This is a genomic window from Enterobacter sp. 18A13 (assembly GCF_007035975.1).
GTDB classification, from domain to species: domain Bacteria; phylum Pseudomonadota; class Gammaproteobacteria; order Enterobacterales; family Enterobacteriaceae; genus Enterobacter; species Enterobacter vonholyi.
The window spans coordinates 2,057,524-2,114,365 of sequence record NZ_AP019634.1 but is presented as its reverse complement, the minus strand read 5'-3'; the positions used below and the strand labels follow the sequence as shown (position 1 = coordinate 2,114,365).

Genomic DNA, 56,842 nt, shown 5'->3' with positions numbered 1-56,842 from the left:
CCGCCGCGCACGGCGGCATGTGCTGAATTACCGATGAGACACATACTGCTCCACGGTCGCTTTCGCTCCCTTTTGCAGCAGCGTCAGGTAGGCCTTCATCACCGCGTCAACAAAGACGGCTTCACGCGGTAACTCCTTGCCGAAGATGGCCTCGATGCCGAGCAGCGCCTTGACCCGGCTTTCCCCTTCCGCACTGCCTTTAACCGCCGCCTGAATCACTGCCAGCTGCGGATCGCTCACGTCAATCGCATTACCCTGCTCGTCCACGCCGCCGACATACCGCATCCACCCTGCCACGCCCAGTGCCAGCAGCGGGAAAGGCTTCTGATGCACCAGGTACCAGCGCACGGAATCCAGCATGCGCTGCGGAAGCTTCTGGCTGCCGTCCATCGCAATTTGCCAGGTCCGATGGCGCAGGGCCGGGTTGCTGTAGCGGGCAATCAGGAGATCGGCATAGCGTCCTAAATCGACGCCTTTGACCTTCAGCGTGGGCGCCTGCTCGTTGAGCATCAGCGCGTGCGCGGCGAGGCGGTAGTTCTTATCTTCCATGCAGTCGTTGATATGCTGATAGCCCGCCAGATAGCCCAGGTACGCCAGGAACGAGTGGCTGCCGTTGAGCATGCGCAGCTTCATCTCTTCAAACGGGATCACGTCCGAGACCAGCTCGGCTCCGGCTTTTTCCCACGCAGGCCGACCCGCCACAAAGTTATCTTCGATCACCCACTGGCGGAACGGTTCACAGGCCACCGCCGCCGGATCGCGCACGCCGGTCAGCCGTTCGATTTTATCCAGCGTATCGGGAGTGACCGCGGGCACGATGCGATCCACCATAGTTGACGGGAAGGTGACGTGGGATTCGATCCAGTCCGCCAGCTCACCGTTTACCGCTCGGGCGTACGCGCAGGTGACATTGCGCATCACGTGACCGTTCTCCGGCATGTTGTCGCAGGACATCACGCTAAACGCCGGCAGACCCGCCGCCTTACGGCGCGCGAGCGCTTCCACGACGACACCCGGCGCGGATTTTGGCTGGTGCGGGTTTTGCAGGTCTGCGACGATAAACGGATGATCGAGCATCAGTTGCCCGGTCGCCGGTGAGTGACAGTACCCCTTCTCAGTGATGGTCAGCGAGACAATCGCCACCTGCGGTTCGCACATCGCCGCCAGCACCGTCTCCAGCCCGTCAACCTGCGCATGCAGCGCCTTTTTGACTACGCCAACTACGCGGGAAGTCCACGCATCGGCAGACATCTCCGCCACGGTATAGAGATTATCCTGGGCCTTCAGATCGGCAATCTGCTGCTCGCCGCCAATCAGGTTAACCTCACAGTAGCCCCAGTCGCTGCCGTGCTCAGCGGCGAGGATGTCGGCGTATACCGCCTGGTGCGCCCGGTGAAATGCGCCGAAGCCTAAATGTACAATGCGTGATTGAAGGCTGTCGCGATCGTACTGAGGCAGCGTCGCGTTGGCCTCTAATAATGTGTTTTCCATGATTAAGACTCGTTAATTAGAAAGCTGTGGATCGCTGCCGCTCTTTTTGAAGCGGCAGCGCCTGCTGACTATACCAACTAGAATGGCAGTTGGAGTAAAAAGAGAACTGCCATCAACCATACTGAAACTGCCGTTTGATTTTTTGATATATATTAACTTTTGCTCATCTGGTGTGACATAAAAACAAAGTTGTGTGACAGGTCGCGCAGGCTGTAAACCACTAGCGTCGCGAAGAGACAGCACCGTAACCCACACTCTCTTCTGGCGCAGACTCGGCTGCGTCATGCGCCGCGCTCAAATCACGGTCGCGCACTTCCGGCATCAGGATCGCCGAGACCAGTCCAATCGCGGAATAGGCCACCAGCATGGCAACAATGGGCCACCAGGAGCCGGTCATATTGCAGAAGATCCCTGCCAGCACCGGACCAAAGCCCACCGCCACCAGACCGCCCGCCTCTTTGGAGATGGCCATACGCGTAAAGCGATTTCCCGAGCCAAACATCTCCGCCATGGTGATATTTTCCAGCGCGAAGAGCCCCAGAACGGCGAAGTTATGGATAACGATGATAGAGAGCATGATCGTCCCCGGCGCATAGCTCTTATCGACGATGATCGACAGCATCGGGTAGGCGAGCAGAATGGCGGAGATGTTGAGGATAATATACGGCAGACGGCGCCCCACTTTATCGGAAAGCCAGCCCAGCAGCGGGATGGAGATAAACCCGAGAATGGAGCTGATCATCAGCGCATCGGTCGGGATGGCCTTATCGAACAGCAGCGTCTGGACCAGATACCCGGCAAGGAAAGTCTGGATCAGACCCGAATTACCCGCCTGACCAAACCGCAGGCCGGTCGCCAGCCAGAAGGATTTGCTTTTCACCATCGAACCCAGCGAGGTATCCGGCTGCACGCTTTGTGCATCGTTTACTTTCTCAAAGACCGGGCTCTCCTTGAGATTCATACGCAGCCAGATGGCGAAGATCATCACCACGACGCTGGCGAGGAACGGCACGCGCCAGCCCCAGGCAATCAGCTCTTCACGATCGAGGACAAAGAACATCACCGCCCAGATCGCCGTGGCGCTGAGCGTTCCGCAGTTCGTGCCCATCGCCACCAGCGAGGAGATGATGCCGCGTTTCCCTTTCGGCGCGTACTCCGCCAGCATGGTCCCCGCCCCGGAGATCTCAGCCCCGGCGCCCAGGCCCTGAATAATGCGCAGCGTCACCAGCAGCACGGGGGCAAAAATCCCGATCTGCGCGTAGGTCGGCAGGACGCCAATCAGCGTGGTGCAGATCCCCATCATGGTGATGGTGATGAACAGCACCTTCTTACGGCCAATGCTGTCGCCCATTCTGCCGAAGATAAAGGCGCCGACGATGCGCGCAATATAGCCTGCGCCGTAGGTCCCCATCGCCAGGATCAGCGCCATCGCGGCGGACTGTTCGGGGAAGAAGATCTCATGGAAGACCAGGGCGGCCCCCAGCGAGTAAAGCTGAAAGTCCATAAACTCCAGAGCGGTGCCCAGCCAGCCGGAAACGGCGGCTTTCACCAGATCGGAAGTGGTTCTTTGAGGTTGTGCTTGCGTCATAATGGCTATCTCTGAAAGGTAAGATGCGTACCACCAGAGCCTGTCTCCGCAGGCTCTTAACCGCGTATTTGATTATTGGCCGAACGTGAGTAAGACCTTGCAGCACTGCCGCTGGTCTTTTTCAAACAGTTCGATGGCTTCTGTTACATGGTGATAGTCAAAGGTATGGGTGATCAGTTTTTCCGGGTCGATCAGCCCTTTCTTCAGCCAGTCGATGACGACCGGGAATTTATTGGCATTGAGGCGGGAGGAGAATATCGCCAGCTCTTTGCCGGTGATGCCCTGCTGAACAATCTGGCTCGGCTCGCTGGAAAAGCCCATCAGCACGATGCGCGCCGCCGGAGAGGCCAGGGTTATCGCTTCCTGCAAAATAGCTGGATGGCAGGCGGCATCAATGATTAACGTCGGTTTGATGCCCTTTTCGTCCAGCGCGGCCTGCAGCGACTGCTCACCGTTATTAAAGACCCAATCCGCGCCGCTGCGCCGGGCCATCGCCAGGCGCTCGTCTATGCGGTCAACCACGATAACCTGCTTCACCTGATAGACGCCTTTCAGCGCCTGCACGGTGACCAGCCCCATCGGGCCTGCGCCGTAAATCAGCGCGACGTCCTGCCCGGTGGGACTGGCCTGCCCCGTCACGTTGGCGGCGATGGTGAAGGGCTCCACCATAACGGCGTGTTTATCAGGAATGTCATCCGGAATGGGCCAGGCATTTTGTGCAGGTACTGCCGCATATTCGCTGAAGCCGCCGTCACGGTGAACGCCCAGCACCACCAGCGAGGTGCAGACGTTCGGTTTTCCCACCGAGCACGGGTAGCAGTGCCCGCAGCTGATCACCGGGTCAACCGAGACGCGCTGGCCCAGGCGGGCAGCGTCAACGCCCTCGCCTGTGGCGTCAATCACGCCAAAGAACTCGTGGCCGATCGTGCGTGGGTATTTCGCAAAAGGATTATGGCCGCGATAGATGTGGCTGTCCGACCCGCAGATACCCGCCAGCGTGATTTTCACGCGCACTTCGCCTGCGCCTGGCTCCGGGCGTGGCCGCTCTTCAATCACCAGTTCGTTCGGCTGCTGAATCACTACGCTTTTCATCGTTCTCTCCTCGCTTACCAGTTCCACAGCGTGCCGTCTTCGAGACGGGCCACCGGCAGATAGGCCGGATCGTACGGGTATTTCGCCGCCAGCTTTTCATCAAACTCGATGCCCAGCCCCGGCTTATCCCCCGGATGCATATAGCCGTTATCAAAGCGCCAGCTGTGCGGGAAGACTTCCAGCATCTGTTCGGAGTAGCCCATGTATTCCTGCACGCCAAAGTTCGGCACCCACAGGTCGAAATGCAGCGCGGCGGCATGACAAACGGGCGACAGATCCGACGGACCGTGTGAACCGGTACGCACCTGATAGAGCGAGGCAAAATCAGCGATGCGACGCATCCCGGTAATGCCGCCCGCGTGGGTAATGGTGGTGCGGATATAGTCGATAAGCTGCTCTTCGATAAGCTGCTTGCAGTCCCAGATGCTGTTAAACACTTCGCCTACCGCAATGGGGGTGACGGTGTGCTGGCGGATCAGACGGAAGCAGGCCTGGTTTTCCGCAGGCGTTGGATCCTCCATCCAGAACATGCGGAATGCTTCGATGCTCTTGCCGAAGCGCGCCGCTTCGATGGGCGTCAGGCGGTGGTGCATGTCGTGCAGGAGATGCTCATTGAACCCGAATTTACTGCGCACCGCGTCGAACAGCTTCGGCGTGAAATCGAGGTATTTTTCGGTGGACCAGAGCTGTTCTTCCGGCCAGTCGCCTTTGGTCGCAGGCTCGTAGGCCAGCCCCTTCCCTTTGGCCATGCCGTAGGTGGTTTTCATGCCCGGCACGCCGCACTGCACGCGGATCGCCTTGAAGCCCATCTCTTTATGGCGGGCGTAATCTTCCAGCACGTCGTCAATGGTATGGCCGGTGGTATGGCAATAGACCATCACTCCTTCCCGGGAGGCGCCGCCCAGCAGCTGGTAGAGCGGCATGTTGGCCGCTTTGGCTTTGATATCCCACAGCGCCATATCTACGGCGGAGATGGCCGACATGGTAACCGGGCCGCGACGCCAGTAGGCGCCTTTATAGAAAAACTGCCAGATGTCTTCGATGCGGTGCGCATCGCGGCCAATCAGCTGCGGGCAAAGGTGATCCTTCAGGTATGAGGCAACGGAGAGCTCGCGCCCGTTTAGCGTAGCGTCACCGAGACCGACAATCCCCTCATCGGTGGTGATTTTAAGGGTGACAAAGTTCCGCCCCGGGCAGGTAACAAACACGTCAGCCGCGACAATCTTCATAATTCCTTTCCTTACATCGCTCGTTGTGATGCTGGAAACTTACGCAACTACACTACTACCATACAAGTATAAAGATCATAAAATCAGCTAACGATCACAAAAACCGGGGGCTCAGGCGCGCCCCCATCCCACCACAATAATCAGCATACCGCACAGGGCAATCAGCGCCCCGGCCCAGTCGTATGCGCTGAGTTTGACGCCGTCCACGACGCGCAACCACAGCAGCGCTGTACACACATAAACACCACCGTAAGCCGCGTAAACGCGACCACTGGCCGCCGGATGCAGCGTTAACAGCCAGACAAACAGGGCAAGCGCGACGCCCGCAGGGATCAGCAGCAGTGCGCTTCCCCCCTTCTTCAGCCAGAGCCAGGGCAGGAAGCAGCCGATGATTTCGCATAGCGCGGTGGCAAAAAAAAGCAGTGTCGTTTTAAGCATATTTCACGTCAGGTGAGGATTTATTTAACCATCATACCTGATGATGCTCTTTACTTTTCCATACTTGCCCCGCGGGTATGCCGTCATTTCGCATTAGTGTAGAATCTGTACGGGGTAACCTGATTACCTGCACCCATTTAAAAGGAAACGCTATGACCACATTAAGCAAACGCCTTTGTCTGACAGCCCTGCTGGCGCTGTCATCGTTCGCCTTTGCCGCCTCTGCGACAGCGGAAACCAGCAAGCTCATTATTGAGTCTGGTGACAGCGCGCAAAGCCGCCAGAACGCCGCTATGGACAAAGAACAATGGAATGACACCCGTAGCCTTCGCCAGAAGGTCAACAAACGTGCCGAAAAAGAGTGGGACAAAGAAGATGTTGCTTTTGACGCACGCGATAAGTGTCAGCAAAGTGCAAACGTCAATGCATACTGGGAGCCAAACACCCTGCGCTGCCTGGATCGCCGCACTGGCCGCACGGTAGCCCCGTAATGTCGGTGTCCTGCGACGTCAAACTCCGTCCGCTGGAGCGTGAAGACCTGCGCTTTGTGCACCAGCTCGACAACAATGCCAGCGTAATGCGCTACTGGTTCGAAGAGCCTTACGAGGCGTTTGTCGAGCTGTCCGATCTCTACGATAAACACATTCACGATCAGAGTGAACGTCGTTTTGTGGTGGAGTGTGAAGGTGAAAAAGCCGGGCTGGTGGAGCTGGTTGAGATCAACCACGTTCACCGCCGGGCGGAGTTCCAGATAATCATCTCCCCTGAGCATCAGGGAAAAGGCCTTGCGTCACGGGCGGCTAAGCTGGCAATGGATTACGGATTCAACGTTCTGAATCTCTACAAGCTTTACCTGATTGTGGATAAAGAGAACGAGAAAGCGATCCATATCTACCGCAAGCTGGGCTTTATGGTGGAAGGCGAGCTGATTCACGAGTTCTTTATTAACGGTGAATACCGCAATACCATTCGCATGTGCATTTTCCAGCATCAGCACCTGGCCGGACATAAACCGTCTGGCGCCAGCCTGCTGAAACCGACCGCGCAGTAACCTGCGCGGTTTTATTCTCAGTAGTATTCAATCGTATTTTTGATGGTGTACTTGCGCTCAACGGCGGGTTTGACGCTGTCGTCCGTGATCGTCAGATCGCAGCTCACCGGGTTATTGTGGCGGTCGTAGTCGCAGCTCTGCTTCACGTTACCCAGCGGCTTGTCGTTCAACATGCTCACGGCCGAGTAATCCATTCTTTTGCGAAGATCTTTAGACGGCGTCGACTGAACGGACAGGTGCTGATCCCCGGAAACGGTGGTTTTGCCCAGCGGGTAGCCATCCGCGTCGTAGCGATACTTCACTTCCATCTCTTTGCCGTGCGCCGCCACCACAAAACCGTTGTCGTCGGTATCCCACGTTATCCCGGCTGACGGCAGTTCGGCCAGCTGGCATTTCCCCTGCAGCTTCACTTTGCGCTGCTGGGTTTCAGCGTCAAGATAGTAATTGGCATCCAGCACCAGCGCCACGCCGGTGTTGGCCTCCAGGTCGTGCAGCTCCAGCGTATCGAAACACCCTTCCGACGAGACGGTGCCGGTGACCCGTTTGGACACTTCGCCCTTCTCGTTGAACAGCGTCTGGGTAAAGTCTTTGACCGGGCCGCGCAGCGGGTCAAAATCAAACTCGTTTGAAAAACTCGCCATCTCGGGCGTAAACGACAGCGGCGCGGAGCTGTTGTCGCACCCCACCAGTGTTGCTGCCAGTAGCGTTATCGCTGCGTATATCTTCACATTCATTTCCGTAAAGGGAGATTATTCCCAATCATATTAGCAAATACAGCGGCTTACGCGATAGTGAAAACGAATCATCTGAACGCGGAGAAAACCGGTCTCGCCCACGCAGACGGGAAACCAGGCTATATTTTATGGGGAGCGGTCAACGCTAAAGGATATATTATGACGGGCATTTCAAAAGAGATTGAATATTACAAAACGAACTTCCTGAATCATCCGTTATTTAATTATCTCAATGACGATGCATTATCGCTTGATGAGCGACTGAGGTTTTTACCCTATATTTCACATTTTGTCATGAGCTTTGCCGATATTAATAAATATATTTTGCCGTTTGCGACGCCCGCCAATGCGCTGGAACGGGCAGTGAATACCCATGCCAGGGAGGATGCCGAACACTGGCCCTGGTTTCTAAACGATCTGCAGACCAGCGGGCAAAATTCCGCCGCTAGCCTCACAGAACACCTGAGCTTTCTGTGGTCTGATAACCTGATTAACAGCCGAAAGCTGACTTACCATTTAATTCAGACACTTCACAATCAAAGCGCCAAAATGCGTTTAATCGTAATTGAAGTCATGGAGGCAACCGGCAATGCGACATTTGATACGCTGGCATCCATAACAAAGGGCACGGATAAACAGCTGGAATACTGCGGTCATTTACATTTGAGTCATGAGACTGGACATTCAATGGGGAGCGAGGATGAGATTGTAGATACCCTGAATTTAACGGAAGAGGAAAGAAATAAAGCCAGCCAGATGATTGCTGAGTGCTTTAATGCGTTTCATCGTTTTTTTGATGAAATATTTGAGAATGTCTCACCAGAGCATTCCCGTTCGATTAAATGATAGCGGCTCGCCGCGCGGGGGAGCCAGCTACGCGTAACAGCATTAAGATTAATCAGAAAATTACAGATAAAAACATAGACTTAAGTCTCCCCTGCTACACTAATTCAACACACAGAGAAAAGGAGCTATAGATGAAACGGTTACCCTGGATTACCGCCCTGCTGTTAATGAGTGCCTCGACGGCCGCGCTGGCGGCACCGGATTCCTGCGAGCGCGTGAAAAGCGACATTCAGCAGAAGATCGTCAACAACGGCGTGCCTGAGTCAGGTTTTACGCTGAACATCGTGCCGAACGACCAGGCCGACCAGCCAGGCACGCAGGTGGTGGGCCACTGCGCTAACGACACGTTTAAGATTTTGTACACCCGCACTGGCAGCGGTGCGGCAGCTGAACCTCAGTAATTGAGCTTCAATCCACTTTGATTTGATAAGGATTAATATTTAGTCTCCCCAAATTAGTGACACTCACCCCATCATTAGCCCGGATATCATTTCGGGAAAAATAATACGCAATTATAATGATGGGGTGAGCCATGTCCGATGCTGAAAATCACGGCGGAATTAGCCGTCGAACTCTCGTGAAATATACGGCGATAGGTTCTCTGGCGCTTGCCGCTGGTGGGATCTCGCTTCCATTTGGTCTTAAAAGCGCTGCCGCCGCGGTGAAGGGCGCCGTCCAGCCCCCTGAAGATACCGTCGTGTGGGGCGCCTGCTCTGTCAACTGCGGCAGCCGCTGTGCGCTGCGTCTGCACGTGCGTGACAACGAAGTGTACTGGGTCGAAACGGACAACACCGGCGAGGATGTGTATGGCGATCACCAGGTGCGCGCCTGCCTGCGCGGACGTTCAATCCGCCGCCGCATCAATCACCCTGACCGTCTGAACTACCCGATGAAGCGCGTGGGCAAACGCGGCGAAGGCAGGTTTGAACGCATCACGTGGGATGAAGCGCTCGACACTATCACCGCCAGCCTGAAAGACGTGGTGGCTAAATATGGCAACGAAGCGGTGTATATCAACTACTCTTCCGGAATTGTCGGCGGCAATATCACCCGCTCTTCCCCTTACGCTTCGCTGGTGGCGCGCCTGATGAACTGCTACGGCGGTTTCCTGAGCCACTACGGCACCTACAGCACGGCGCAAATTGCCTGCGCGATGCCCTACACCTATGGCAGCAACGACGGCAACAGCACCTCGGATATCGAAAACACTAAACTGGTGGTGATGTTCGGCAATAACCCGGCGGAAACGCGCATGAGCGGCGGCGGGATTACATACTATCTTGAGCAGGCCCGCGAGCGGTCCAACGCGCGCATGATTGTTATCGACCCGCGCTACACCGACACGGCAGCCGGACGCGAAGATGAATGGATCCCGATCCGTCCTGGAACCGATGCCGCGCTGGTGGCGGGTATTGCCTGGGTATTAATCGACGAAAACCTGGTCGACCAGCCGTTCCTGGACAAATACTGCGTTGGCTACGACCAAAAAACGCTGCCGGAAGGCGCGCCCGCTAACGGTCACTACAAAGCATATATTCTCGGCCAGGGCGATGACCACACGGCGAAAACGCCGGAGTGGGCCTCACGCATCACCGGCATTCCCGCAGAACGCATCGTTAAGCTTGCCCGGGAAATTGGCTCCGCGAAGCCGGCCTATATCTGTCAGGGCTGGGGACCCCAGCGTCAGGCGAACGGCGAGCTGACCTCGCGCGCCATCGCGATGCTGCCGATCCTCACCGGAAACGTGGGGATCAACGGCGGGAACAGCGGCGCGCGAGAGTCGACCTACACCATCACCATTGAGCGTATGCCGCTGCCGGATAACCCGGTCAAAACGCAAATCTCCTGCTTCAGCTGGACGGATGCCATCGCCCGCGGGCCGGAAATGACCGCCCTGCGCGACGGCGTACGCGGAAAGGATAAGCTGGACGTGCCGATTAAGTTCATCTGGAACTACGCGGGCAATACCATCATCAACCAGCACTCCGATATCAATAAAACCCACGATATCCTGCAGGATGAAAGCAAGTGCGAAATGATTGTGGTCATCGATAACTTCATGACGTCGTCAGCGAAATACGCCGATATCATCTTGCCGGACCTGATGACCGTCGAGCAGGAAGACATCATTCCTAACGATTATGCGGGCAATATGGGCTACCTGATTTTCCTCCAGCCCGTGACTGCGCCGAAGTTTGAGCGCAAGCCCATCTACTGGATCATGAGCGAAGTGGCGAAACGCCTCGGGCCGGATATCCATCAGAAATTTACCGAAGGACGCACGCAGGAGCAGTGGCTGCAGTATCTGTATGCCAAAATGCTCGAAAAAGACCCTCAGCTGCCGTCCTATGACGAGCTGAAAAAAATGGGCATTTACAAGCGTAAAGATCCGAACGGACATTTTGTGGCCTATAAAAAGTTCCGCGAAAACCCGGATGCCAATCCGCTGAAAACGCCTTCGGGCAAGATTGAGATTTACTCCAGCAAGCTGGCGGAGATTGCGGCCACCTGGGAGCTTGAAAAAGATGAGACCATCAGCCCTCTGCCCGTCTATGCCTCGACCTTTGACGGCTGGGATGCGCCCGAGCGCGCGCGGTTCCCGCTGCAGCTGTTTGGCTTCCACTTCAAAGCCCGTACCCACTCAAGCTACGGTAACGTCGACGTGCTTAAAGCGGCCTGCCGCCAGGAGGTCTGGCTTAATCCTGTTGATGCTGAAAAACGCGGTATTAAGAACGGGGATACGGTGCGCGTCTTTAACGATCGCGGTGAGGTGAGAATTGAAGCGAAAGTCACGCCGCGCATCATGCCCGGCGTGAGCGCCATGGGCCAGGGTGCCTGGCACGACGCCAACATGAACGGCGATCGTATCGACCACGGCTCATGCATCAACACGCTGACCACGCACCGCCCGTCGCCGCTGGCAAAAGGCAACCCGCAGCACACCAATCTGGTGCAGATCGAGAAGGTCTAAAAAGTGAAGCGCATGACCGTGGTTTATTCTATGGTCTATAAATTGGTTTAACACAGTCGCGCGGGCGAAATCCGCGCGAGCAAGGAAGATGTAATGAAAAACGTCTCACAGCGTGAATCGTTCGCGTTTAGCGCCCGCGTACTGGGCGCGCTGTTTTATTTTGCACCCGACAGCGAGCAGGCTGCTCCGCTGGTCCAGGCCCTGACCGCGGGCGACTGGGTTCAGGACTGGCCTCTGCCGCCGGAAACGCTGCAGCCCATTGCCGAATCCTTTGCCTCGCCTGCCGACGAGCCGCTGACGGACGCGTGGCAACGGCTGTTTATTGGCCCTTACGCCCTGCCCGCTCCGCCGTGGGGCTCCGTCTGGCTCGACCGCGAATCCGTGCTGTTCGGCGACTCGACCCTCGCCCTGCGTCAGTGGATGCGGGAGAACAATATCGCGTTTGAGATGCAGCAGAACGAACCGGAAGACCACTTTGGGACATTGCTGCTGCTGGCAGCGTGGCTGGCCGAGAATGGTCGCGATGCTGAGTGCGATCGGCTTCTGGCCTGGCACCTGCTGCCATGGAGCACCCGCTTCCTGTCCGTATTTGTCGACAACGCCGGGCATCCGTTTTATACCGCGCTGGGTAGGCTTGCGCAGCTGACGCTCGCGGACTGGCGCTCCGGGCTGCTTATTCCGGTTGCGGAAAAGACGCTGTATCGCTAAGGGGTGTGGCTTGCTCGCGGATGGCGGGCAAGCCAGGATGGTTTAAACCTCTCCTCCTGATTCACTCGCACTCTCTTTACTTTGAATGAACCGAAGTGCCAGGTAGAGGTCTGGCGCCAGAATCATGTCATCATCATTCATTGTTGGCCGACTCTCTTTAAACCAGCGGGTTAACTCTGTTTTCCTGCCCGCAAGGATTAATTTTATCTGTCGACCTTTCAGATCGCGCTTTAACTCATTAATGGTTGCCAGAACGCTGATGTCTGAATAGGTGAAGCAGGCAACGGCATCAATGACCACCCATTTAGGCTGTAAGGCAGCCCCATCAACCAGGTTCAAAACCCGACGTTTAAAATAAGCCACGTTAAAATAGGTCAACGGCGAGTTAAATCGATACATCAGCACGCCCGGGACCATTTTAATATCGTTCGTATTTCCTAATGAGTGAATCATTCCATCGTCGTCAGTGCCCAGCAGGTGCTCAGAGGGACGAAACACTGTACGAAGGAACTGTAACAGGCCAAGCAACACCGCAAGGCCGATCCCCTGGATAACGCCGATAATTAAAACGCAGCCAAACGTGAAAAAGGCCAGACGAAATGCCTGCTTATTTCTGCGCCTCAGGTTCCATAATCCACGTAAATCGATTAATGACCACGAGGCATACATTAGAACTATACCTAACGCAGATACCGGAATGTATTGTAATGGCTGAGTGAAAAACACCACGACAATACCGATGATCAAAGCTGCGACCACCGAAACCAGCTGACTTTTCCCCCCAACCGAATCATTAACCGCGGTCCGGGAATCGGCGCCACTGATAGCAAACCCCTGAGATAACCCCGACATAATGTTCGCAATACCCAGCGCGCGGAACTCTGCATCAGCATTAATTTCATAGCCATTTTTCGCGGCGAAACTGCGGGCGGTCAGCATCAGGCTGACAAAACTGACCAACGCCAGGTTCAGCGCCGGGATCACTAAATCACGCATCGGACCGGGCTGGAACGCCCCCCAGTTAACGATGGGTAAACCGGGATGGAAGCCTTCTCCCCCAATCGTGGCAATTCCATACTGTTGCGCAGAGGTCACCCATACCAGCGCCGTTGTTATCACAATAGCAATTAAAGGCGCTGGCCACTGGCTGCGATACGTTTTAATCGCCATTAAAATAATTAACGTAAAAAGGGATATCCCTACGGTTAATAAATGGCTATCTGAAAGTCGGCCTGGCAAGGCGATTATTTTTTCAATAACCTGCGCCTCATCAAGCTTAATCGCCAACACCTTGCCTAGTTGCCCGACAATAATCGTCACCGCTACGCCGTTAAGCAGGCCGGTAAGAATGGGATGAGAAAGCAGATCGGCAAGTGCGCCCAGGCGGAATTTACTGGCAAGCAGGCACCACCCGCCCATCATCAATGTCATGATAATTGTCAGCTGCCAGTGTAGTTCGGGATTCCCCGCAGAAAGCGGAAACACGACGGCCGCAATCACCGCGCATGTCGTTGCATCTGGGCCCACAATAAGCTGGCGTGAAGAGCCAAACAGTGCGTAAGCTATCATTGGTAAAACGCAGGAATAGAGCCCTACAATTGCCCCAACACCCGCCAGCTCAGCGTAAGCAATCGCAACGGGTAGCGCTACAGCCGCAACGGATAACCCGGCTTTAACATCATGTTTTAGCCAGCTTTTATCGTAGGCTAACAAATTTTGTAAACCTGGCATGTAGTTTAACAATAGTTTTCCGAACACATTCTTCTCCGGACAGGGATATTTGCCACGTCATGCTGGCACACTTCTCAGTGAGGTTCTGGCTTTCAAATGCTCCGGACTGAGGCCGCCGCCTCTCAGTTCCTGATAAAACTACAGCCATCGTACTTTTCTGACTGGTATTAAACATAGTTCATAAACTACCCCTTAGCCGGGGTTGGCCTGGCCGGACGCTGCAGTGCTGCACGCTGGTAATCTCACCTTCTCTCATATCGTCTGGAATAGCGATGTCATAGAGTCGAGAAAACTATCTCGGTCAGGTTAGCGCGAAATACCAGCCATCGATCGTTCTTACGCTTAACGCCATATGACGTCCAAAACGTTATAAATAAGCATGTGCAATCTCCGCGCATAGTCATGCGCCCATGAATCTATGATACATACGTCAGACAGATCGGCGAGTATAAAAGGCCAGCGTCCACTCCTCGCTCAAAACTGCTTCAGCAACTATGGAACAACAGCGTTACTTTCACAATTTGCTGTAGACACCTTTATTGATATAGCTTTATCGCACGGCTGATTTCGTCACCGCTAAACATCCTAAAATTTCATCCATGGAGTAACTATTGTTCCTTTGAATTTTCATCTGATTCCGGCGAATAGTGCTGAAAAACACATGCCAGCTTATTCCCGTCAGGATCGCGAAGATAGGCAACATAAAAATCGGGGCCGTACGCGGTTCGTGTCCCTGGCGCGCCTTCATTTTTCCCTCCCGCAAGAAGTCCTGCTGCATGGAAACGTCTGACAAGGTCCGCGTTATCTGCACGGAATGCGAACATTGTCCCGTTTCCCGCCGTTGCGGGATGCCCGTCAAAAGGAGGGCAAATACAGAAGCTGAATCCCTCATCCGGATGATTTTCATCTCCCCACATTGCCCAGTTCTCTGTCCAGGCAGGCAAACGTGAATAGCCAAGCACGTTAAAAACAGCGTCATAAAACGCCACGGAGCGCTGAAGGTCATTTGTACCTATGGTGATATATGTCAGCATCTTGTCACCTCCTCTTTGCCGTTTATCTGAGCAGACATTATACCTGGGGCTATGAATTAAGGGGTTATAAAAAAGCGGATTTTGAGCATTGTAAGCGTGTGGGCGAAATGGTTTGCTGAACATGTTCTGTAAGGCGATCTCAGCCCCCGCCCCATTACGTGAGTATCTCAAGTTTCCGTATATATGCTAAAATTTTTGCAACTGCAGATCGAAAATCCCCCTTTAAAATTTCAGTACGTTAGCCAAAGCGAGCGAATATGGATAATATTCCACATAAGCAGATAGTCCTGAAAAGATACTCCGCATGGCTTTGGTGCGGAAGTTTTTATCTGGCGACATTGAATTGCTCTGCAGATGAAATAAATCTGTATTCAATTAACACTGGCTCATACGTTTATCATCTGACAAATAATCACGGACAATACACGGAGAACTTTGAAAACAAGTTTATATCCGTGGAGCGGAAATTCTCGGATACGTCGAAATATAGTGTTGTGCTAGGCACAATGAAAAACAGCTTTAATGACAGATGTCTGGCCGCCGGCGTAAGAAGAGACTGGGCTGGATGGAATAACGGTTGGGTTTTTAAGGGAATCTATGGATATGTAGGCGAATTTTTCTTTGATACTTTCGATGATTGTGGCGACCATGGTTCATACCATGATTTTAAAAAAGTAACAGGGATAGGTTTTTCTCCCTACATATATCATGGATTTCAGTATAATTTTACGTCTTATTTTGGTATGGATGTGGGTATTATCATCCCCTCCGTTTTTGTCATCACGGCCCAATGGAGCTTTAGATAAATCCGTCAACCATGTGTGCAGTGCTGTAACTGTCTGTAAGGGGAACCGCCCCACCGTCTCAACCGGAGGGGCTTAAATTACCGCTAGTGCACGCTCAAAACCACACGCTAAAAACTATACGTCACCTTCAAACTCCCCGTGGGTGACGTTTTGCGTTGCACAATCGGGCTGTCCCCTGCATCCCCCGTCAGCTGCGTCACACCCGCTGAGGCAAGTACGCTCCAGCGCGAGGTGAGCTTGTGGGTCCAGTCAAGGTTCATCGACCAGGCATAAATCCCGGCCCCGGCGTCATGTCGGGCAAAACCCGATGCGGCCGATTGGGCGGCGTTTACCCCGTAGTACGTCTGCATATACTTGTCCGATCCCCAACTGCCGGTCAGCGCCAGCGCCACCTCATTTTTTGGTGAGGTGTAGAACGGGCTGGAAATACCAAAATGTACCGCTTCACCGTTGTCTCTTTCAGAAACCGGTACCTCAGCCTGCAGCTGCAGGTGAAGCCAGTCGGTCACCTTGTACTCAAGCCCGGGCACTACGATAGCCGAGCCTTTAATCTCCCCCATTCCTCGCAGCTCGTCGCTGCCGGAGCCGATCGAATCGCTGCTCACGTCTTTATCTTTACGGCCCGTTCTATAGCTCAGCGCTGCGCTGTAATCCAGGTTGCCGATGTTGTTACCGTAACCGATCCCTCGCGTGGTGCCGATAAAGAAGCCATTTTCCATGGAATAATCCACTACCTGAGCCGCTGAGACGCGGGTTTTATCTGAACCCGAATAGCGTGGTCCTACGTCCACGCCGCCCCCCAGGGTTAAGACGTTACCCTGCCGCTGTTCTCCCGCCAGTACAGGCGTAGCCAGTAACGCCAGAACGACGCCCGGGACGATGGTTTTCAGGCAGCGGCCCGAAAGTAAATGAGGGAACGTATGACGCAGTTCGATGTTTCTCATTAAGGAAGTCCTTATGGATTCAAATGATGACGATGCATGCGGTTAACCGCCAGAACGCCCATTTTGAATACTCACCCTAAGGTTCTTATGAGCCGAAAATGAAGAAACGCTGAAGCGCAAGCAGGTGCTGTAAACCAGGCTGATTTCCTGATACCGTTTTTTTCTTAAGATGTTCTTCATTCACGGTTGATACCGTTACCAATGTGAAAATTCTACTAATCGAAGACGACCTGGATCTCGGCAATGGCGTACGTATCGCTCTCTCAGATCAAGGGTTTGACGTCATATGGGTTCGCCGTAAAGAGGATGCGCTGCATCAGCTTGACGTCTGCGTGCCGGAACTTATTTTGCTCGACCTCGGCCTGCCCGACGGAGATGGCATGAGCCTGATGACGCGTTTGCGTCAGCAGCTCAAGGGGATCCCGGTCATCATCCTGACGGCGCGAGGAACATTGCAGGATCGCCTGCGGGGGTTGGATGCCGGCGCGGACGACTATCTCGTCAAACCTTTTATTCTCGCCGAGCTGCTGGCGCGAGTGAGGGCTCTTGCACGGCGCAGCTACGGTTTTGAGAATGAGGCGATTGAAATTCGCGGGCTCTCTCTTCATATACCGACGCGTCGCGTGACGGTTAGCGCGCGCCATATCGATTTAACGGCCAGTGAATACGCGCTGCTGGAAACGTTGATGCTGCGCGCGGACCGCGTGCTGACCCGGCGGTTTCTGGAAGAAAGGATATTCGGCAACAAAGAGAACCTCAGCAACGCGCTCGACGTGCATATGGGAAATTTACGGCGAAAAATCGGCGACGGCTATGTGCGAACGGTCCGGGGCGTCGGGTACGTTATTGATACCGTCTCAATACAGAAGGTGACCGGTTGATGCAAAACGTCTGGTATCACCTGAGGCGACCGACGCTGGTACGGCGAATTATCATCGCCCAGATGCTGCTGCTTACCCTGCTGTGGTGTCTTTTTTTAACCTTCATTCTGTGGGAGGACCTGCGTAGCCCTCCTATCATCACGGGCAGCAAAACGTACGAAACCGTTTTTACCCTGGCTGAGCGTATGGACGGACGCCCGCAGGACCGTACCGCCGTGCTGGAGGCCTTCAGCAAGGCGCTGCGTGAAGGTTACGGCGGAGGGGAAGATCCCCTGCTGTCGATTAACCTCATCGTTCGCAAAAATAATACCGTTATTTTTTCATCCGACGGAGCACCCGCAGGGGTAACAAATACCCGACAAGGTGAAATGGAGCACGTTCAAAGTGAAGGTCGCATCTGGACCAGCCGAACCCTGAAATCGCCCCACTCCGACGTGGAGGTAACCCTTTTCACCCCTGCCAGCGGCTGGAACTTCTTTATCTACCTGAACTCGCGCGGATACTACATTCTGCCGCTGCTGGTTTGTTTCCCTTTTCTGCTGTTTCCCGCATGGCTCTCCATCCGCATTGCGATGCGTCCGTGGAATAAGGTGGTCAGTGAAATTACGTTACGCACGCCGGACGATCTCTCCCCGTTAAAAGCCGTACCGAAGCACAGAGAGCTTCGCCAGATGGTGGACGCGATCAATGACTTCCTTGCCCGGGTGCGTGAAAGCGCGGAAAGGGAGCGGGTTTTCATCGCGGATGCCGCGCACGAGCTGCGTACGCCCCTCGCGGCGATGCGCATCAACGTGGAGGCGCTGCAGTCCTGGGTCATCAGCGAAAGCCAGCAGGAGCTGCTTGCCGGCGTGATCCGCAGCAACAGCCGCGCCGCGCGTCTCGTCAATCAGCTTCTGCTGATGATGCACAGTGAAGCGAGTATTGATACGGTCATGGAGCCCGTGCCGCTGACGACGCTCGTCCAGGAACGCATGGCCGAGCTGGAACCCTTAGCGTCTGCGCGCAGGATCGAGCTGGAATTCTTTGCCGAGGATGAAGTCTGGATTCCCGGCGCCAGGGAACGCCTGGTGTCGTTGATTGATAATCTCATTGAGAATGCCGTGAAGTACAGCCCCGAGGGCGGGCGGATTCAGGTCGACGTGCGGGCGGGCGATCGCGTCGTCCAGCTGCGCGTCTCCGATGCGGGCCCGGGTATTCCTGTCGAGCTGCAGGAGCGCGTGTTCGACCGCTTTTTCCGCGATCCTAATCAGGTGCAGAGCGGCAGCGGGCTGGGGCTTGCCATCGTTAAAGCGGTGGCGCAGCAACACAACAGCAGCGTAAACCTGACAACCTCTGCAGAAGGTGGCCTCCTGGTGACGGTAGACTTCCCGAACCGCACGTTTAGCTAAAGCAGAACAGGGGGTTTGATCGCAAATGCCGCAGATTGCTTCAAAAAAATTACCGTGTTTGTTATATTGTTGTTTATTGCTTATTCACCTCTGCGGTGCCAAAAAGAACAAGATTCACCGCAACCCAGGACAGAGAAATGTTAGATTACCGCTTCCCGACAGCTTTGCAGATGGTTCTCAGCGTAGCGATGGCGGAGCAATTGGGTGAACGTTCGACGAGTGCGATTCTGGCCTACGGTCTGGAAGCGAACCCGAGCTTCATCCGCAAATTGATGGTTCCGCTGACGCGAGACGGCATTATCGTCTCAACGCTTGGCCGTAACGGCTCCATTCATCTTGGTCGCCCGCCGGAAGAGATCACCCTGCGCGACATCTACCTTTCGGTTATCGAAGATAAAAAGCTGTGGGCCTCCCGCCCTGACGTGCCGGCCCGCTGCGTGGTCAGCGCCAACGCCTGCTGGTACTTCAAATCAATTTCTGAAGAAGCCGAAGAGGCTTCGTTAGCAGTACTGGCCCGCCATACCGTGGCAAGCGCCCTGGAAGCGGTGAAAAACGCCGACAGCAGCGGATGGGATCCACTCCCCGACCTTATTGCCCAGTATCAAAAAACGTCATAACGTTTTACCTGATGCGAAAAAAAACCGCCTTCACTATGAAGGCGGTTTTTTATTATCGGCAACGTCCTTACGCGGGCAAAACGTCCCTTTCCTCTTTTTTCCCACGCGTCACGAACTTACGCAGCGTCACGTAGAACACCGGCGTCAGGAACAGACCAAACAGCGTCACCCCAAGCATGCCGGAGAATACCGTGATCCCCGTGACGCCGCGCACTTCTGCGCCAGCGCCGTGACCGAGGATCAGCGGAATGGTCCCGGCGATAAAGGCGATGGAGGTCATCACAATCGGGCGTAAACGCAGGCGGCACGCCTCCAGCGCGGCCTCCATGATGCCTTTGCCCTGAATTTCAAGCTCGCGGGCAAACTCCACGATAAGAATGGCGTTTTTACAGGCCAGCCCCATCAGCACCACCAGCCCCACCTGCACGAAGACGTTGTTATCGCCCCCGGTCAGCCAGACGCCAAACAGTGCGGAGAGCATGGTCATCGGCACGATGAGGATCACCGCCAGCGGCAGCGTCCAGCTTTCATACAGCGCCGCCAGCACCAGGAACGCCAGCAGCACCGCCACCGGGAAGACGATCAGCGCCGTATTGCCCTGAGTGGCCTGCTGGAAGCTCAGATCCGTCCATTCAATGTTCATCCCGTTTGGCAGGATCTGCTTAGACATCGCGTCCAGCTGCGTCATCGCCTGCGCAGATGAGAGCACGCGCGGGTCGGCATCGCCAATCAAATCCGCCGCCGGATAGCCGTTATAGCGAATCACCGGATCCGGCCCGTAGGTGGTCGTGATTTTCACCATACTGCCAATCGGCACCATTTCGCCCTGGCTGTTGCGGGTGCGCAGATTCGCAATATCTTCCACGCTGTCGCGGAACTGCCCGTCGGCCTGCGCCATCACGCGCCAGGTTCGTCCGAACTGGTTGAAGTCATTGACGTACGACGACCCCAGATAGGTTTGCAGCGTCCCGAAAAGATCGGTCAGCGACACGCCCTGCGCTTTCGCCTTATCGCGGTCAACCTGGACGTCCAGCTGCGGAACGTTAGCCTGGTAGGTTGAGATCGGGAAATGCATTCCCGGGGTCTGCATAATCGCACCGGACATGGTGTTCACCGCGTTTTGCAGCGCGCCATAGCCCAGACCACCGCGATCCTGGATGTACAGGGAATAGCCCGACCCCTGACCCAGCCCTAAAATCGGCGGCGGCAGAATGGAGAAGCCAAAGCCCTGCTGGATTTGCGCGATTTTCGCATTAATTTCCGCATTAATTTCCGCAGCGGAATGTTTACGCTGATCGAACGGCTTCAGGCCGAAGAACACCGTCCCGGTATTCGGCGTATTGGTGAACTGTAGCGCGTTCAGCCCCGGAAACGCGACCGCATAGTCCACGCCTTCGGTATTCATCCCGATTTCGCTCATTTTGCGGATCACCGCGTCGGTACGCGCCAGCGAAGAGCCTTCCGGCATCTTCACACCGCCAATCAAGTAAAGCTTATCCTGCGTAGGAATAAACCCGCCGGGCACCGCTTTAAACATGACGCCTGCGGCACAGAGCAGCAGCAGATAAACCACGAATACCGCGCCGCGTCGTCCCAGCGTTTTACCCACCAGCCCCTGATAGCCGTTTGAGCTGCGGAGGAAAAAGCGGTTAAACGGACGGAAAATCCAGCCAAACAGACGATCGATAAGCCGGGTCGGGAAATCTTTCGGCGCGCCGTGCGGCTTTAACAGCAGTGCCGCCAGCGCCGGAGAGAGCGTCAGCGAGTTAATAGCGGAGATCACCGTCGATATCGCGATCGTCACCGCAAACTGCTTGTAGAACTGACCGGTAACGCCCGACAGAAACGCCATCGGCACAAACACCGCGCACAGCACCAGCGCAATCGCGATAATCGGCCCGGACACTTCACGCATCGCCTGGTGCGCGGCCGCAAGCGGCGCAAGCCCCTCTTCGATATTTCGCTCGACGTTTTCCACCACCACGATGGCGTCGTCCACCACGATACCGATGGCGAGCACCAGCCCGAACAGGCTGAGGGTATTCAGCGAGAAGCCGAGCAGGTAAAGAATGCTGAAGGTACCCACCACCGATACCGGCACCGCGATCAGCGGAATGATCGACGCGCGCCAGGTTTGCAGGAACAGAATGACCACCAGCACGACCAGCACCACGGCTTCCAGCAGGGTCTGCACCACCGCACGGATCGAATCGCGCACGAAGACCGTCGGATCGTAAGGTGCCGCCCACTTCATGTCCGCCGGGAAGCGCGTCGACAGTTCGTCCATTTTCGCGCGCACCGCGTTAGACAGATCGATGGCGTTCGCCCCCGGCGACTGGAAGATACCAATCCCGACCGCATCTTTATTGTTAAGCTGGGAACGCAGAGCATAGCTCCCGGAGCCCATTTCAATCCGCGCCACGTCGCGCAGGCGGACGACAGTACCGTCCTCCGTCGTTTTCAGGACAATATTGCCAAACTCTTCTTCGGTGTGCAGACGCCCCTGGGCGTTAATGGAGATCAGGAAATCGCTTTCTTTCGGCAGCGGCTCGGCGCCAAGCTGACCGGCGGAGACCTGTACGTTTTGCTCCTGCATCGCCGTGACCACGTCCGAAGCGGTCAGCCCGCGCGCCGCCACCTTATTTGGGTCCAGCCACACGCGCATCGCGTATTCGCCTGAGCCGAAAATCTGGATCTGGCCGACGCCGGGCAGACGCGCCAGCTCGTCCTTCACCTTCAGCGTGGCGTAGTTGCGCATATACAGCGAATCGTACTTACCGTTTGGCGAAAACAGATGCACCACCAGCGTCAGCGTGGGCGACTGCTTCTGGGTGGTAATGCCCAGACGCCGCACGTCTTCCGGCAGACGCGCCTCGGCCTGCGCGACGCGGTTTTGTACCTGAACCTGCGCCTGATCGGGGTCAGTCCCCGGACGGAAGGTGACGGTGGTCACCAGCACGCCGTCCGAGCCCGCGACGGATTTCATGTACATCATGTTCTCAACGCCGTTGATCGCCTCTTCCAGCGGCGTCGCCACGGTCTCGGCAATCACTTTCGGGTTAGCGCCCGGGTACTCCGCGCGCACCTGCACGCTTGGCGGCACGACGTCAGGATATTCGCTCACCGGCAGCAGCGGGATGGCGATTAACCCTGTGATAAAAATCAGAATCGACAGGACGGCAGCAAAGATCGGCCTGTCGATGAAAAAGCGGGAAAAGTCCATGGGTTGGATTCTCAGGTCAAGGGATCAGTTGAGGGCGCTGGTGGCGGTCATGGCAACGGTTTTGGCGTTAACCGGCATACCCGGCATAAACACTTTCTGTAAACCCTCGACGATGACTTTGTCGCCAGGATTCAGCCCCTGCCGCACGATGCGTAAACCGTCTGCCAGACGACCCGGCGTAATGTCGCGACGCTGCGCTTTCCCCTCTTTATCGACGATATAAACGTATTTACGATCCTGATCGGTCAGCACCGCCTTGTCGTCAATCAGCGTGGCTTTGAATTCCGCGCTGCCCGGCAGGCGTACGCGGGCAAACAGTCCCGGCGTGAACTGACGTTGTGAGTTATCCAGCAGCGCGCGCATGCGGATTGTCCCGGTGCTCGGCGTGAGCTGGTTATCCAGGAAATCCACTTTGCCCTGATGGGGATAACCCTCCTCGCCCGTCAGGCCAATCTCAACCGGCAGCGCCGTGTGATTGCTGGACGCCCCCTGCCCGCTGCGGGCCAGATTTTGATAGTGAAGATAGGTTGACTCGTCCACGTCAAAGTAGACGTACACCGTCTTCTGCGAGACCAGCGTGGTGAGGACGCTGGCGGTATCGCCCGCAGTCACCAGGTTCCCGCTGGTGATCAGCGCCCGGCTGGCGCGACCGTCGATAGGCGCGGTCACTTTGGTGAAGTCCAGGTTGAGCTGGGCTGCGTCAACCGCCGCCTGCGCGGCGCGGATGTCGGCCTGCGCCTGAACGGCAGCCGAGCGACGCTGCTCCCACTCTTCCCGGGAGACCAGATGGGTATTGATCAGCTTATCGGTACGGTTAGCCTCACTTTGCGCGAGGCTGGCCTGCGTTTTGGCTCTTGCCAGGTTCGCCTGCGCCTGTTCCAGCGCGGCGCGATAGGTACGGTCATCAATAGTGAACAGCACCTCGCCCTTCTTCACTTCCTGGCCGTCGGTGTAATTCACCTTATCAATGTAGCCGGAAACGCGCGGGCGCAGCTGAACGCTCTCCACCGCTTCAATCCGGCCGTTAAAGCTATCCCACTGGCTAATCGATTTCACCACCACGTCAGCGGCACTCACGGCAGGCGCAGGTGGCGCGGCATTTTGCGCGACGCTGTTATCGCATCCGACGAGCAGCACGGAGAGCAATATTGCCCCCAGCGCGCTCAGAGGAGAGTTACCCCAGGTTTTTTGCAGGCTCATTATTTTTATTCCAGTAATTGTCGCCACCGGGCAAGACGCAGCAGGAGGCACCGCGCCACTTCCTTTGTCCGGGGGCTGTCTTCAGGCCATTTGTGTCGTTCATCGCCACAAAACTGTAACAGTTGCGAATACACTATTCGCGGCGATTGTAGGAAGGCGCTTAACTAAGTGCAAGAATAATTGTTGCACTTTATGTGCTATTTGAGCGGATGTGAAAAGACCCGTTTCGGTCAGGGATTTAAATGCAACAATAAAACTTGCAATTACTGAAAAAACGCGCCACCTTTAAATGCAACAGACAAAGATACTTTTTCATCCGCTGCGTGGGGGTAACCAGATGAACACTGGCGCATTTATGCATGATTTACTCGACTGGATCGACAACAACCTGGACAGTCGCCTGGACATTGAGACCGTCGCCAGGCGTTCCGGCTACTCGAAATGGCACCTCCAGCGCCTGTTCAAAGAGCATACGGGCTATCCCCTCGCCGGGTATATTCGTGCGCAAAAGCTGCAAAAATCGGTTGAGCGGTTATCCCACAGCGACGAACCGATTCTGAACGTGGCGATCGCGCTGGGCTTTGACTCCCAACAGTCCTTCAACCGCAGCTTTAAGCGTCAGTATGGTCAGGCGCCTGGGGCATGGCGGCGCAGTATAGGTGGCCCCGAAACGCAGCAGCTTCGCCAGTAATGCATATTTTGCTGCAACATCGAACCGGTGCTGGTATACTGTATATAAACACAGTATAGCGAGGTGCACGATGGCTGTTGAAACAAAATTTGTTGTCGTAAGAAAAGGTGAAGAGAAAATGACATTTGCCAGTAAGAAAGAGGCTGACGCTCACGACAAGCTGCTTGATATGGCCGACGCGTTCACCGACTGGCTGTTGCAAAGCGGAATGCAGATGGATGAAACGCAGGCTGAAAATCTTGGCCTGTATCTCGCCGAGCAGAAAGAGACCGTGCAGCATATTCTGCGTACCAGCAAGCTTCCCGATCTCACTGCTTCAGCGGTAGCGGATAAAACAGAATCCGATGCGGCTGACACGAAAAAAATCAGGGCTGTGAAAGCGGCCTGATTGTCTGAACAATCATCACCAATTTTGAACTATTCACCAGGCCCGGCAGCCAATTCCGGGCTCCCCCTTTGCCAGAGATTCGCTTCTTAATAATTGCTCTTTCATTCTTAATTGACAGTCATTGCACGTCATGCCTGCGATCGTTTTTTAACTGATGGCTTCATCAGGTATAAATATTGCTGATGTCTTATGAAACATTTTAATAATGAAGGGATTAGCTGCAGTTCGTAGTGATCTTCATGTTTGGATGAGATATAACCTGCTGCGGAAATTAACATTCTTGTAACGTTGATAAGGCTAAACAAATGAAGCAGGTTGGTATTGTTGGTTGGCGAGGAATGGTTGGTTCTGTTTTATTACAGAGAATGATCGAAGAGAACGACTTCGACGATATCTCAGCGCATTTTTACAGTACTTCAAGCGCCGGGGCCGCCGGTCCAGTCATTGGCGGCGTCAGCTATACACTCAAAGATGCTAATTCCATCAGTGACCTGGCCGAAATGGATATCATCATTACCTGTCAGGGCGGTGATTACACAAAAGCAATCTATCCTGCTTTGATTAATTGTGGCTGGCAAGGCTACTGGATTGACGCGGCCTCAGCGCTACGGATGGATGAGAAAGCCTGCATTATTCTCGACCCCGTCAATCGCCCCACGATTGATCGTGCCGTTAAAGAGGGAATTAAACTTTTTGTCGGTGGCAACTGTTCCATCACGCTGAGTCTTATGGGGCTGGCAGGGTTGATTAAGGCTGACCTGATCGAATGGATGAGCGTTATGACCTATCAGTCTGCATCAGGTGCGGGGGCGCAATATGTCAGGGAATTAATTGTTCAAAGTGCCTGGATCAGTGAGCATTTGTCCTCTGATGAACTGGCATCATCAGGTTCAGTGCTGCCTTTAGTCAATAAAGTCAGTGCGTTAATTAACAGCGCTGACATGCCGATACAGAATTTCGGCGCGCCTTTAATGGGCAGCATTATACCGTGGATTGACAGCGATTTAGGGGATGGTAATAGCCGTGAAGAGTGGAAAGGTGAAGCCGAAACAAACAAAATTCTTGGTTTGTCTCCTGGTGCGATCCCGGTAAATGGATTGTGTATTCGTGTTGGCGTGATACGCTGCCACAGCGCCGCAATCACCATGAAGCTCAGGCGTGACGTCAGCGAAGAAGAATTTGCAGCGTTAGTGACGCATTCTCATCCCTGGGTTAACTATGTGCCCAATAACAAGGTTGAAAGCGTCAGTAAATTGACCCCGGCTTATATCAGCGGTTCGCTTCAGGTTGGTATTGGCCGTTACAAGAAAATGTCTCTCAACAACGATCCAATATATTCGGTTCTGACGGTTGGCGATCAGCTATTGTGGGGAGCGGCGGAGCCCTTGCGCCGCATGTTGAATATTCTGCTGGGCAAAATCTAAGACATATTTTCTGAATAAAAGCATCTATTGAACAGGTGCTTTTATTGTATTGTCTCAGCAGGTTCGTGCCAACGCCGCCAAAATCATTTCACGCGCGTGACGCAATACCGATTTTATTTCGCCTGCCGGGATATCAGCGAGCCCCAGTCCGCGTAGCAGGAATATGCCTTCTACAGCGAGAAACGCGTGCCTGACATCGGCCATCTCCTCTCCAGCCTCGCGTAGCGGTTCGAGAAGTGTGCGATACAGGTTGCGAACGGGCGCCAGCATACCTGGCGCATGCACGAGAGCCGTAATAAGAAACGCCGCCATCTGTGTTACAGCATCCTCTTCCTCCAGCGCTTCCTCGATGTGCGCAAGAATTAATTCTCGTGGCCCTGCGGCGGTATCTGTAAGACGCTGACTGACTGCCTGCTGGAAACGCGTCACTTCGCGCTCAAGCACGGCGTATATCAGGCCATCCTTTGATGAAAAGGTATACACAAGGCCGCCTTTACTGATGCCAGCACGTTCCGCGACGGCATCCAGCGTAAATACGCGCCCTCCAGACTCAAGGATGATGCTTTCAGCAGCATCTAAAACCTGCTCCCGATCGATTTCTTTTTTGCGCGTCACGATTTCCCCTTGCTTAATTCGACTGATCAGTCGGATAATATTTTCGACTGGCCAGTCACATTAGCACTGCAAGCCTTGCCCGACAAGATTGCAATGCGTTCATTCCCTGATAAACCTATGAAAGGCAAGAAAATGAATGAATTATTACTCTCTGCAGCACTCGCACATTTTGTGATGAAAGTGAACGATGTTGATGCCAGCTATGCATTTTACCAGGGGCTAGGCCTGCGTGCGCTCGACAAATTTCCGGGCATGGCGATTATTGAGTTACGCGGCGGCACCCATTTATTGTTGACCGAAAAGGATGTGCCTGAAACGCAGAGTCTGCATATCAGCCGCGTTGGTCAGCGGCCAGATTTTGCTGCAGAAAAAATTGATCTCATGATCGCGGGCCATTCCAGATCGGAACTTGAAACGTATCGAACTGGCCTCATCGCAAAGGGATATTCAGCTCAGGAAATTGCGCAGGAAACGCTATTTGGACATCATTATTTTTCCCTGCAGGATCCGGATGGAAACGGTATAAGTTTCTATACCAGCCACTGTAGCCAACAGCCTGTTTAAATCAGTTTTAGACTGCGAAGTGCTCTCCGAAAATGCTTCGCACTACTACCTTCAGCTGCCCCCACCAAATTTTGCCCCAGCCTCTGACGCACAACGGGTGTATTGTTTTAGACAATTCATTCCTCTAAAGGACACCTGCGCAATGATCACCATCCTCGGCAAAACCACCTCCATCAACGTTCGTAAAGTGCTCTGGACCTGCGAAGAAGCGGGCATAACCTATCAGCAGGAAGATTACGGCAGCGGTTTCGCCTCGACGGAAACGGATGCCTTCCGCGCCCTGAACCCCAACGCCATGGTGCCGGTGCTGATTGATGGCGATTTCGTGCTGTGGGAGTCCAATTCCATCTGCCGTTATCTGGCGCGCAAGGCCGAACGTCACGATCTGCTGCCCGCAGAACCGCAGGCCTGCGCCAACGTTGAGCGCTGGATGGACTGGCAGGCCACTGAATTTAACAACGCCTGGCGCTATGTCTTCCCGGCCCTGGGGCGTAAAAACCCGGACTTTAACGGCCCTGAGCGCATTGCGGCAGGAATCAAGGAGTGGAACCACTGCATCACCATTCTGGAAAACCAGCTGCAGCGCACCGGGGCTTTTGCGGCGGGCGAGACGTTTACCCTTGCGGACGTGGTGCTTGGGCTGTCGGTGAATCGCTGGAAAATGACGCCGTTTGATAAGCCAGACGTACCCGCCATTGTGGCCTGGTTCGAGCGCCTTAACCAGCGTCCGGCATTTTTGCGTCACGGCAATAACGGCATGGTGTAAAACTTAATGCCTGAATGAATACCGCAACGGGGCTGTTTTATTTAATTACGAAACCCTGAAAGTCATCAGAGGGAATAATAATTAAGCTCTATCCTGGACAGCCCGTTGAATCGCTTTGCTAGCCTGAATAGGCAGGCAAAGCTCAACCCGGAGGTATTCTTGCTGATAAGACTCAAGAAAGAACGAACGCATAAGGAGGATCGCCGGCTTGCTCTCTGGCTGGCGACCTCGGCAGGTTTGCTTAACGCCATCGCCCTTGGGGCATTTGGTTTTTTTCCCTCACACATGACCGGCAACACCTCACAGTTATCCAGCGAAGTTTCCTCTACCGATCTGAGCGATATTATTTTCTTCGGCTCGATCATTCTCTCATTTGTGGCTGGCGCCATTATTGCGCGCACGATCGTCATATGGGGTATTATCCATAACGTCAGGCTGGTTTTTTGCCAGATCCTTTTTGTCGAGGGGATATTACTGACCGGCGTTTCCTTCTACGAAATGTATTTCCATGCGCTCAACAGCAACCGCGAAATTATTCTTTTTCTCTGCTTTCTGATGGGCATTCATAATTCCACCTCCACGCAGCTTTCCGGCGGACGGGTAAGATCGACGCACATTACCGGCACGCTAACGGACGCGGGGATTTCCCTGGCCTCCGTAATGGTGGCGATGCTGCGCAGGGATTACTCCAAAGATACGGCGGCACAAAAAAGTCAGCTAAAAACCCACTTAACCACCCTGTTTTCCTTCATTACGGGCGGTATCGCGGGGCTGCTGCTGTTCCGATGGATTGGCTTCAACGCCATGCTGGCGCTGGGGTTGATGCTTGCGGTTGTCGCCGTGGTATCAATTATCACCGTCTCGTCGCGGGTTCGACGAGTGCGTGCCACTCTATGAAGGTAGTGCCATATTTTCGGTGTAAGAGCTCTTTCGATGTGACGTTGTCACATCGAAAGATTCGCTTTAGGACTATTCTGCCCGCTACACAATCAGCCCTTACGCCATAAGGCTTAACACCAGGTTGTCACTGTTTTCATAGGGTTACTGATTTTACCCCTTCGCTGGAACCCTTCCCAAACGCTTGCTATAGGTGAAATACCCCTGCCGAAACATGGCATAACAACAGGCAACCGGTGGTTGCTATAACGCATGCGCACAGGGAGACACACCGCAATGCACCCATTACTCAAACGTTCGCTGCTGTTTGTCGGCGCCATTATCGTGGTTCTCGCCCTCCTCGTCTGGGGGATCGGGCTGGAAACGATCAAGGCGCGTAAGGTTGACCTGATCTATCTCGGGCAACAGCATATGATTCTGGTTTTCTCATCAATGTTCTTTGCCCTGCTGGTGGGTATTCCGGCGGGTATTCTGCTGAGCCGCCCGGCCGCGCGGGGAATCTCCGAATATGTGATGCAAATCTTCAACGTAGGCAACACGCTGCCGCCGCTGGCCGTGCTGGCCCTGGCGATGGTGGTGATTGGCATTGGCGATACGCCCGCCATCATCGCCCTGTTCCTCGCCTCGCTGCTGCCGATCGTGCGTAATACTTATGCCGGGCTGTGCTCGGTCCCGCCGTCGCTGCTGGAAGCGGCAAACGGCATCGGGATGACCAAATGGCAGCGTCTGCGTCAGGTTGAGCTGCCAGCCGCCTGGCCGGTGATGCTCTCCGGCATTCGCATTGCGACCGCCATTAACGTTGGTACCGCGCCGCTGGCGTTCCTTATTGGCGCCAGCAGCTACGGCGAGCTAATTTTCCCCGGCATTTATTTGAACGATTTCCCGACCCTGATCCTCGGCGCGGCGGCCACCGCCCTGTTCGCCCTGATCCTCGATACCCTGCTGGCGGCGCTGGGTCGCGTGATGAGTCCCCATCTCCCCCGATAACAATAACAAGGAGCTTTTATGAGACTGTTTTCCGGCCTGACGGCGCTGTGTGCCGCGGCGCTGTTCACCAGCCAGGCGATGGCGGCCCCGCTGATTCTGGCAACCAAGAGCTTTACCGAGCAGCATATTCTCTCGGCGATGACCGTGCAGTACCTGCAAAAGAAAGGATTCCAGGTTCAGCCGCAAACCAATATCGCCACGGTGATTTCCCGTAACGCGATGATCAACAAGCAGATTGACATGACCTGGGAGTACACCGGCACGTCATTAATCATCTTTAACCACATCAACAAGCGCATGTCGCCAGAGGAGTCTTACGAGACGGTGAAACGTCTGGACGCGAAGCACGGTCTGGTCTGGCTCAAGCCCGCCGACATGAACAACACCTATGCGTTCGCCATGCAGCGCAAGCGCGCCGAGGCGGAACATATCAACACCATGTCGGAGATGGTGGCTAAGATTGAGCAGATCCGTAAAACCAACCCGGACAAAAACTGGCTGCTGGGTTTAGACCTGGAATTTGCCGGGCGCAGCGACGGCATGAAGCCGCTTCAGGCCGCCTATAAGATGGACCTGGACCGCCCGCAGATCCGTCAGATGGACCCCGGTCTGGTCTATAACGCGGTGCGCGACGGCTTCGTCGACGCCGGACTGATTTACACCACCGACGGGCGCGTGAAGGGCTTCGACCTCAAGGTGCTGGAAGATGATAAAGGCTTCTTCCCGAGCTATGCCGTCACCCCGGTAGTCCGTAAGGACACGCTGGAGGCCAATCCGGGCCTGGAAGAGGCGCTCAACACCCTCTCTGCCCAGCTCAACAACGACGTTATCACCGAACTGAACAAGAAGGTGGATATCGACCATCAGTCACCGCAGCAGGTCGCCCGCGATTTCCTGCGTAGCAAACAGCTGCTGTAGGAGGCACTATGGAGACGATTCACTACATTCTGGACAACTGGGACTACCTGTTAACCCTGACGCTGCAGCATCTGTGGCTGGTGGCGCTGGCCGTAGGTTTAGCCATCATCATCGGCGTACCGCTGGGCATTCTGATTGTCCGCCACAGGTGGCTGGCGACGCCGGTGCTGGGGATTGCCACCATCGTGCTGACCATCCCGTCCATTGCGCTGTTTGGCCTGATGATCCCGCTGTTTTCGCTGATCGGTCAGGGAATTGGCGCCCTGCCTGCGATCACGGCGGTGTTTCTCTACTCGCTGCTGCCGATCGTGCGTAACACCCATACGGCGCTCGACAGCCTGCCGCCTGGCCTGCGTGAAGCCGGACGCGGCATCGGCATGACCTTCTGGCAGCGCCTGCGCTGGGTCGAAATCCCGATGGCGCTGCCGGTGATTTTCGGCGGGATCCGCACCGCCGTGGTGATGAACATCGGCGTGATGGCGATTGCCGCGGTGATCGGCGCGGGCGGTCTGGGCCTGCTGCTGCTCAACGGCATCGGCGGAAGTGATATCCGCATGTTGATTGCGGGCGCGCTGATGATTTGTCTTTTAGCGATTGTGCTCGACTGGCTGCTGCACCGTCTGCAGGTGGTTCTGACTCCAAAGGGGATTCGATAATGATAAAACTGGAAAACCTCACCAAACAATTTTCACAGAAGCACGGTCAGACCTTTAAGGCCGTCGACAACGTCAATCTGAACGTGCCCGAAGGGGAAATGTGCGTCCTGCTCGGCCCGTCCGGCTGCGGGAAGACCACCACCCTGAAGATGATTAACCGCCTCATTACCCCAAGCAGCGGGGCGATCCTGATTAACGGCGAAGACACCAGCGGGATGGACACCGTCACCCTGCGCCGCAACATTGGCTACGTGATCCAGCAGATTGGCCTGTTCCCTAACATGACCATCGAAGAGAACATTACCGTCGTGCCGCGCATGCTGGGCTGGGATAAAGCGCGCTGTAAAACCCGCGCCGAAGAGCTGATGGATATGGTGGCGCTGGATCCGCATAAGTTCCTGAATCGTTATCCGCGTGAAATGTCCGGCGGCCAGCAGCAGCGCATCGGCGTGATCCGCGCCCTGGCGGCGGATCCACCGGTACTGCTGATGGATGAGCCCTTCGGCGCGGTGGACCCGATTAACCGCGAGGTGATCCAGAACCAGTTCCTGGAGATGCAGCGCAAGCTGAAAAAAACCGTCATGCTGGTGAGCCACGATATCGACGAAGCCCTCAAGCTCGGCGACCGTATCGCGGTGTTCCGGCAGGGGAAAATCGTGCAGTGCGCCAGCCCGGACGAACTGCTGGCGAAACCGGCGAACGAGTTTGTCGGCTCGTTTGTCGGTCAGGACCGCACCCTGAAGCGCCTGCTGCTGGTATCGGCGGGCGACGTCACCGACCAGCAGCCGACCATTACGGTGCGGGGCTCTACTCCGCTCCCTGAAGCCTTTGCGACCATGGATGATAACGATATTCGCGCAATTACCGTGGTTGACGAGCACGGCAAGCCGCTGGGCTTTGTGAAGCGTCGCGAAGCGCGTAACGCCAGCGGGACCTGCGCCGACATCCTGCATCCGTTCCGCATGACCGGCAAGGCGGAAGACAACCTGCGCGTGGTGCTTTCACGCCTGTATGAAAGCAACACCAGCTGGATGCCGATAGTGGATGAGGACGGGCGCTACAACGGCGAGATTTCTCAGGACTATATTGCCGAGTATCTGAGTTCAGGTCGTACGCGCCGGGCGCTGAATATTCACACCGACAGCTAACCTTTCTGGCCGGGCATCGCCCGGCTTTTCCGCACGCATACCTTTTGCTAACCCTGCGATTTCCCGCCACAATATCGTATCTTTCCCGTTTACTCGCGACTCATGCAACGTCTTCATACTTACCCCGACATCCGCGCGATGTTTCGTCGACTGCTGATTGCAACCGTCACCGGCGTGCTGGCCGCGCTGGCCGTTGCGGTGTTCCGCCACAGCATGTATCTGCTGGAGTGGCTGCTTCTCAGCAACGACAGCGGCAGCCTGGTGAATGCCGCCGCGTCGCTCTCACCCTGGCGGCGCGCGCTGACGCCCGCGCTGGGCGGGCTGGCTGCCGGGCTGCTGCTCTGGGGATGGCAGCGCCTGACCGCCCAGCGGCCTCATGCCCCTACCGATTACATGGAAGCGCTGGAGACGGGCGACGGTCAGTTTGACTACGGCGCCAGCCTGGTGAAATCTCTTGCCTCTCTGCTTGTCGTTGCCAGCGGCAGCGCCATCGGACGTGAAGGGGCGATGATCCTGCTTGCTGCCCTCGCCGCCTCCTTTTTTGCCCGGCGCTTTACGCCCAAATCCGAATGGAAGTTATGGATCGCCTGCGGCGCCGCGGCCGGGATGGCCAGCGCCTACCATGCTCCATTAGCCGGAAGCCTGTTTATTGCGGAGATTCTGTTTGGCACCCTGATGCTGGCCTCGCTCGGCCCCGTCATTATCGCGGCGGTGGTGGCGCTGCTCACCACGCAGCTCCTGGCGCCGGGTACCGGCACGCTCTACGCGGTCCATTTGAGCGGCACACTCACCGCAGCCGATTATGCCCTGCTGGTCGCCATGGGGCTGCTGGCAGGGCTTTGCGGACCGCTGCTAATGGGGTTGATGGCATTCAGCCACGGTCTTTTCCTGCACTTAAAACTCTCGCCTCCGTGGCAATTAGCGCTGGGCGGTGCGATCGTTGGGCTGCTGTCTCTTCTGACGCCGAAGGTGTGGGGGAATGGCTACAGCGTGGTTCAGGCTTTTCTGCTCGCGCCGCCGCTGCTGTCGGTGATTGCCGGAGTGTTCATCTGTAAGCTGCTGGCTGTACTGGCGAGCAGCGGATCGGGTGCGCCGGGCGGGGTGTTCACGCCCACGCTGTTTGTCGGCATGGCAACAGGCATGCTATTCGCGCAGTTTTTCGCGCTGTGGCTGCCGGGTTCTGAAACGGCTATTTTGCTGGGGCTGGCAGGGATGGCAACGCTACTCGCCGCGACCACGCATGCGCCCATTATGTCGGCACTGATGGTCTGTGAAATGACCGGACAGTATTTTTTACTGCCCGGCCTGCTGATCGCCTGCGTGGTGGCGTCCGTATTGTCGCGGACGTTACGCCACGACTCGATCTACGGTCAGCACGCCACCGAGGGCAGAGAGATCGATGTACTGCGCTAGCTCGCGCTGCTCGGCGCGTGGCAAATAAGGCAGCTCGCCGACTAATGGGCCAGGCAGTTTGGTGCTCAGCACGTCAATAATCTCGGCGTAGTGCGCCAGGCCCGGGTTGATGCGGTTTGCCACCCAGCCAATCAGCGGCAGGCCGTCATTGGCAATCGCCTGCGCCGTCAGCAGCGCGTGGTTGATGCACCCTTCCTGGATCCCCACCACCATTACCACCGGAAGCTGCTCCTGCACAACCCATTCAGACAGCGGGCGCAAATCATTCATCAGGCTGCGCCAGCCGCCCGTCCCTTCAACCACTACGTGGTCAACCTTCTCGCTCAGGTTCGCCAGTCCGTCGGACAACAGGGGATAATTAATCAGGCCGCTGTGCGCCACGCTGCTCTCCTCTTCGCTTAACGCGATGGGATTGACCGCGTGATAAGGCAACTCCAGTGACGAGACGCTTTGCAGCACTAGGGCGTCTTTATTACGCAATCCCTCTGGCGTCTCTTTACTCCCTTTTGCGACCGGTTTGTACCCTGCCACGCGTTTACCGCTTGCTGCCAGCGCCTGCAGCAATGCGCGGGATACGACGGTCTTGCCGACAGAGGTATCTGTACCAGTAACAAAGAAACGCTTAAGCATGACTCACTCCACCTCTTGGGTATGCTTCGAAAATATAAACCAGGTAAATAATTCAGTGGAGGAAGTCTACGGGATGCATGCGCTACCCGGCTTGAGATAGCGCAATTTTTCTTACATCAGCGGAAAAGAGTTAACCCTGTAGCAGGCGGATCAACAGCGAGCCGTTATACATGGCATCTTTGACCAGCGCCGCGCCTGCCATCGTGCCCTGGTTGGAAAACTGGGTGCTTTCTACCGCAATATTTTTGCTGTAGGCAGGAAGCGACTGCTGATGGATACAGGCCGAGATCGCCGGGAAGAGGATTTCCGCCGCCTGGCTCAGCGGTGAGCCAATGAGGATTTTTTGCGGGTTGAAGAGGTTCACCATAATGGCCAGAATGCGGCCAACGTTATTCCCTACTCCAGTAATAATGTCCTTCGCCAGCAGATCGCCCTGGCGCGCGGCGGCGCAGAGAGAATCCACCGTTAAGGGTTGTCCGTGCAGCGAGGAGCTCATGGACTGGCTGAGCCGGACCTGCGCCAGTTCCAGCACGCTTTCCACGCTGGCAATGGTCTCGAGACAGCCGTGGTTCCCGCAGTAGCAGCGCTTGCCGTAAGGGTCGACCTGGGTATGTCCGATTTCCACCAGGCTGCTGCTTCCGGCGTGGAGAAGCCGTCCGTCGGTAATCACCCCCGCGCCGACGTTATGGTCGATAACCACCTGAATCACATCCCGCGCGCCCCGGGACGCGCCGAACAGCGCTTCCGCCATCGTCCAGGCGCTGATGTCATGCTGAATATAGACCGGCACGCCGGTATGGTTTTTCAGCACCTCTCCCAGCGGCATCTCTTTCACATCGTCGTAGAACGGCATGCGGTGAACAATACCATTTTCGGTATCAATAATACCCGGCATGGTGATGGCGATCGCCGTTAAGCGTTCAAGGCGCTGCTGATGGCGGATAAAGAAGCGATCGATGTGCGAGACTATCGCCTCAAGGAGCGACTCCTCGGCGTTGAGCGGCAGTTCAAGACGGTCTTCCACCACCAGCTTGCTGCTCAGGTCGCGCAGCGCAAGGAAGATCTCCCCCCGGCTGATGCGCAGCGACAGATAGTGCCAGGCCTCCGTCTCCACCACCAGCCCAACGGCCGGACGGCCACGGCTGCCCGGCTCCTGAATTTCCGTCTCCTGAACCAGGTGTGCTTCCAGCATCTCGCGGACTATCTTGGTGATACTGGCAGGTGCCAGCTGTGCCAGGCGCGAAAGATCGATACGCGAAACCGGACCAAGCTGATCAATCAGGCGATACACCGCGCCAGCGTTGGTCTGCTTAATCTGATCAATATGCCCTGGCTGACTATCCGCGACCACCTCGTACTCCCTTATTTTCGAGCTTCGAAATAAACTGTTGGCTATGGTGAAGCACTTGTATGGCTGCCGTCAAATATTTACTTAGCCATGTGATTTACCGCACATTTTTGCCCACTTTTGCCTGAAAATGCTGCCCGGCAGAGGCGTTCATCAACTGCTGTTTGAAGCGCTGCGCGGCGTGGCTCTGTTCTCGATGTTTTGACCAGACCAGCCACATCTCTGAAACGGCATCCTCTTCGGCAATGGTTACCCAGCGCATTTCGCGCAGTTGTACCCGTTTAAAGGAGGCTGGAAGAATAGAGACGCCCAGCCCGGCGGCGACCAGGCCGATAATCGTCATCGCTTCCCCGACTTCCTGGGTGATGACCGGGGCAAGATCGTAGCGGCGCATCAGCCCCAGAATATCGTCATACAGACCTGTTCCAACCTGCGGGTCAAAAAAGACAAACGGCTCTTTTGCCAGCTCAGCCAGCGAAACCGTCGGACGCGACGCCAGCGGGTGATCGTGCGGGATCATGGCCATCAGCGGCTCACGCAGGATCACCTCCCACGCCAGCGAGTCCGGCAGCTGGGTATTACGCATCAGCCCCAGATCCAGCGAGCCTTCATTCAGCGGCGCGATCTGCTCGCGGGTGTTGATCTCGCGCGTTTGAATGTGAACATCCGGGAAATGGCGGCGGAATGACGACAGGGTTTCCGAGACGGCGCTGATAAACGGCGCGGACGAGGTAAACCCGATGCGCAACTCTCCGGCTTCCCCGAGATAGAGCCGTTCTGCCCGGGCGGCGGCGTCATCGACCATGCTCAGAATTTGTCGGCTGTCGTTCAGAAACTGCTTACCCGCCGCCGTCAGGCTCACGCTGCGGTTGGTGCGGGCCAGAAGGCGCGCCCCGACCTGCTGCTCCAGGATCTGAATCTGCTGGCTTAACGGTGGCTGAGAGATGTTTAGCCGTGCCGCCGCGCGGCCAAAATGCAGCTCTTCGGCGACGGCGACAAAGTAGCGGAGATGACGCAGCTCGATATTCATATTTCTAAAGTATCATTTAAGATTATTAATATATTAGACAGAATATTTACATTTTCCTACCCTTATCAGGTGGTCATACCCGTCACCAGAAATCACGGGGATGTTTAAGCAAGGAAACTGTGTGAGTCGTACAACTACTATTGATATTGATCCGGCCAGAGATATCAATGAGTTACCCGCAGCATCGCAGCCGGTTCAGTTCATTAAACGTGGTACACCCCAATTTATGCGCGTCACGCTGGCGCTCTTTTCCGCCGGTCTGGCAACTTTCGCCCTGCTCTATTGCGTACAGCCGATCCTGCCCGTTCTCTCCCACGAGTTTGGCGTATCGCCTGCCAGCAGCAGCGTGTCACTCTCTATATCTACCGGCATGCTGGCGATTGGCCTGCTTTTTACCGGGCCGCTGTCCGACGCCATTGGCCGTAAACCGGTGATGGTAACCGCGCTGATGCTGGCCTCGGTCTGTACGTTACTCTCGACCATGATGACCAGCTGGCACGGTATTCTGGTGATGCGCGCGCTGATTGGGCTCTCGCTTAGCGGCGTGGCGGCAGTCGGGATGACCTATCTCAGCGAGGAGATCCACCCGAGCTTTGTCGCCTTCTCTATGGGGCTTTACATCAGCGGGAACTCGATTGGCGGAATGAGCGGCCGACTGCTGAGCGGGGTATTCACGGACTTCTTTAACTGGCGTATTGCGCTGGCAGTCATCGGGTGTTTTGCGCTGGCATCTGCCCTGATGTTCTGGAAAATTCTGCCGGAATCGCGTCATTTCCGCCCGACATCGCTGCGTCCGAAAACGCTGTTTATCAATTTCCGTCTGCACTGGCGCGACAAGGGGCTGCCGCGCCTGTTCCTGACCGGCTTCCTGCTGATGGGCTCGTTCGTCACGCTGTTTAACTATATTGGCTACCGCCTGATGCTCTCGCCGTGGCATCTGAGCCAGGCGGTGGTCGGCCTGCTTTCCGTGGCGTACCTTACCGGCACCTGGAGCTCGCCGAAGGCCGGGGCGATGACCGCACGCTATGGCCGCGGCCCGGTCATGCTGTTCTTCACGGCGATGATGCTGGTCGGCCTGTTGCTGACGCTCTTCTCCTCCCTGTGGCTGATTTTTGCCGGCATGCTGCTCTTCTCCGCAGGGTTCTTCGCCGCGCATTCGGTCGCCAGCAGCTGGATTGGACCGCGCGCCCGTCGCGCCAAAGGTCAGGCATCGTCGCTGTATCTGTTTAGCTATTACCTGGGATCCAGCATCGCCGGGACGCTCGGCGGTGTCTTCTGGCATAACTACGGCTGGAACGGCGTGGGCGGGTTTATCGCGCTGATGCTGTGCGCCGCGCTGCTGGTTGGCGCAAGTCTTCATAAACGTCTGAGATAATACGCCTGCGGGCTGATGTCCGTTAAGACGCGCCATCCACAAAAACGGCACCAGCGTACTGGTGCCGTTTCACGTTCAGGAATCCCAGGCCTGCTCTATCTTACCGGCTTCAAACTGCGGAGGCGGTTTGCGGAAACGGCGCGTGAGCCACGTCAGGTAAAGGATCCCCAGTGCCGCCCAGATGAGGCCAAGCGTCAGGGACGTCGCTTCGAGGTTTATCCACAGCACGCCGACCGTGACGGCACCGATGAGCGGCAGCAGGAGATAGTGGAAACGATCTTTCCACGTTTTGTTCAGCCCCTTACGCCGCCAGAAATGGTTGTACACCGAGAGATTAACAAACGTAAACGCCACCAGCGCGCCAAAATTGATCAGCGCCGTCGCGGTCACGAGATCGAAGTACAGGGCCGACAGCGCCACTATCCCAACCATAATGACGTTCAGGGCCGGCGTACGCCATTTCGGATGAACGTAGCCAAACACCCGCTCCGGAAACACGTTGTCACGCCCCATCACATACAGTAAGCGCGAGACGCTGGCGTGCGAGGCCAGGCCTGAAGCGAGCGTATTCACAAACGTGGTACACAGAAACACCGACTGGAAGAGCTTGCCGCCCACGTACAGCGCTATTTCCGGCAGCGCGGCGTCCGGGTTCTTGAAGCGCGCGATCGTCGGGAAAAAGAGTTGCATGAAAAACGAGGCAACAATGAATATCAGCCCGCCATACAGAGCGGTGAGGAAAATCGCTTTAGGGATCACCCGCGCCGCGTTTGGCGTCTCTTCCGACAGCGTGGTGACCGCGTCAAAGCCGAGGAAAGAGAAGCAGACGATAGTCGCGCCGGTAATAATCGGGATCAGATGTGCGTTCTCGCTGATAAACGGCTGGAGCGACCAGACGGTGCCGACGCCCTCCCCCTTGTGCAGACCGTGCACCACGAGTATGACAAACACCACCATGATGGCGATCTGCACCAGCACAAACAGGGTGTTAAAGTTGGCGACCAGATTCACACTCTTGAGGTTCGCCAGCGTCAGGATCGTTACAAACCCCACCACCCAAACCCACGGCGGGACTTCAGGGAACAACGCGGAAAGGTAGATCTTCGCCAGCAGCACGTTGATCATCGGCAGGAAGAGATAATCCAGCAGCGATGACCAGCCGACCATAAAGCCTAAGTGGGGTCCGATCGATTTCTGCGTGTAGGTATACGCAGAGCCTGCTTCCGGGAACTGTCGTACCAGTTTACCGTAGCTGATGGCGGTAAACATGACGCCAGCCAGCGCCAGGAGATACGAGGCGGGCACGTGGCCGTTGCTGATACCGGACACAATGCCGAAGGTATCAAACACGGTCATGGGGGTGAGATAAGCCAGCCCCATCATGACCACCTGCCAGAGCTTGAGGGAACTGCGCAGCCGGGTTCTTCCGGCCATGCCCGGCGAGTCAAGAGAGGTGTTAGTCGCCATAAACCGTCCCCCCCATGCTTACCGTGGTTTGCAATCGCGCTGTCCTTAACGCAAACCTGCTTAGCAAAGGGGGAAGTTGTAAAGAACACACGCGATCGTACCAGCGCACCGTCTCTGGCTCGCACTCACAGCAGGCGCCTGACTGGCCCCCTTCGCCCTGCGGATAGTTGAACATCTGCATCATTTCCTACCTCGTCACACAGTGTCGTTAAGAAAATCCCTGTGCCGCCTGCGCTCCATAACGCGACTCCCGGGAGATAGCTGGCGTGCCAGCAAACAGTTAGGCCAGGCTCCGCGCAGGCCGTTTGGTGTTACGTATGAGATGAAACAAAGCGGCCCCTTACCGGGGCACGTCATCAGGCGTTTTTCAGCATCCACTCAATTTCCGTTTCGGTAATCAGGCGTTCAAACTGCAGTAATTCATCGTTTTTGCAGGCGTGATAGACGTGGCAGAAGCGTTCGCCCAGCCGCTCGCGCAGGCTATCGTTTTGCATAAATTCCCACAGCGCATCGCTCTGGCGGATCGGGAACGGCAGTCCGTCCTGCTCCAGACCATTTCCTTCCACTTCTTCCTGCAGCGGTAAATCGTTATCCAGGCCATGTAAAATGCCGGCAAAAATAGCCGCCATCACCAGATACGGATTCGCGTCAGCGCCCGCTACCCGGTACTCGACCCGATGGTTATGGCGATCGCCGCAGGGGATACGCAGGGCAACGGTGCGATTATTGTGTCCCCATGACGCCTGCGTCGGCACGTACATTCCCGGCTGGAAACGGCGGTAGGAGTTGACGTTCGGTGCCAGCAGCGCCATGGACGCAGGCATCAGGTCGATCATCCCGGCCAGCGCGCGTTTCAGCAGCGCTGAATCCTCGCCGTTGGCGTCTGCGAGCACGTTTTCGCCTCGGTTGTTTTGCATGCTGATATGGATGTGCATCCCGCTGCCCGCATGTTCTTCATACGGCTTTGCCATAAACGTGGCGTGCATCTTATGTTTTTCTGCCATCTGCCTGACGAGACGTTTTAGCGCCAGCGCATCATCGCAGGCATCGAGCACGTTTTCCGTATGGTGCAGGTTTATCTCAAACTGGCCCGGAGAGGCCTCAGCCACTGCCCCGTCAGCGGGGATCAGCTGCAGCTGCGCAAGTTCGTCAATGTCGTTCAGCACGTCAGCAAAGTGGTTCAGATTATCAACCGAGTAGACCTGACTCTGCGTGTTGCGCACGTCGGTGCCCGGCGCGCAGGGTGGCTGCAGATAGCCGTCGGCATCGCGTTTACGGTCAAGTAAATAGAACTCCAGCTCTACCGCTACCACGGGGAACAGGCCGCGCTGGCGCAGCTGCTGCCAGAGTCGGTTGAGTACGTTCCGCGGCTCAACGTCAAAGGGAGCGCCATCTTCATCGACCATGGTGAGCTGCACCTGACCAATGTATTCCGGGTCGGCGGCGGACGGCGTCAGGGTGCCCGGTACCGGCACGCAGATACAGTCCGGCTCGCCGAGCTCCTGTCCCAGGCCCGCCTCTTCCACGACGTTACCCAAAATGTCCATGGCGAAAACCGATGCCGGGAAATAGCAGCCTTTTTCAAGTTTGCTCAGTCCGGCAACCGGGATGCGCTTGCCGCGAAAACAGCCGTTCAGGTCGGTCAGGAGGACATCAATAAACTGGGTGTCAGGATACTTTTCTAAATAGCGCTTCACTTCCTGCGTAAAGGCGCTGCCCCGCCTCTCATCCGTGTGCTGAACAAAGTTCTCAACTTCTACGATATTGGTTTCCATGATTTACCACCGTTTTTGGGATTTGCGTTCGCTGCTCTGGACTGTCAAATATAATGTCCACCCTATCGAATCTGTATGCAAATAAATTGTTTGTCAAATGTTAAATTAAGTTTGCAAAAGGCAGATCTCGTTGCTAGATTGAGAAAATATTGAACGAAAAGGCCGTTTTACAGGCGAAAATGGCCTAAATTTAGTCCACTTTGTGAGGGCGATTATGGAAAATATAATGAACAAGCCAGTTATTGGCGTGGTGATGTGTAGAAACAGGCTTAAGGGTCATGAGACCCAGACCCTGCAAGAAAAGTACCTGAATGCCATTATTAACGCGGGGGGTTTACCGATTGCCTTACCGCATGCGCTGGCTGAGCCAGAGCTGCTCACCGCTCTGCTGCCCACCCTGGACGGGATTTACCTGCCGGGCAGCCCAAGTAACGTGCAGCCGCACCTTTATGGTGAAAACGGCGATGAGCCTAACGCCGATCCCGGGCGAGATCTTCTGAGTATGGCGCTGATTGCCGCCGCGCTCGAAAGGCGCATCCCCATTTTCGCCATCTGCCGGGGGCTGCAGGAACTGGTTGTTGCGACGGGGGGGACGCTGTATCGCCGCCTGTTCGAGCAGAACGACCTGCTCGAGCACCGGGAAGATCCTGAACTGCCGGTTGAGCTACAATACGCTCCGTCTCATGAAGTTCAGGTTCAGGAGGGAGGACTGCTGTCTCAATTAATACCAGGCTGTAACACATTTTGGGTAAACTCGTTACACGGGCAAGGTGCACGAACGTTAGGAGCACGGCTTCGCGTGGAGGCCCGTTCGACGGATGGGCTGGTCGAGGCGGTCAGCGTTCATGACCACCCTTTTGCCCTCGGCGTGCAATGGCACCCCGAATGGAACAGCAGCGAGTACGCCCTGTCCCGTATGTTGTTTGAAGGTTTTATCACCGCCTGTCAAAGCCACATTGCCGAGAAGCAGCGGCTTTGACCACTACCGTAAAGGAAATGCAACTATGAGCGATGACGGACTGGCGCCAGGGAAACGTCTGTCTGAGATCCGCCAGCAGCTGGGTCTCTCGCAGCGGCGTGCCGCCGAACTGTCTGGGTTAACACACAGTGCCATCAGCACCATTGAGCAGGACAAAGTCAGTCCTGCCATCAGTACGCTACAGAAGCTGCTGAAAGTTTATGGGCTGTCGCTCTCGGAATTCTTTTCGGAACCGGAAAAACCTGATGAACCGCAGGTGGTTATTAATCAGGAAGACCTTATCGAAATAGGCAGTCAGGGGGTTTCGATGAAGCTGGTTCATAACGGAAATCCGAACCGTACGCTGGCGATGATTTTTGAAACTTACCAGCCTGGAACCACGACCGGAGAGAGGATCAAACATCAGGGTGAGGAGATCGGTACGATACTGGAAGGTGAAATATTGTTGACCATTAATGGCCAGCAATATCACCTGGTTGCGGGGCAAAGCTATGCCATCAATACCGGCATACCGCACAGCTTCAGCAACACCTCGGCAGGCGTCTGCCGCATTATCAGTGCCCACACCCCCACCACGTTCTAATTACCACTCAGTCCCGGCGTAAGCGCGCTTACGCCGGGAAATATAAAAACGATCTCTGTCGGCATTTAACGGGTTAATTCCCGGAATGCCCCACGGCTTCGTATTGCCTGAAACGGCCATGCCTTTATTTATCTGATTGCGAAAGAAAGGAGTGAATATGCATTTTCAGCACCTGACTTACTGGCAGGATAAAGCAAAAAACAGCGTCATTGAGACCCGGTTATTTATTAACGGCGCCTATTGTGACGCCGCCGATAACACCACGTTTGCAACCGTCAATCCCGCGACCCAGCAGACGCTGGCGAACGTCGCCCGGGGCAAGCAGGCGGACGTGGACCGCGCGGTTCAGGCCGCGCGTGAGTTATTTGAGCGCGGTGACTGGTCGCAGGCGTCTCCGGCGCAGCGCAAGGCCGTGCTAAATACGCTCGCCGATTTAATGGATCGCCATAGCGAAGAGCTGGCCTTACTGGAAACGCTGGACACCGGTAAACCCATCCGCCACAGCCTGCGCGACGATATTCCCGGCGCGGCGCGCGCCATTCGCTGGTACGCCGAAGCGGCGGATAAAGTCTACGGCGAAGTGGCGCCTACGGGTCCGGGCGAGCTGGCGATGATCGTGCGCGAGCCCATCGGGGTTGTCGCGGCCATCGTCCCCTGGAACTTCCCGCTGCTGCTGGCCTGCTGGAAGCTGGGCCCGGCGCTGATCGCGGGTAATAGCGTGGTACTGAAACCGTCGGAGAAATCGCCCCTCACCGCCCTGCGGCTGGCCGGGCTGGCGAAAGAGGCGGGCCTGCCGGACGGCGTGCTGAACGTGATAAGCGGTTACGGCCACGAAGCGGGCCAGGCGCTGGCATTGCATCCGGAGGTCGAGGTGCTGACGTTTACCGGCTCTACCCGTACCGGCAAGCAGCTGTTAAAGGACGCGGGAGAAAGCAACATGAAGCGCGTCTGGCTGGAGGCGGGCGGCAAAAGCGCCAACATTATCTTTGCCGACTGTCCGGACCTGGACAAGGCCGTGAGCGCGACCGCCGCCGGGATTTTTTATAACCAGGGGCAAGTCTGTATCGCCGGTACCCGTCTGCTGCTCGAAGACAGCATCGCCGATGAGTTCCTGGCCAGGCTAAAAGCGCAGGCTCGTCACTGGCAGCCGGGCGATCCGCTCGACCCGGACAGCACGATGGGCATGCTCATCGACGCTGCGCACGCCGATACCGTCCACACGTTCATTCGCGAGGGAACCCGGAAAGGCACGCTTCTGCTGGACGGGCGGGAACAATCATGGCCTTCCGCTGTCGGTCCAACCATTTTTGTCGACATCGACCCCGCCTCCCCGCTGTGCCGGGAAGAGATTTTCGGGCCGGTGCTGGTCGTCACCCGTTTTAAATCCGAAGAGGAAGCCTTAACGCTGGCCAACGACAGTGAATACGGGCTTGGCGCAGCGGTATGGACCCGCGATCTTTCCCGCGCGCACCGCATGAGCCGCCGCCTGAAGGCCGGCTCGGTCTTCGTCAATAACTATAACGACGGTGATATGACCGTTCCCTTTGGCGGCTATAAGCAGAGCGGCAACGGTCGCGATAAGTCCCTGCACGCGCTGGAAAAATTTACCGAACTGAAAACCATCTGGATTGCCCTGGAGCCTCAATCATGACCGAACATACCACCAGCTACTACGCGGCCAGCGCGAACGCTTACGAACCCTTCCCGACGCTTAACGAGTCGATCAGCTGTGACGTGTGCGTGGTGGGCGGCGGCTATACCGGCCTCTCCTCCGCGCTGCATCTCGCCGAAATGGGCTATGACGTGGTGCTCCTTGAAGGGGCGCGCATCGGCTTCGGCGCCAGCGGACGCAACGGCGGCCAGCTGGTTAACTCCTACAGCCGCGATATCGACGTGATCGAGAAAAACTACGGGCCCGATGCCGCCAGAATGCTCGGGAGCATGATGTTTGAAGGCGGGGAAATCATCCGGGAACGCATCCAGCGCTATCAAATCCAGTGCGACTATCGTCCCGGCGGGCTGTTTGTGGCGCTTAACCATAAGCAGCTGGAGACGCTGGAGGAGCAAAAAGCCAACTGGGAACGCTACGGCAACACGCAGCTGGAGCTGCTGGACGTCAGCGCCATCCGCCGGGAGGTCGACAGCGAACGCTATACCGGCGCGCTGCTGGACCGCAGCGGGGGGCATATTCATCCGCTGAACCTGGCGATCGGCGAAGCGGACGCCATTCGCCTGAACGGCGGGCGGGTGTATGAACAGTCCCCGGTGACCGCCATTCAGCACACCAGCCCGGCCGTGGTGAGCACGCAGCATGGCCAGGTGACGGCCCGCTACGTGATCGTCGCCGGGAATGCCTATCTCGGCGATAAGATCGAACCGGAACTGGCAAAACGCAGCATGCCCTGCGGCACCCAGGTGGTGACCACCGCCCCGCTGCCGGAAGAGGTCGCCCGCACGCTCATCCCCAATAACTACTGCGTGGAAGATTGTAACTACCTGCTGGATTACTACCGTCTCACCGCCGACAACCGCCTGCTGTACGGCGGTGGCGTAGTGTATGGCGCGCGCGATCCGGACGATGTCGAGCGCCTGGTGATGCCAAAGCTGCTCAAAACTTTCCCTCAGCTGGCGGGCGTCAAAATCGACTACCGCTGGACGGGCAACTTCCTGCTGACCCTGTCCCGTATGCCGCAGTTTGGTCGTCTGGATAAAAACATCTATTACATGCAGGGCTACAGCGGCCACGGCGTGACCTGCACCCACCTGGCCGGACGGCTGATTTCGGAACTGTTGCGCGGTGACGCAGAGCGCTTTGATGCGTTTGCCAACCTCCCGCACTACCCCTTCCCGGGCGGCCGCAGCCTGCGGATTCCATTCACGGCGATGGGCGCGGCGTATTACAGCCTGCGCGATCGTCTTGGCGTATGATCGTTTCGACAAAAGGGTATCTGACATGAGTAACCAGGAATTTCATCAGCGCAGACTTTCTGCCACCCCGCGCGGCGTTGGCGTAATGTGTAATTTCTTTGCCCGCTCGGCGGAGAATGCCACGCTTACCGACGTAGAAGGCAACGACTATATTGATTTCGCCGCCGGGATCGCGGTACTGAATACCGGCCATCGTCATCCTGAACTGGTGGCGGCAGTGGAAAAACAGCTTCACCAGTTCACCCATACGGCCTACCAGATTGTGCCGTATGAAAGCTACGTTTCATTGGCCGAAAAACTTAACGAGCTGGCCCCGGTGGAGAGCCCGGCCAAAACGGCGTTCTTCACAACGGGCGCGGAAGCGGTGGAAAACGCCGTTAAAATCGCCCGGGCCCACACCGGCAGACCGGGTGTGATTGCCTTCGGGGGAGGCTTTCACGGCCGAACCTATATGACCATGGCCTTAACCGGCAAGGTCGCGCCTTACAAGCTGGGATTTGGCCCCTTCCCGGGCTCGGTTTATCACGTGCCGTATCCCTCCGAGCTGCACGGCATCACGACGCAGGATGCCATCACGGCGATAGAACGCCTGTTCAAAGCAGATATTGAGGCGAAACAGGTGGCGGCGATCATTTTTGAACCCATTCAGGGTGAAGGCGGATTCAACGTCGCCCCGCCAGAGCTGGTGGCCGCCATCCGTCGTATCTGTGATGAGCACGGGATCGTGATGATTGCCGACGAAGTGCAGAGCGGCTTCGCCCGAACGGGTAAGCTGTTTGCGATGGAACACTACGCGGACAAACCCGACCTGATGACGATGGCTAAAAGCCTGGCAGGCGGAATGCCGCTGTCCGGCGTGGTGGGCCGCGCCGAAATCATGGACGCGCCGGCTCCCGGCGGTCTGGGGGGGACCTATGCAGGCAACCCGCTTGCGGTGGCCGCCGCGCACGCGGTGCTGAAGATTATCGACAACGAGTCGCTGTGCGCGCGCGCCCGTCAGCTTGGCGATCGGCTGAAAGCCACGCTGGAGGAGATTCAGGGCACCTTCCCTGCGCTCGTGGCGATAAGGGGAAGAGGATCGATGATCGCGGCGGAGTTTTTTGATCCCGAGAGCCGTGAACCGTCGCCCGCCATCGCGCAGGCGATCCAGCAAAAGGCCCTCGCCCAGGGCCTGCTGTTATTGATCTGCGGCCAGTACGGCAACGTGATCCGCTTCCTTTATCCGCTGACCATTCCGGATGCCCAGTTCAACCAGGCGCTGGCGATCCTGCAACAGGTTATGTGCGATAAGTCCTGAGTGCCCACCGAAAACCGTATCCCGGAATGCCGGGGACGGTTTTCTACGGAGGAGATCGGCACAGATTTCCTCCGTGTGGGAAATGTTGGGGAATTTGCTCGGTTTCATTGTATGCTCCCTGAAACACATCCCCGGCATGAGGAAATAAGAATTGCAAAAAACATCAGCCTATCAGTCACTTGTGAAAACCTTCCAGCGTCTCTCTCGCTTCTCGCACCTCTCCTCCATCGCCAGCTGGGACATGTTCACCATGATGCCGCCCGGCGGCAGCGCCGCGCGCGGCGAGGCGCTGGCAGAGATGAGCGTCCTGCAGCACCAGCTCCTGACCGATAAAAAAGTCGGCGACCTGTTAGCGGCGGCGGCAGGAGAAGATCTGAATGACGTCGAACAGGCCAACCTGCGCGAAATGACGCGCCACTACCAGCAGGCGACCCTGCTGCCGGAATCGCTGGTGGAAGCCAAATCCCTGGCGGGCAGCAGGTGTGAACACGCCTGGCGTACTCAGCGCCCCGCCAACGACTGGCAGGGCTTTTCCGCCAACCTGAAAGAGGTGGTTAAACTCAGCCGTGAAGAGGCGCGCCTGCGGGCGGAAGCCAAAGGCTGTACGCCATACGATGCGTTGCTGGACATATTTGAACCCGACATGACCAGCGCCCGTCTGGACGTGCTGTTCGGCGACATGAAGTCCTGGCTGCCGGACCTGCTGGCAAACGTCGTGGAAAAGCAGGCTCAGCGATCGTTTGTTCCTCCTCAGGGGCCTTTCCCGACGGCAACACAGCGTGAACTGGGCCTGGAAGCCATGAAGATGCTCGGCTTCGATTTTAACGGCGGTCGCCTCGACGTAAGCGCGCACCCGTTCTGCGGCGGCGTACCGGAGGACGTGCGCATCACCACGCGCTATGACGAGGATGAACTGCTCAGCGCGCTGTTTGGCGTGATCCACGAAACCGGACACGCGCGCTACGAACAAAACCTGCCGCGCGCGTGGGCAGGACAGCCGATTGCGCTGGCCCGCTCAACCGCGATCCACGAATCCCAGAGCCTGTTCTTTGAGATGCAGCTGGGCCGCAGTGAAGCCTTCCTCAAACATCTTCTCCCTGCGGTGCACGCTCGTTTTGGCAGCCAGGCGGCGTTCAGCGAAGAGAACTTTATTGCCTGGAACCAGCGCGTGAAGCCGGGCTATATCCGCGTCGATGCGGACGAAGTGAGCTACCCGGCACACGTGGTGCTGCGCTATGAGATTGAGCGGTCGCTGATCAACGGCGAGATCGAAGTGGACGATATCCCTGCCCTGTGGGACGAGAAAATGCAGGCCTGGCTCGGGTTATCCACCAAAGACAACTACCGCAACGGCTGTATGCAGGATATTCACTGGACCGACGGCGGTTTTGGCTACTTCCCGTCGTATACGCTGGGGGCCATGTATGCCGCACAGCTGTTCCACGCCGCGAAAACGGCGCTTCCGGGTCTGCAGGCCTCCATCGCTGAGGGCGATTTTTCCGCACTCTTTGAGTGGCTGCGCCAGAACATCTGGCAGCACGGCAGTCGCTTCAGCACGTCGCAGCTAATCACCCAGGCGACGGGTGAAGATCTGAATATTCGTTACTTCCGCGAGCATCTGACCTTCCGTTATTTGTAATCTGTTTGGCCGGGGGTGAGGGACCTCAGGTAAAAGAGCCGTATGTTACCCCTCACCCCAGCCCGTACCCCCTCATGGGAGAGGGAGCCGTCTGTGCAGGACCCCAGCAATGTACATATGGTTACACGCCGATACCAATCACTCACGGAAACCCCGAATTTACAGGGATATAGTTATTTCAACGGCCCCGCAGTGGGGTTAAATGAAAAACCAAATTCGAGGGTATGAACATGAAAAAAGTATTAGCTCTGGTTGTTGCCGCTGCTATGGGTCTGTCTTCTGCTGCGTTCGCTGCTGAAACCACTGCTGCACCGGCTGCTGCGGCACCTGCTGCAACGACCACCGCGGCGCCAGCAAAAACTGTCCATCACAAGAAACATCATAAAGCCGCTAAACCGGCTGTAGAGCAGAAAGCTCAGGCTGCTAAAAAGCACCACAAAAAAGCGACCAAACCGGCTGTAGAACAGAAAGCTCAGGCTGCTAAAAAGCATCACAAAAAAGCAGTAAAACACGAAGCTGCTAAACCAGCTGCACAGCCAGCTGCGTAAGAGTACAAGCTTAACCGTGCCCTTCGGGGCACGTTGGTAAACCGGCGCTGAACCGGACAGGTTCCGCGCCGTTTTTTTTATCCGGAGGGCGTATGCTGCGACGCTATCGGTTTGAGCTGATTCTGATCCTGCTTATTTTATGCGCGCTCATTGCCAGCCATTTTTATCTTTCCTGATTGTAGCACGCTGATTTTACTCCCACTTTAGCGCTGTCCCGTCTATAGTATTTTCATAGGGTTCACTTTTAATAATCATAATTACCCCCCACCAGAGTGAGATATGCGTAAATCTGTTGTGTTGTTACTGGGAACGTTTGGTCTTTTTTCTGGATTCTCACATGCGGATGATGGCGGTGATGACACCATTAGCGCGAAAGAGCTCAAGACGCTTTTTTTCAATCATGACGACCGCACGCGCGTCACCGATCCCACCCAGGCGCCCTGGGATGCTATAGGTCAACTGGAAACCGCCAGCGGTAACTTATGTACTGCGACGTTGATCACCCCTCAGCTTGCCCTGACGGCAGGCCACTGTCTGTTAACGCCGCCAAACGGCAAGCCGGATAAAGCGGTGGCCTTGCGGTTTGTGTCGCAAAAAGGGACCTGGCGCTATGAAATCCACGGTATTGAAGGCCGTGTCGATCCGTCTCTCGGCAAACGCCTGAAGCCGGATGGTGACGGCTGGATCGTGCCACCGGCGGCCGCCGCATGGGACTTTGGCCTGATCGTTTTACGCTACCCCCCTTCCGGCATTACGCCGCTGCCGTTATTTGACGGCGACAAAGACGCACTCACCGCTGCCCTGAAAGCCGCTGACCGAAAGGTGACGCAGTCCGGCTATCCTGTCGACCATCTGGATACGCTTTACACCCACACCGACTGTATTGTGACGGGCTGGGCGCAAAACAGCGTACTTTCGCACCAGTGCGATACGTTGCCGGGTGACAGTGGTTCACCGCTGATGCTGAAAACAGATAACGGCTGGCAGTTGATTGGCGTGCAGAGCTCTGCACCGGCGGCGAAAGATCGCTGGCGCGCAGATAACCGGGCCTTGTCCGTGACCGGTTTTCGCGACAAGCTGGAAGCGCTGGCACAGCAATAAATCAGCATCGTCTGACCTGATGCAGTGCCCTGATTGACTCAATCGGCATCGGCTGGCTGAACCAAAAACCCTGCAGTTGATCGCAGCCAGCCAGCCGCAGCAGTTTCATTTGCTTCTCGGTTTCCACCCCTTCGGCGACCACCGCCATCCCCAGCGCGTTGGCGATCCGCACCGTGCCGCTCACCAGCGCGGCTGCCTGTTCATCGTTGTCCACCAGCCCGGCCAGGGATTTATCGATCTTGATGGTGTCGAAGTTAAAACGCCGCAAATAGCCAATGCTGGAATAGCCGGTGCCAAAGTCATCCAGCGCCACCGCGGTACCCAGCGCTTTAAGATTGGCTATTGCCATGCGGGCACGATCCGGATTTTCCAGCACATAGCTCTCCGTTACCTCAAGCTGCAGCCGGTGGGCCGGGAAACGGGTACTCTCCAGCACGCTGGCCACTTTGTCTTCGAAGGCGGGATCGCGAAATTGCGCGGGAGAGATATTAACGGAAAGCTTTAAGTCACCGTATGGCTGGAGATCCTGACAGGCGCGCTGCAACACAAACTGGCCCAGTTTGTAAATCAGACCGCTGGTCTCCGCGATGGCGATGAAGGTATCCGGGCCCAGCGGCCCTTCCGGGCGACGCGGCCAGCGGACCAACGCTTCGACGCTGCTCATCGTCTGAGTGCGGGCGTCAACGATCGGCTGATACCAGACCTCAAACTCATCGCGCTCCAGACCGCTACGGATCTGATTTTCAATCGCCAGCTTGCGTTCCCGGACGCTGTTCAGCTCCGCATCGTAGTGGGTAATCCGCCCTTTTCCACTCATTTTGGCGTGATACATGGCAATATCGGCGCGGCGAAACAGTTCTGAGCTGGTGCATTCAATCAGAGTTCCGCTGGCGATACCGATGCTGGCCCCGATATGGATGGTGCGTTCCCCCAGCTGAACCGGGGTGGCGAGGAAATCCAGCACCGAAACGGCAAAGGCTGTGGCTCGGGCCTCTGCATCATCACCGCCGATTGTCATGGCAAACTCATCCCCGCCCATGCGGGCCAGCATCCCGCCCGGCGGCACCCGTTCACTCAGCGTTTTCGCAATCGCCACGATGAGATCGTCCCCCACGCTGTGGCCGTAGATATCATTCACATCTTTAAAACCATCCAGATCGATAAACACCACGCTTTTGACGTCGATATCTCCGCGTAAGCTCACCCGATCCAGCGCCTCGATAAGCGCTCGCCGGTTCGGCAGATGGCTTAACCAGTCCGTTCTGGCCACCAGACGTGCCTGGCTTTCTCCTCGCGCAAGCTTGTACAGCCCCACGCTGCTCACCAGAATAAAGAGCAGGATCAGGGCCGATGCCAGCACAACAATCTGCGTGATATCAGAGGATGCCGCCCGGGCGGCCTGCGCCCCCGGAAGCCGCGCCTGCCAGTTCAGATAGCCCAGCAGCTCCCCAGCCGAACTGCGCAGCGGCATACTCATCTCGTTAACTTTATCTGGCGTAAAGTGAAGGTTATCGATCTGAAAGGTCGCCCCCAGGTCGGATAAGATTCTGGCGTTCAGATGACGGGTAATCACCAGATAGCGGCGCGTTCCGTCGGTAACCTGTAATCTTCCGACCATTGGGCGAATCAGCCCAATGCCCACAAAGGCGACGCCGCTTCGCGTTTTGCTGATCCCGGCATAGATATTTTTATCGCCTGATAAGGCGCGCGCATGCTGAGCAATAAGGGCTTTCAGCCCCTCACCGAAAAAATCGAGATTCGTCTCCTGAAAAGGCTGACTTTTAAACGATCCCCAGAGGACGTTGAAATGTTCATCCAGCACGAAGGTGCCGTCATAGAGGTTATTAATTTTAAAGCCGGTGCCCCAGGTGTCGTACAGCCAGTCGGTATTAAGCGTGGGACGGTAGGCTTCCCGCACAGCATCGTCCCAGACGGCGTTGTCAAGCACCAGAGATGAGACGCGGTTAACCGATGTCTGAATAGCCCCCTGCACGGAAAGCGCCGTGCGGTGTTCATCAATTTCATTGGTTTTGGTGCTGATAAGATTCAGGGAAAGATAGAGGAGTGCGACGACGGAGATGATTAAGCCGATGCCCGCCATAAAGACCATGGCAAACAACGTTCTCGCATTGGGAATATTGCGCCAGCTTAATGTGCGATACATCAGCCATCCTCTTCATGTTTTGCTTTTCTAAGCGTAATACAGGCAGCGAATTTCGCTGCCTGTAAATCATGGATTGAGGACTGTCAGGCGAGTTTTATCATGATCATGCCGGCAAGCAGCAGGATGAGCCCCATCCAGCCCTTGTTATTTAAGCGCTGGCCGAAGAGCACCCAGCCTGCAGCCAGCGTGGCGGCGATACCAAAACCGCCCCACAACGCATAGGCGACCGAAAGATCGATACCTTTTACCGCCTGGGACAGCGCGCTGAACGCCCCCAGAACCGCCGCAATCGACATCAGGCCGTAGAATTTACGACGAAAACCATCGGAGAATTTCAGCAGAACGTTCGCCAGGATCTCAAGCACGATGGCGAACCCCAGCCAGGCAGCATGAACCCACTCAAACTGTTGCATGGTTCTGCTCCTTCTGCTGTTTGCCAGGTTTACGGGTACCGGACTTAATCAGCACAATACCCGCGACCAGCGTCGTTAAACCGGCGACCTTCATTGTTGTTAATGTTTCGTCAAATATCAGCACGCTGAACAGCGTAATCAACAAAATACCGATCCCCTCCCACAGGGCATACGCGACGCCCAGCGCAATTTTTTTCACTGCAAACGAGAGGAAAATATAAGACAGTGAAATCATCACCAGCATCAAAATAAAACCGGTGTTGCCATCGCTGACGCTTGCCCACTTCATAGACAGCGTGCCGGTAATTTCAGCGATAATAGCCAGCGCTAATAAAATCCAGTAAAACATGTTTTTCTCCTGCTTGAGAATATAATCCATCGTGGCCCGCTGCGTGCAGCAAACCCAAAAATACGAATTGAAATCAGACAGCTAAGCGCTTAGCGCCAGCTCAGGCAGAAGAAATGACTATAGTGCGGTGCGCCAGTGTTGCTCACCAGAAAGCAGGCAGAAAGAAGTGGAGTATACAGCAGTATTGTTTGAAGAGTACGTCCTGAACATATTGTCCATAAAATTACAATTATCCGCGTTGTTGCTTCTCGTCTTTGCGGATGAAAATTGTCCTCGGTAGTTAAACACACCGAATTTGTACCATAAGCCAGGATTTTACTCAAAGTCTTTGCAATTCTTTACCCACTCCGTTTGATTTTGGTTAGTTTATTGCAAAGCCTTTCACCTTTATTATAAATATAAAGAAAATTTCGGAGTCACCATGGCTAAACCCATCATTACCCTGAACGGGTTAAAAATTGTCATCATGCTGGGCATGCTGGTGATCATATTGACAGGCGTGCGCTTCGCCGCCGACATTATTGTGCCCTTTATTCTGGCCCTGTTTATTGCGGTGATCCTCAACCCGCTGGTGCAGCGCATGACGCGGCTACGCATTCCGCGCGTGCTGGCCATCACGCTGCTTATCAGCATCATTATTGTGGCGATGGTACTGCTGGTGGCTTATCTGGGTACCTCGCTCAATGAACTGGCGCGAACGCTGCCAAAATACCGCTCTTCGCTGGCTATCCCCCTGCTGCAGCTGGAGCCCTGGCTGCAGCGGGCGGGTATCGAAGTCTCGGTTGAAGAACTGCTGAAATATATCGACCCCAACGCGGCGATGACGATCGTCACCAGCCTGCTGGCGCAGCTTTCCAATGCCATGACATCCATTTTCCTGCTGTTTTTAACGGTGGTTTTCATGCTGCTGGAGGTGCCGCAGCTGCCAGCAAAGCTGCAGCAGATGATGGTCCGTCCGGTCGAAGGAATGGGGGCGATTCAACGCGCGCTGGACAGCGTTTCCCGCTATCTGGTGCTGAAAACCGCCATTAGCCTGGTGACGGGCGTTGTCGTCTGGTTGATGCTTCTGGCGCTGGACGTTCGCTTTGCGTTTGTCTGGGGGTTGCTGGCGTTTGCGCTCAACTACATTCCCAACATTGGCTCCGTGCTGGCGGCGATCCCCCCTATCCTCCAGGTGCTGGTTTTCAGCGGGCTTTATGACGCGCTGATCCTGCTTGCCGGATACCTGGTCATCAATCTTGTGTTCGGTAACATTCTTGAGCCACGCATGATGGGTCGTGGCCTGGGGCTCTCCACGCTGGTGGTCTTTTTGTCCCTGATTTTCTGGGGCTGGCTGCTCGGGCCCGTTGGGATGCTGCTCTCCGTTCCACTCACCATCATCGTCAAGATTGGTCTGGAACAGACGGCAGGCGGGCAAAGTATCGCCGTGCTGCTGAGCGATATGAGCCATAAATAGCGCTCAGTCCTCCATCGACAGGAGGGGCTTGCGGGTCCTTCCACCTTCACGATAAGCGCTGAGCGCCCTCTGCCACTCCGCCAGCGGGTACACCGTAACGTCGCTGTACTCACTGCCGGGCAACATCCGCCAGATGCGCTCGAACTCCGCGCGCCACGCCTCAACGCCGAGCGCATCCAGACCGTTTCGGATATGGAACCACGCCACGCGCGGCGCAGGCCGCCGCTGTGTGAAGGCTTGCCCGGAGAGCAGCCCGTAGCAGGCAAACATGCCCTGCTCGGGCATCACGCTGAGGATCGCTTCCGCAAGCGGTCCGCCGGTGGCATCGTAGACGATATCGCTACGGGCGGCGACGATGCCGATTCTGTTTGCGTCATGCTGCGCGACAGGCGTGATGCCCATCGCCTCCAGCCGTTCAGCATGCACGGCAGAACGGTGAATGCCGTACACCGCTTCCGCCCCCGCCTGACGCGCCCACTGCCCCAGCAGAATGGCGCAATCCGATCCGGCAGCCGTGAGCAAGACCCGCTTTCCGCGCGGCGGGTAGCGGGTCAGCATCATCTGCGCCGCCAGCGGGTTGATGTAGGCCCGCGCGGCCAGCTGTGCGTCGACGGTGTCCGGAACGGGTATCGCATACTCTGCCGGGCAGTCCACATAGCGCTGCCAGGTTCCCTGACCGCGCAGCGGCAGGACGCGCTGACCCACCAGATGCTTAAACGAGGCGGGCGCCTCGATGACAACCCCAACACCTTCATACCCCGCGATCGCCGGTAACGGGGTTCGGTGGCGATAGGCGCCGGTGATGGGAATAAGATCGGACGCGTTCACCGGAGAAAACAGCATCCGCACGCGGAGCTGTCCCGGCGCAAGCGCGCCCGGGGGCGCGGTTTCAGGTTGCAGAACGGTTTCTGGCTCGCCAAAACGGCGATACCAGAGGGCCAGATTTTCCATTACGATCTCAAGGCTGATAGCGGAACTACTCGCGCCAGCCCATTGCCGGTGCGACATGCTTGAGAATAGACTCAATCACGTGCGCATTATAATCCACACCCAGCTGGTTCGGTACGGTCAGTAAGAGCGTGTCCGCCTCGGCAATCGCCTCGTCTTTTTTCAGCTGTTCAACCAGCTTGTCCGGCTCCGCGGCATAGCTGCGCCCGAAGATGGCGCGCGTTTTCTCATCAAGATAACCCACGCTATCGCTGTCGTTGCGGCTGGCCCCAAAATACATCCGGTCACGGTCGTCCATCAGCGCAAAAATACTGCGGCTGACCGACACCCGCGACTCACGCGTATGCCCCGCCTCTTTCCAGGCCTGACGGTA

The 56,842-nt window shown here is 56.2% G+C and carries 56 protein-coding genes (1 of these 56 cut by a window edge); 32 read left to right on the top strand and 24 right to left on the bottom strand.

Annotated features, from left to right (window positions below):
* Positions 1–27: 27 nt before the first annotated feature.
* The 5 genes from FOY93_RS10410 to FOY93_RS10390 all read right to left on the bottom strand — a co-directional run bounded on the left by FOY93_RS10410 (position 28) and on the right by FOY93_RS10390 (position 5,838).
* The gene (locus FOY93_RS10410) at positions 28–1,491 is read right to left on the bottom strand and encodes a mannitol dehydrogenase family protein (RefSeq protein ID WP_136194785.1); all 1,464 of its coding nucleotides are present in this window, start codon (positions 1,489–1,491) and stop codon (positions 28–30) included.
* A gap of 220 nt (positions 1,492–1,711) precedes the next feature.
* Positions 1,712–3,079: an MFS transporter gene (locus FOY93_RS10405; protein ID WP_133294313.1), complete on the bottom strand. Its 1,368-nt coding sequence runs from the start codon at positions 3,077–3,079 to the stop codon at positions 1,712–1,714.
* A 72-nt stretch (positions 3,080–3,151) separates the two neighbouring features.
* Complete coding sequence (locus FOY93_RS10400; RefSeq protein WP_143345044.1) at positions 3,152–4,171, bottom strand: Zn-dependent oxidoreductase; 1,020 nt, start codon at positions 4,169–4,171, stop codon at positions 3,152–3,154.
* Positions 4,172–4,185: 14 nt separating this feature from the next.
* Positions 4,186–5,400, bottom strand: a complete 1,215-nt coding sequence (gene manD / locus FOY93_RS10395; protein ID WP_023292552.1) for a D-mannonate dehydratase ManD — start codon at positions 5,398–5,400, stop codon at positions 4,186–4,188.
* A 111-nt stretch (positions 5,401–5,511) separates the two neighbouring features.
* A complete protein-coding gene (locus FOY93_RS10390) occupies positions 5,512–5,838 on the bottom strand; it encodes a YnfA family protein (RefSeq protein ID WP_111965753.1) in 327 nt (108 codons plus the stop codon).
* Between the two features lie 152 nt (positions 5,839–5,990).
* Between FOY93_RS10390 and FOY93_RS10385 the strand changes: the two genes are divergently transcribed.
* On the top strand, positions 5,991–6,329 hold the full coding sequence (locus FOY93_RS10385; RefSeq protein WP_008502414.1) for a DUF1283 family protein: 339 nt from the start codon (positions 5,991–5,993) through the stop codon (positions 6,327–6,329).
* On the top strand, positions 6,329–6,889 hold the full coding sequence (gene speG / locus FOY93_RS10380) for a spermidine N1-acetyltransferase (RefSeq protein ID WP_048030664.1): 561 nt from the start codon (positions 6,329–6,331) through the stop codon (positions 6,887–6,889). Before FOY93_RS10385 ends, speG begins: the two co-directional genes overlap by 1 nt.
* 17 nt (positions 6,890–6,906) lie before the next feature.
* Here speG and FOY93_RS10375 read toward each other — a convergent pair whose 3' ends face one another.
* The gene (locus FOY93_RS10375) at positions 6,907–7,617 is read right to left on the bottom strand and encodes a YnfC family lipoprotein (protein ID WP_111965770.1); all 711 of its coding nucleotides are present in this window, start codon (positions 7,615–7,617) and stop codon (positions 6,907–6,909) included.
* Between the two features lie 63 nt (positions 7,618–7,680).
* Between FOY93_RS10375 and FOY93_RS10370 the strand changes: the two genes are divergently transcribed.
* From FOY93_RS10370 to dmsD, 4 genes are all read left to right on the top strand, one after another.
* Positions 7,681–8,469, top strand: a complete 789-nt coding sequence (locus FOY93_RS10370; RefSeq protein WP_143345043.1) for a hypothetical protein — start codon at positions 7,681–7,683, stop codon at positions 8,467–8,469.
* Positions 8,470–8,600: 131 nt separating this feature from the next.
* Entirely contained in the window at positions 8,601–8,870 is a 270-nt protein-coding gene (locus tag FOY93_RS10365) for a DUF1161 domain-containing protein (RefSeq protein ID WP_021241220.1), read from the top strand.
* A gap of 131 nt (positions 8,871–9,001) precedes the next feature.
* Complete coding sequence (ynfE, locus tag FOY93_RS10360; protein WP_143345042.1) at positions 9,002–11,440, top strand: selenate/tellurate reductase subunit YnfE; 2,439 nt, start codon at positions 9,002–9,004, stop codon at positions 11,438–11,440.
* Between the two features lie 93 nt (positions 11,441–11,533).
* Positions 11,534–12,148 (top strand): Tat proofreading chaperone DmsD, encoded by a 615-nt coding sequence (dmsD, locus tag FOY93_RS10355; RefSeq protein WP_143345041.1) that lies wholly within the window; start codon positions 11,534–11,536, stop codon positions 12,146–12,148.
* Positions 12,149–12,190: 42 nt separating this feature from the next.
* Here the strand turns inward: dmsD and FOY93_RS10350 are convergent, their stop codons facing one another.
* Together FOY93_RS10350 and FOY93_RS10340 are read right to left on the bottom strand one after the other, a co-directional pair.
* Entirely contained in the window at positions 12,191–13,906 is a 1,716-nt protein-coding gene (locus tag FOY93_RS10350) for a SulP family inorganic anion transporter (protein ID WP_136194780.1), read from the bottom strand.
* Positions 13,907–14,487: 581 nt separating this feature from the next.
* A complete protein-coding gene (locus FOY93_RS10340; RefSeq protein WP_136194779.1) occupies positions 14,488–14,913 on the bottom strand; it encodes a VOC family protein in 426 nt (141 codons plus the stop codon).
* A 257-nt stretch (positions 14,914–15,170) separates the two neighbouring features.
* Between FOY93_RS10340 and FOY93_RS10335 the strand changes: the two genes are divergently transcribed.
* The gene (locus FOY93_RS10335) at positions 15,171–15,719 is read left to right on the top strand and encodes a hypothetical protein (RefSeq protein ID WP_232057384.1); all 549 of its coding nucleotides are present in this window, start codon (positions 15,171–15,173) and stop codon (positions 15,717–15,719) included.
* Between the two features lie 107 nt (positions 15,720–15,826).
* Here the strand turns inward: FOY93_RS10335 and FOY93_RS10330 are convergent, their stop codons facing one another.
* Positions 15,827–16,663: a MipA/OmpV family protein gene (locus FOY93_RS10330; RefSeq protein WP_143345040.1), complete on the bottom strand. Its 837-nt coding sequence runs from the start codon at positions 16,661–16,663 to the stop codon at positions 15,827–15,829.
* A 203-nt stretch (positions 16,664–16,866) separates the two neighbouring features.
* On the opposite strand from FOY93_RS10330, the gene FOY93_RS10325 reads away from it, so the two are divergent.
* The 3 genes from FOY93_RS10325 to oqxR all read left to right on the top strand — a co-directional run bounded on the left by FOY93_RS10325 (position 16,867) and on the right by oqxR (position 19,549).
* Entirely contained in the window at positions 16,867–17,544 is a 678-nt protein-coding gene (locus FOY93_RS10325; RefSeq protein ID WP_111965744.1) for a response regulator, read from the top strand.
* Positions 17,544–18,932 carry a sensor histidine kinase gene (locus tag FOY93_RS10320; protein ID WP_143345039.1) on the top strand — a complete coding sequence of 463 codons (1,389 nt, stop codon included), beginning with the start codon at positions 17,544–17,546 and terminating at the stop codon, positions 18,930–18,932. Before FOY93_RS10325 ends, FOY93_RS10320 begins: the two co-directional genes overlap by 1 nt.
* A 137-nt stretch (positions 18,933–19,069) precedes the next feature.
* Positions 19,070–19,549 (top strand): efflux pump transcriptional repressor OqxR, encoded by a 480-nt coding sequence (oqxR, locus tag FOY93_RS10315; protein WP_029739386.1) that lies wholly within the window; start codon positions 19,070–19,072, stop codon positions 19,547–19,549.
* Positions 19,550–19,616: 67 nt separating this feature from the next.
* Here the strand turns inward: oqxR and oqxB are convergent, their stop codons facing one another.
* On the bottom strand, positions 19,617–22,772 hold the full coding sequence (oqxB, locus tag FOY93_RS10310) for a multidrug efflux RND transporter permease subunit OqxB (RefSeq protein ID WP_136194776.1): 3,156 nt from the start codon (positions 22,770–22,772) through the stop codon (positions 19,617–19,619).
* Positions 22,773–22,796: 24 nt separating this feature from the next.
* The gene (gene oqxA / locus FOY93_RS10305) at positions 22,797–23,972 is read right to left on the bottom strand and encodes a multidrug efflux RND transporter periplasmic adaptor subunit OqxA (RefSeq protein ID WP_115874927.1); all 1,176 of its coding nucleotides are present in this window, start codon (positions 23,970–23,972) and stop codon (positions 22,797–22,799) included.
* Positions 23,973–24,309: 337 nt separating this feature from the next.
* Between oqxA and FOY93_RS10300 the strand changes: the two genes are divergently transcribed.
* From FOY93_RS10300 to asd, 3 genes are all read left to right on the top strand, one after another.
* The gene (locus FOY93_RS10300) at positions 24,310–24,663 is read left to right on the top strand and encodes a helix-turn-helix domain-containing protein (protein WP_115874926.1); all 354 of its coding nucleotides are present in this window, start codon (positions 24,310–24,312) and stop codon (positions 24,661–24,663) included.
* Between the two features lie 70 nt (positions 24,664–24,733).
* Positions 24,734–25,051 carry a YebG family protein gene (locus tag FOY93_RS10295; RefSeq protein ID WP_143345038.1) on the top strand — a complete coding sequence of 106 codons (318 nt, stop codon included), beginning with the start codon at positions 24,734–24,736 and terminating at the stop codon, positions 25,049–25,051.
* Between the two features lie 305 nt (positions 25,052–25,356).
* On the top strand, positions 25,357–26,475 hold the full coding sequence (gene asd, locus FOY93_RS10290; RefSeq protein WP_133294300.1) for an aspartate-semialdehyde dehydrogenase: 1,119 nt from the start codon (positions 25,357–25,359) through the stop codon (positions 26,473–26,475).
* A gap of 54 nt (positions 26,476–26,529) precedes the next feature.
* Here the strand turns inward: asd and FOY93_RS10285 are convergent, their stop codons facing one another.
* Positions 26,530–27,090, bottom strand: coding sequence for a TetR/AcrR family transcriptional regulator (locus tag FOY93_RS10285; protein WP_115874924.1), 561 nt, complete (start codon positions 27,088–27,090; stop codon positions 26,530–26,532).
* A 9-nt stretch (positions 27,091–27,099) separates the two neighbouring features.
* On the opposite strand from FOY93_RS10285, the gene FOY93_RS10280 reads away from it, so the two are divergent.
* The 8 genes from FOY93_RS10280 to clcB all read left to right on the top strand — a co-directional run bounded on the left by FOY93_RS10280 (position 27,100) and on the right by clcB (position 34,439).
* Positions 27,100–27,654 (top strand): VOC family protein, encoded by a 555-nt coding sequence (locus tag FOY93_RS10280; protein WP_232057383.1) that lies wholly within the window; start codon positions 27,100–27,102, stop codon positions 27,652–27,654.
* 142 nt (positions 27,655–27,796) lie between these two features.
* Positions 27,797–28,420: a glutathione S-transferase family protein gene (locus FOY93_RS10275; protein WP_143345037.1), complete on the top strand. Its 624-nt coding sequence runs from the start codon at positions 27,797–27,799 to the stop codon at positions 28,418–28,420.
* Between the two features lie 159 nt (positions 28,421–28,579).
* Positions 28,580–29,317, top strand: a complete 738-nt coding sequence (locus FOY93_RS10270; RefSeq protein ID WP_133294297.1) for a YoaK family protein — start codon at positions 28,580–28,582, stop codon at positions 29,315–29,317.
* Between the two features lie 276 nt (positions 29,318–29,593).
* Complete coding sequence (osmY, locus tag FOY93_RS10265; RefSeq protein ID WP_143345036.1) at positions 29,594–30,304, top strand: osmoprotectant ABC transporter permease OsmY; 711 nt, start codon at positions 29,594–29,596, stop codon at positions 30,302–30,304.
* A gap of 18 nt (positions 30,305–30,322) precedes the next feature.
* Positions 30,323–31,222 carry an osmoprotectant ABC transporter substrate-binding protein OsmX gene (gene osmX, locus FOY93_RS10260; RefSeq protein WP_048030685.1) on the top strand — a complete coding sequence of 300 codons (900 nt, stop codon included), beginning with the start codon at positions 30,323–30,325 and terminating at the stop codon, positions 31,220–31,222.
* Positions 31,223–31,230: 8 nt separating this feature from the next.
* Positions 31,231–31,878 carry an osmoprotectant ABC transporter permease OsmW gene (gene osmW / locus FOY93_RS10255; protein ID WP_023311514.1) on the top strand — a complete coding sequence of 216 codons (648 nt, stop codon included), beginning with the start codon at positions 31,231–31,233 and terminating at the stop codon, positions 31,876–31,878.
* A complete protein-coding gene (gene osmV, locus FOY93_RS10250) occupies positions 31,878–33,026 on the top strand; it encodes an osmoprotectant ABC transporter ATP-binding protein OsmV (protein ID WP_133294295.1) in 1,149 nt (382 codons plus the stop codon). Before osmW ends, osmV begins: the two co-directional genes overlap by 1 nt.
* Positions 33,027–33,128: 102 nt before the next feature.
* Positions 33,129–34,439, top strand: coding sequence for a voltage-gated ClC-type chloride channel ClcB (clcB, locus tag FOY93_RS10245; protein ID WP_143345035.1), 1,311 nt, complete (start codon positions 33,129–33,131; stop codon positions 34,437–34,439).
* On the opposite strand, the gene bioD is transcribed toward clcB, so the two are convergent.
* The 3 genes from bioD to FOY93_RS10230 form a co-directional block, all read right to left on the bottom strand.
* On the bottom strand, positions 34,374–35,069 hold the full coding sequence (gene bioD / locus FOY93_RS10240; RefSeq protein WP_111965730.1) for a dethiobiotin synthase: 696 nt from the start codon (positions 35,067–35,069) through the stop codon (positions 34,374–34,376). The two genes, clcB and bioD, sit on opposite strands and share 66 nt — an antisense overlap.
* Before the next feature lie 130 nt (positions 35,070–35,199).
* Entirely contained in the window at positions 35,200–36,420 is a 1,221-nt protein-coding gene (gene mlc, locus FOY93_RS10235; protein ID WP_111965729.1) for a sugar metabolism global transcriptional regulator Mlc, read from the bottom strand.
* 94 nt (positions 36,421–36,514) lie between these two features.
* Positions 36,515–37,447 (bottom strand): LysR family transcriptional regulator, encoded by a 933-nt coding sequence (locus FOY93_RS10230; protein ID WP_133294293.1) that lies wholly within the window; start codon positions 37,445–37,447, stop codon positions 36,515–36,517.
* A gap of 121 nt (positions 37,448–37,568) precedes the next feature.
* Here FOY93_RS10230 and FOY93_RS10225 point away from each other — a divergent pair, with 121 nt between their 5' ends.
* Complete coding sequence (locus FOY93_RS10225; RefSeq protein ID WP_115874913.1) at positions 37,569–38,822, top strand: MFS transporter; 1,254 nt, start codon at positions 37,569–37,571, stop codon at positions 38,820–38,822.
* Positions 38,823–38,897: 75 nt separating this feature from the next.
* Here the strand turns inward: FOY93_RS10225 and FOY93_RS10220 are convergent, their stop codons facing one another.
* The 3 genes from FOY93_RS10220 to FOY93_RS10210 form a co-directional block, all read right to left on the bottom strand.
* Entirely contained in the window at positions 38,898–40,289 is a 1,392-nt protein-coding gene (locus tag FOY93_RS10220) for an APC family permease (protein ID WP_045284883.1), read from the bottom strand.
* A complete protein-coding gene (locus FOY93_RS24045; protein WP_418251760.1) occupies positions 40,279–40,464 on the bottom strand; it encodes a YmjE family protein in 186 nt (61 codons plus the stop codon). Before FOY93_RS24045 ends, FOY93_RS10220 begins: the two co-directional genes overlap by 11 nt.
* 181 nt (positions 40,465–40,645) lie before the next feature.
* Positions 40,646–42,064 (bottom strand): glutamine synthetase family protein, encoded by a 1,419-nt coding sequence (locus tag FOY93_RS10210; RefSeq protein WP_008502452.1) that lies wholly within the window; start codon positions 42,062–42,064, stop codon positions 40,646–40,648.
* A gap of 214 nt (positions 42,065–42,278) precedes the next feature.
* On the opposite strand from FOY93_RS10210, the gene puuD reads away from it, so the two are divergent.
* The 9 genes from puuD (at position 42,279) to FOY93_RS10170 (ending at position 51,139) form a co-directional block, all read left to right on the top strand.
* Positions 42,279–43,043 carry a gamma-glutamyl-gamma-aminobutyrate hydrolase gene (gene puuD, locus FOY93_RS10205; protein ID WP_115876060.1) on the top strand — a complete coding sequence of 255 codons (765 nt, stop codon included), beginning with the start codon at positions 42,279–42,281 and terminating at the stop codon, positions 43,041–43,043.
* A gap of 25 nt (positions 43,044–43,068) precedes the next feature.
* The gene (puuR, locus tag FOY93_RS10200) at positions 43,069–43,626 is read left to right on the top strand and encodes an HTH-type transcriptional regulator PuuR (protein ID WP_111965724.1); all 558 of its coding nucleotides are present in this window, start codon (positions 43,069–43,071) and stop codon (positions 43,624–43,626) included.
* 157 nt (positions 43,627–43,783) lie between these two features.
* The gene (gene puuC / locus FOY93_RS10195) at positions 43,784–45,277 is read left to right on the top strand and encodes an aldehyde dehydrogenase PuuC (protein ID WP_143345034.1); all 1,494 of its coding nucleotides are present in this window, start codon (positions 43,784–43,786) and stop codon (positions 45,275–45,277) included.
* Positions 45,274–46,554 carry an NAD(P)/FAD-dependent oxidoreductase gene (locus FOY93_RS10190; protein ID WP_143345033.1) on the top strand — a complete coding sequence of 427 codons (1,281 nt, stop codon included), beginning with the start codon at positions 45,274–45,276 and terminating at the stop codon, positions 46,552–46,554. Before puuC ends, FOY93_RS10190 begins: the two co-directional genes overlap by 4 nt.
* 25 nt (positions 46,555–46,579) lie before the next feature.
* The gene (gene puuE, locus FOY93_RS10185) at positions 46,580–47,851 is read left to right on the top strand and encodes a 4-aminobutyrate transaminase (RefSeq protein WP_143345032.1); all 1,272 of its coding nucleotides are present in this window, start codon (positions 46,580–46,582) and stop codon (positions 47,849–47,851) included.
* Positions 47,852–48,002: 151 nt separating this feature from the next.
* Positions 48,003–49,490 (top strand): carboxypeptidase M32, encoded by a 1,488-nt coding sequence (locus FOY93_RS10180; protein WP_143345031.1) that lies wholly within the window; start codon positions 48,003–48,005, stop codon positions 49,488–49,490.
* A 230-nt stretch (positions 49,491–49,720) separates the two neighbouring features.
* The gene (asr, locus tag FOY93_RS10175) at positions 49,721–50,038 is read left to right on the top strand and encodes an acid resistance repetitive basic protein Asr (RefSeq protein ID WP_143345030.1); all 318 of its coding nucleotides are present in this window, start codon (positions 49,721–49,723) and stop codon (positions 50,036–50,038) included.
* A 92-nt stretch (positions 50,039–50,130) separates the two neighbouring features.
* Complete coding sequence (gene ydgU, locus FOY93_RS24195) at positions 50,131–50,214, top strand: small membrane protein YdgU (RefSeq protein WP_021241182.1); 84 nt, start codon at positions 50,131–50,133, stop codon at positions 50,212–50,214.
* 103 nt (positions 50,215–50,317) lie between these two features.
* Complete coding sequence (locus FOY93_RS10170; RefSeq protein WP_143345029.1) at positions 50,318–51,139, top strand: trypsin-like serine peptidase; 822 nt, start codon at positions 50,318–50,320, stop codon at positions 51,137–51,139.
* 1 nt (position 51,140) lies between these two features.
* On the opposite strand, the gene FOY93_RS10165 is transcribed toward FOY93_RS10170, so the two are convergent.
* From FOY93_RS10165 to FOY93_RS24040, 4 genes are all read right to left on the bottom strand, one after another.
* Positions 51,141–53,303 (bottom strand): bifunctional diguanylate cyclase/phosphodiesterase, encoded by a 2,163-nt coding sequence (locus FOY93_RS10165; RefSeq protein WP_143345028.1) that lies wholly within the window; start codon positions 53,301–53,303, stop codon positions 51,141–51,143.
* Positions 53,304–53,386: 83 nt separating this feature from the next.
* Positions 53,387–53,716 carry a multidrug/spermidine efflux SMR transporter subunit MdtI gene (mdtI, locus tag FOY93_RS10160; protein ID WP_045910373.1) on the bottom strand — a complete coding sequence of 110 codons (330 nt, stop codon included), beginning with the start codon at positions 53,714–53,716 and terminating at the stop codon, positions 53,387–53,389.
* Positions 53,703–54,065, bottom strand: a complete 363-nt coding sequence (gene mdtJ, locus FOY93_RS10155) for a multidrug/spermidine efflux SMR transporter subunit MdtJ (protein WP_029739354.1) — start codon at positions 54,063–54,065, stop codon at positions 53,703–53,705. The genes mdtI and mdtJ overlap by 14 nt, the downstream gene beginning before the upstream one ends.
* Positions 54,066–54,182: 117 nt before the next feature.
* On the bottom strand, positions 54,183–54,353 hold the full coding sequence (locus FOY93_RS24040; protein ID WP_085930315.1) for a protein YdgV: 171 nt from the start codon (positions 54,351–54,353) through the stop codon (positions 54,183–54,185).
* A 133-nt stretch (positions 54,354–54,486) separates the two neighbouring features.
* Between FOY93_RS24040 and FOY93_RS10150 the strand changes: the two genes are divergently transcribed.
* On the top strand, positions 54,487–55,521 hold the full coding sequence (locus tag FOY93_RS10150) for an AI-2E family transporter (protein ID WP_111965717.1): 1,035 nt from the start codon (positions 54,487–54,489) through the stop codon (positions 55,519–55,521).
* Between the two features lie 3 nt (positions 55,522–55,524).
* Here the strand turns inward: FOY93_RS10150 and FOY93_RS10145 are convergent, their stop codons facing one another.
* Together FOY93_RS10145 and FOY93_RS10140 are read right to left on the bottom strand one after the other, a co-directional pair.
* Positions 55,525–56,472 (bottom strand): zinc-dependent alcohol dehydrogenase family protein, encoded by a 948-nt coding sequence (locus tag FOY93_RS10145; RefSeq protein ID WP_133294287.1) that lies wholly within the window; start codon positions 56,470–56,472, stop codon positions 55,525–55,527.
* Positions 56,473–56,497: 25 nt separating this feature from the next.
* Positions 56,498–56,842: the end of an LLM class flavin-dependent oxidoreductase gene (locus FOY93_RS10140; protein WP_133294286.1), read on the bottom strand. 681 nt of this gene lie beyond the right edge of the window; only the last 345 of its 1,026 coding nucleotides appear in the window; the start codon falls outside the window, past its right edge — the gene reads right to left on this strand; the stop codon is at positions 56,498–56,500.

What these genes read in the sequence shown, in the direction of transcription:
- manD (WP_023292552.1), bottom strand. Translation starts at nt 5,400, where the DNA reads ATGAAGATTGTCGCGGCTGACGTGTTTGTTACCTGCCCGGGGCGGAAC.
- mdtI (WP_045910373.1), bottom strand. Translation starts at nt 53,716, where the DNA reads ATGCAACAGTTTGAGTGGGTTCATGCTGCCTGGCTGGGGTTCGCCATC.
- puuE (WP_143345032.1), top strand. Translation starts at nt 46,580, where the DNA reads ATGAGTAACCAGGAATTTCATCAGCGCAGACTTTCTGCCACCCCGCGC.
- clcB (WP_143345035.1), top strand. Translation starts at nt 33,129, where the DNA reads ATGCAACGTCTTCATACTTACCCCGACATCCGCGCGATGTTTCGTCGA.
- bioD (WP_111965730.1), bottom strand. Translation starts at nt 35,069, where the DNA reads ATGCTTAAGCGTTTCTTTGTTACTGGTACAGATACCTCTGTCGGCAAG.
- FOY93_RS10145 (WP_133294287.1), bottom strand. Translation starts at nt 56,472, where the DNA reads ATGGAAAATCTGGCCCTCTGGTATCGCCGTTTTGGCGAGCCAGAAACC.
- osmW (WP_023311514.1), top strand. Translation starts at nt 31,231, where the DNA reads ATGGAGACGATTCACTACATTCTGGACAACTGGGACTACCTGTTAACC.
- FOY93_RS10165 (WP_143345028.1), bottom strand. Translation starts at nt 53,303, where the DNA reads ATGTATCGCACATTAAGCTGGCGCAATATTCCCAATGCGAGAACGTTG.
- FOY93_RS10295 (WP_143345038.1), top strand. Translation starts at nt 24,734, where the DNA reads ATGGCTGTTGAAACAAAATTTGTTGTCGTAAGAAAAGGTGAAGAGAAA.
- FOY93_RS10275 (WP_143345037.1), top strand. Translation starts at nt 27,797, where the DNA reads ATGATCACCATCCTCGGCAAAACCACCTCCATCAACGTTCGTAAAGTG.
- FOY93_RS10400 (WP_143345044.1), bottom strand. Translation starts at nt 4,171, where the DNA reads ATGAAAAGCGTAGTGATTCAGCAGCCGAACGAACTGGTGATTGAAGAG.
- FOY93_RS10385 (WP_008502414.1), top strand. Translation starts at nt 5,991, where the DNA reads ATGACCACATTAAGCAAACGCCTTTGTCTGACAGCCCTGCTGGCGCTG.
- osmV (WP_133294295.1), top strand. Translation starts at nt 31,878, where the DNA reads ATGATAAAACTGGAAAACCTCACCAAACAATTTTCACAGAAGCACGGT.
- ydgU (WP_021241182.1), top strand. Translation starts at nt 50,131, where the DNA reads ATGCTGCGACGCTATCGGTTTGAGCTGATTCTGATCCTGCTTATTTTA.
- FOY93_RS10230 (WP_133294293.1), bottom strand. Translation starts at nt 37,447, where the DNA reads ATGAATATCGAGCTGCGTCATCTCCGCTACTTTGTCGCCGTCGCCGAA.
- puuC (WP_143345034.1), top strand. Translation starts at nt 43,784, where the DNA reads ATGCATTTTCAGCACCTGACTTACTGGCAGGATAAAGCAAAAAACAGC.
- oqxB (WP_136194776.1), bottom strand. Translation starts at nt 22,772, where the DNA reads ATGGACTTTTCCCGCTTTTTCATCGACAGGCCGATCTTTGCTGCCGTC.
- asr (WP_143345030.1), top strand. Translation starts at nt 49,721, where the DNA reads ATGAAAAAAGTATTAGCTCTGGTTGTTGCCGCTGCTATGGGTCTGTCT.
- FOY93_RS10190 (WP_143345033.1), top strand. Translation starts at nt 45,274, where the DNA reads ATGACCGAACATACCACCAGCTACTACGCGGCCAGCGCGAACGCTTAC.
- FOY93_RS10405 (WP_133294313.1), bottom strand. Translation starts at nt 3,079, where the DNA reads ATGACGCAAGCACAACCTCAAAGAACCACTTCCGATCTGGTGAAAGCC.
- FOY93_RS10340 (WP_136194779.1), bottom strand. Translation starts at nt 14,913, where the DNA reads ATGCTGACATATATCACCATAGGTACAAATGACCTTCAGCGCTCCGTG.
- dmsD (WP_143345041.1), top strand. Translation starts at nt 11,534, where the DNA reads ATGAAAAACGTCTCACAGCGTGAATCGTTCGCGTTTAGCGCCCGCGTA.
- FOY93_RS10150 (WP_111965717.1), top strand. Translation starts at nt 54,487, where the DNA reads ATGGCTAAACCCATCATTACCCTGAACGGGTTAAAAATTGTCATCATG.
- asd (WP_133294300.1), top strand. Translation starts at nt 25,357, where the DNA reads ATGAAGCAGGTTGGTATTGTTGGTTGGCGAGGAATGGTTGGTTCTGTT.
- oqxA (WP_115874927.1), bottom strand. Translation starts at nt 23,972, where the DNA reads ATGAGCCTGCAAAAAACCTGGGGTAACTCTCCTCTGAGCGCGCTGGGG.
- FOY93_RS10365 (WP_021241220.1), top strand. Translation starts at nt 8,601, where the DNA reads ATGAAACGGTTACCCTGGATTACCGCCCTGCTGTTAATGAGTGCCTCG.
- osmX (WP_048030685.1), top strand. Translation starts at nt 30,323, where the DNA reads ATGAGACTGTTTTCCGGCCTGACGGCGCTGTGTGCCGCGGCGCTGTTC.
- FOY93_RS10220 (WP_045284883.1), bottom strand. Translation starts at nt 40,289, where the DNA reads ATGGCGACTAACACCTCTCTTGACTCGCCGGGCATGGCCGGAAGAACC.
- FOY93_RS10410 (WP_136194785.1), bottom strand. Translation starts at nt 1,491, where the DNA reads ATGGAAAACACATTATTAGAGGCCAACGCGACGCTGCCTCAGTACGAT.
- oqxR (WP_029739386.1), top strand. Translation starts at nt 19,070, where the DNA reads ATGTTAGATTACCGCTTCCCGACAGCTTTGCAGATGGTTCTCAGCGTA.
- osmY (WP_143345036.1), top strand. Translation starts at nt 29,594, where the DNA reads ATGCACCCATTACTCAAACGTTCGCTGCTGTTTGTCGGCGCCATTATC.
- FOY93_RS10390 (WP_111965753.1), bottom strand. Translation starts at nt 5,838, where the DNA reads ATGCTTAAAACGACACTGCTTTTTTTTGCCACCGCGCTATGCGAAATC.
- FOY93_RS10335 (WP_232057384.1), top strand. Translation starts at nt 15,171, where the DNA reads ATGGATAATATTCCACATAAGCAGATAGTCCTGAAAAGATACTCCGCA.
- puuR (WP_111965724.1), top strand. Translation starts at nt 43,069, where the DNA reads ATGAGCGATGACGGACTGGCGCCAGGGAAACGTCTGTCTGAGATCCGC.
- FOY93_RS10300 (WP_115874926.1), top strand. Translation starts at nt 24,310, where the DNA reads ATGAACACTGGCGCATTTATGCATGATTTACTCGACTGGATCGACAAC.
- FOY93_RS24045 (WP_418251760.1), bottom strand. Translation starts at nt 40,464, where the DNA reads ATGTTCAACTATCCGCAGGGCGAAGGGGGCCAGTCAGGCGCCTGCTGT.
- puuD (WP_115876060.1), top strand. Translation starts at nt 42,279, where the DNA reads ATGGAAAATATAATGAACAAGCCAGTTATTGGCGTGGTGATGTGTAGA.
- mdtJ (WP_029739354.1), bottom strand. Translation starts at nt 54,065, where the DNA reads ATGTTTTACTGGATTTTATTAGCGCTGGCTATTATCGCTGAAATTACC.
- FOY93_RS10320 (WP_143345039.1), top strand. Translation starts at nt 17,544, where the DNA reads ATGCAAAACGTCTGGTATCACCTGAGGCGACCGACGCTGGTACGGCGA.
- speG (WP_048030664.1), top strand. Translation starts at nt 6,329, where the DNA reads ATGTCGGTGTCCTGCGACGTCAAACTCCGTCCGCTGGAGCGTGAAGAC.
- FOY93_RS10210 (WP_008502452.1), bottom strand. Translation starts at nt 42,064, where the DNA reads ATGGAAACCAATATCGTAGAAGTTGAGAACTTTGTTCAGCACACGGAT.
- FOY93_RS10170 (WP_143345029.1), top strand. Translation starts at nt 50,318, where the DNA reads ATGCGTAAATCTGTTGTGTTGTTACTGGGAACGTTTGGTCTTTTTTCT.
- ynfE (WP_143345042.1), top strand. Translation starts at nt 9,002, where the DNA reads ATGTCCGATGCTGAAAATCACGGCGGAATTAGCCGTCGAACTCTCGTG.
- FOY93_RS10330 (WP_143345040.1), bottom strand. Translation starts at nt 16,663, where the DNA reads ATGAGAAACATCGAACTGCGTCATACGTTCCCTCATTTACTTTCGGGC.